The sequence below is a fragment of the Acidimicrobiales bacterium genome, assembly GCA_036378675.1.
Taxonomy (GTDB): domain Bacteria; phylum Actinomycetota; class Acidimicrobiia; order Acidimicrobiales; family Palsa-688; genus DASUWA01.
In genome coordinates this window covers 1-57,671 of record DASUWA010000010.1, presented here as the reverse complement: position 1 = coordinate 57,671, position 57,671 = coordinate 1, and the positions used below count along the sequence as shown (strand labels likewise).

At 65.8% G+C, this 57,671-nt stretch carries 55 protein-coding genes and 1 tRNA gene (1 of these 56 running past the window's edge); 33 read left to right on the top strand and 23 right to left on the bottom strand.

All coding sequences use genetic code 11. The features are described 5' to 3' along the window. The 4 genes from VFZ97_03775 to VFZ97_03760 all read right to left on the bottom strand — a co-directional run. Positions 1-512, bottom strand: partial view of an ABC transporter ATP-binding protein gene (locus VFZ97_03775; protein HEX6392534.1) — the 5' portion only. The gene continues 268 nt to the left of window position 1, outside the view; the window shows 512 of its 780 coding nt (coding positions 1-512); its start codon is at positions 510-512; its stop codon lies off the left edge, out of view. Continuing rightward, a complete protein-coding gene (locus tag VFZ97_03770; GenBank protein HEX6392533.1) occupies positions 505-2,457 on the bottom strand; it encodes an ABC transporter permease in 1,953 nt (650 codons plus the stop codon). Before VFZ97_03770 ends, VFZ97_03775 begins: the two co-directional genes overlap by 8 nt. Before the next feature lie 9 nt (positions 2,458-2,466). Further along, positions 2,467-3,951 (bottom strand): ABC transporter substrate-binding protein, encoded by a 1,485-nt coding sequence (locus tag VFZ97_03765; GenBank protein ID HEX6392532.1) that lies wholly within the window; start codon positions 3,949-3,951, stop codon positions 2,467-2,469. Between the two features lie 202 nt (positions 3,952-4,153). Next, on the bottom strand, positions 4,154-5,362 hold the full coding sequence (locus VFZ97_03760) for an amidohydrolase family protein (protein HEX6392531.1): 1,209 nt from the start codon (positions 5,360-5,362) through the stop codon (positions 4,154-4,156). A gap of 192 nt (positions 5,363-5,554) precedes the next feature. Here VFZ97_03760 and VFZ97_03755 point away from each other — a divergent pair, with 192 nt between their 5' ends. The 14 genes from VFZ97_03755 to VFZ97_03690 all read left to right on the top strand — a co-directional run bounded on the left by VFZ97_03755 (position 5,555) and on the right by VFZ97_03690 (position 19,901). Then, positions 5,555-6,727: a glycosyl hydrolase family 8 gene (locus VFZ97_03755; GenBank protein ID HEX6392530.1), complete on the top strand. Its 1,173-nt coding sequence runs from the start codon at positions 5,555-5,557 to the stop codon at positions 6,725-6,727. A gap of 325 nt (positions 6,728-7,052) precedes the next feature. Beyond that, positions 7,053-7,823: a glycosyltransferase gene (locus VFZ97_03750; GenBank protein HEX6392529.1), complete on the top strand. Its 771-nt coding sequence runs from the start codon at positions 7,053-7,055 to the stop codon at positions 7,821-7,823. Next, positions 7,810-9,060: a glycosyltransferase gene (locus VFZ97_03745; protein HEX6392528.1), complete on the top strand. Its 1,251-nt coding sequence runs from the start codon at positions 7,810-7,812 to the stop codon at positions 9,058-9,060. The genes VFZ97_03750 and VFZ97_03745 overlap by 14 nt, the downstream gene beginning before the upstream one ends. Next, positions 9,023-10,090 (top strand): polysaccharide pyruvyl transferase family protein, encoded by a 1,068-nt coding sequence (locus VFZ97_03740; protein HEX6392527.1) that lies wholly within the window; start codon positions 9,023-9,025, stop codon positions 10,088-10,090. The genes VFZ97_03745 and VFZ97_03740 overlap by 38 nt, the downstream gene beginning before the upstream one ends. Then, on the top strand, positions 10,081-12,852 hold the full coding sequence (locus VFZ97_03735; GenBank protein ID HEX6392526.1) for a glycosyltransferase family 39 protein: 2,772 nt from the start codon (positions 10,081-10,083) through the stop codon (positions 12,850-12,852). Before VFZ97_03740 ends, VFZ97_03735 begins: the two co-directional genes overlap by 10 nt. Next, positions 12,849-14,414, top strand: a complete 1,566-nt coding sequence (locus tag VFZ97_03730) for a glycosyltransferase (GenBank protein HEX6392525.1) — start codon at positions 12,849-12,851, stop codon at positions 14,412-14,414. The genes VFZ97_03735 and VFZ97_03730 overlap by 4 nt, the downstream gene beginning before the upstream one ends. Positions 14,415-14,468: 54 nt before the next feature. After that, positions 14,469-15,263 carry a hypothetical protein gene (locus VFZ97_03725; protein HEX6392524.1) on the top strand — a complete coding sequence of 265 codons (795 nt, stop codon included), beginning with the start codon at positions 14,469-14,471 and terminating at the stop codon, positions 15,261-15,263. Continuing rightward, a complete protein-coding gene (locus tag VFZ97_03720; GenBank protein ID HEX6392523.1) occupies positions 15,260-15,730 on the top strand; it encodes a hypothetical protein in 471 nt (156 codons plus the stop codon). Before VFZ97_03725 ends, VFZ97_03720 begins: the two co-directional genes overlap by 4 nt. Then, entirely contained in the window at positions 15,727-16,269 is a 543-nt protein-coding gene (locus VFZ97_03715; GenBank protein ID HEX6392522.1) for a MauE/DoxX family redox-associated membrane protein, read from the top strand. Before VFZ97_03720 ends, VFZ97_03715 begins: the two co-directional genes overlap by 4 nt. Positions 16,270-16,325: 56 nt before the next feature. After that, positions 16,326-17,492: a hypothetical protein gene (locus VFZ97_03710; GenBank protein HEX6392521.1), complete on the top strand. Its 1,167-nt coding sequence runs from the start codon at positions 16,326-16,328 to the stop codon at positions 17,490-17,492. 14 nt (positions 17,493-17,506) lie between these two features. Then, a complete protein-coding gene (locus VFZ97_03705) occupies positions 17,507-18,283 on the top strand; it encodes a hypothetical protein (GenBank protein ID HEX6392520.1) in 777 nt (258 codons plus the stop codon). Then, positions 18,280-18,744 carry a hypothetical protein gene (locus VFZ97_03700; GenBank protein ID HEX6392519.1) on the top strand — a complete coding sequence of 155 codons (465 nt, stop codon included), beginning with the start codon at positions 18,280-18,282 and terminating at the stop codon, positions 18,742-18,744. Before VFZ97_03705 ends, VFZ97_03700 begins: the two co-directional genes overlap by 4 nt. Before the next feature lie 24 nt (positions 18,745-18,768). Continuing rightward, positions 18,769-18,909, top strand: coding sequence for a hypothetical protein (locus VFZ97_03695; protein ID HEX6392518.1), 141 nt, complete (start codon positions 18,769-18,771; stop codon positions 18,907-18,909). After that, on the top strand, positions 18,906-19,901 hold the full coding sequence (locus tag VFZ97_03690) for a hypothetical protein (GenBank protein HEX6392517.1): 996 nt from the start codon (positions 18,906-18,908) through the stop codon (positions 19,899-19,901). The genes VFZ97_03695 and VFZ97_03690 overlap by 4 nt, the downstream gene beginning before the upstream one ends. A gap of 1 nt (position 19,902) precedes the next feature. On the opposite strand, the gene VFZ97_03685 is transcribed toward VFZ97_03690, so the two are convergent. The 3 genes from VFZ97_03685 to VFZ97_03675 form a co-directional block, all read right to left on the bottom strand. Then, complete coding sequence (locus VFZ97_03685) at positions 19,903-20,196, bottom strand: hypothetical protein (GenBank protein ID HEX6392516.1); 294 nt, start codon at positions 20,194-20,196, stop codon at positions 19,903-19,905. Positions 20,197-20,222: 26 nt separating this feature from the next. Further along, positions 20,223-20,528: a hypothetical protein gene (locus VFZ97_03680; protein HEX6392515.1), complete on the bottom strand. Its 306-nt coding sequence runs from the start codon at positions 20,526-20,528 to the stop codon at positions 20,223-20,225. A 74-nt stretch (positions 20,529-20,602) separates the two neighbouring features. After that, positions 20,603-21,424, bottom strand: coding sequence for a methyltransferase domain-containing protein (locus tag VFZ97_03675; protein HEX6392514.1), 822 nt, complete (start codon positions 21,422-21,424; stop codon positions 20,603-20,605). Positions 21,425-21,709: 285 nt separating this feature from the next. Between VFZ97_03675 and VFZ97_03670 the strand changes: the two genes are divergently transcribed. Continuing rightward, a tRNA-Ala gene (locus VFZ97_03670) sits at positions 21,710-21,783 on the top strand. 42 nt (positions 21,784-21,825) lie between these two features. After that, positions 21,826-22,581 (top strand): PspA/IM30 family protein, encoded by a 756-nt coding sequence (locus tag VFZ97_03665; protein ID HEX6392513.1) that lies wholly within the window; start codon positions 21,826-21,828, stop codon positions 22,579-22,581. Positions 22,582-22,600: 19 nt separating this feature from the next. Here VFZ97_03665 and VFZ97_03660 read toward each other — a convergent pair whose 3' ends face one another. Together VFZ97_03660 and VFZ97_03655 are read right to left on the bottom strand one after the other, a co-directional pair. After that, the gene (locus VFZ97_03660; GenBank protein HEX6392512.1) at positions 22,601-23,113 is read right to left on the bottom strand and encodes a hypothetical protein; all 513 of its coding nucleotides are present in this window, start codon (positions 23,111-23,113) and stop codon (positions 22,601-22,603) included. A gap of 168 nt (positions 23,114-23,281) precedes the next feature. Further along, positions 23,282-23,782: an FtsX-like permease family protein gene (locus VFZ97_03655; GenBank protein HEX6392511.1), complete on the bottom strand. Its 501-nt coding sequence runs from the start codon at positions 23,780-23,782 to the stop codon at positions 23,282-23,284. Between the two features lie 468 nt (positions 23,783-24,250). Here VFZ97_03655 and VFZ97_03650 point away from each other — a divergent pair, with 468 nt between their 5' ends. The 3 genes from VFZ97_03650 (at position 24,251) to VFZ97_03640 (ending at position 28,618) form a co-directional block, all read left to right on the top strand. Beyond that, a complete protein-coding gene (locus VFZ97_03650; GenBank protein ID HEX6392510.1) occupies positions 24,251-24,472 on the top strand; it encodes a hypothetical protein in 222 nt (73 codons plus the stop codon). 940 nt (positions 24,473-25,412) lie between these two features. Then, positions 25,413-27,563: an alkaline phosphatase family protein gene (locus tag VFZ97_03645; protein ID HEX6392509.1), complete on the top strand. Its 2,151-nt coding sequence runs from the start codon at positions 25,413-25,415 to the stop codon at positions 27,561-27,563. A gap of 92 nt (positions 27,564-27,655) precedes the next feature. Then, entirely contained in the window at positions 27,656-28,618 is a 963-nt protein-coding gene (locus VFZ97_03640) for an alkaline phosphatase family protein (GenBank protein ID HEX6392508.1), read from the top strand. 163 nt (positions 28,619-28,781) lie between these two features. Here the strand turns inward: VFZ97_03640 and VFZ97_03635 are convergent, their stop codons facing one another. Genes VFZ97_03635 through VFZ97_03620 form a run of 4 tightly spaced genes read right to left on the bottom strand, consistent with a single transcriptional unit; the run spans position 28,782 to position 32,174 of the window. After that, positions 28,782-29,645 (bottom strand): ABC transporter permease, encoded by an 864-nt coding sequence (locus VFZ97_03635; protein ID HEX6392507.1) that lies wholly within the window; start codon positions 29,643-29,645, stop codon positions 28,782-28,784. 4 nt (positions 29,646-29,649) lie between these two features. Next, complete coding sequence (locus tag VFZ97_03630) at positions 29,650-30,486, bottom strand: ABC transporter permease subunit (GenBank protein HEX6392506.1); 837 nt, start codon at positions 30,484-30,486, stop codon at positions 29,650-29,652. A 13-nt stretch (positions 30,487-30,499) separates the two neighbouring features. Next, a complete protein-coding gene (locus VFZ97_03625) occupies positions 30,500-31,294 on the bottom strand; it encodes an ABC transporter ATP-binding protein (protein HEX6392505.1) in 795 nt (264 codons plus the stop codon). Further along, the gene (locus tag VFZ97_03620; GenBank protein HEX6392504.1) at positions 31,284-32,174 is read right to left on the bottom strand and encodes a hypothetical protein; all 891 of its coding nucleotides are present in this window, start codon (positions 32,172-32,174) and stop codon (positions 31,284-31,286) included. Before VFZ97_03620 ends, VFZ97_03625 begins: the two co-directional genes overlap by 11 nt. Positions 32,175-32,261: 87 nt before the next feature. On the opposite strand from VFZ97_03620, the gene VFZ97_03615 reads away from it, so the two are divergent. Both VFZ97_03615 and VFZ97_03610 read left to right on the top strand, forming a co-directional pair. Next, positions 32,262-34,469, top strand: coding sequence for a PQQ-binding-like beta-propeller repeat protein (locus tag VFZ97_03615; GenBank protein HEX6392503.1), 2,208 nt, complete (start codon positions 32,262-32,264; stop codon positions 34,467-34,469). Between the two features lie 195 nt (positions 34,470-34,664). Next, the gene (locus tag VFZ97_03610) at positions 34,665-35,585 is read left to right on the top strand and encodes an alpha/beta hydrolase (GenBank protein HEX6392502.1); all 921 of its coding nucleotides are present in this window, start codon (positions 34,665-34,667) and stop codon (positions 35,583-35,585) included. Between the two features lie 22 nt (positions 35,586-35,607). Here the strand turns inward: VFZ97_03610 and VFZ97_03605 are convergent, their stop codons facing one another. The 4 genes from VFZ97_03605 to VFZ97_03590 all read right to left on the bottom strand — a co-directional run bounded on the left by VFZ97_03605 (position 35,608) and on the right by VFZ97_03590 (position 39,561). Then, the gene (locus tag VFZ97_03605; GenBank protein ID HEX6392501.1) at positions 35,608-37,251 is read right to left on the bottom strand and encodes an FAD-dependent oxidoreductase; all 1,644 of its coding nucleotides are present in this window, start codon (positions 37,249-37,251) and stop codon (positions 35,608-35,610) included. Positions 37,252-37,366: 115 nt separating this feature from the next. Next, complete coding sequence (locus tag VFZ97_03600; GenBank protein HEX6392500.1) at positions 37,367-37,819, bottom strand: hypothetical protein; 453 nt, start codon at positions 37,817-37,819, stop codon at positions 37,367-37,369. Positions 37,820-38,084: 265 nt separating this feature from the next. Then, a complete protein-coding gene (locus VFZ97_03595) occupies positions 38,085-38,384 on the bottom strand; it encodes a cyclic nucleotide-binding domain-containing protein (GenBank protein ID HEX6392499.1) in 300 nt (99 codons plus the stop codon). Between the two features lie 178 nt (positions 38,385-38,562). Beyond that, positions 38,563-39,561 carry an RNA polymerase subunit sigma-70 gene (locus VFZ97_03590; GenBank protein HEX6392498.1) on the bottom strand — a complete coding sequence of 333 codons (999 nt, stop codon included), beginning with the start codon at positions 39,559-39,561 and terminating at the stop codon, positions 38,563-38,565. 180 nt (positions 39,562-39,741) lie between these two features. Here VFZ97_03590 and VFZ97_03585 point away from each other — a divergent pair, with 180 nt between their 5' ends. Next, complete coding sequence (locus VFZ97_03585) at positions 39,742-40,059, top strand: hypothetical protein (GenBank protein HEX6392497.1); 318 nt, start codon at positions 39,742-39,744, stop codon at positions 40,057-40,059. Between the two features lie 60 nt (positions 40,060-40,119). Here VFZ97_03585 and VFZ97_03580 read toward each other — a convergent pair whose 3' ends face one another. The 4 genes from VFZ97_03580 to VFZ97_03565 form a co-directional block, all read right to left on the bottom strand. Continuing rightward, complete coding sequence (locus VFZ97_03580; GenBank protein HEX6392496.1) at positions 40,120-40,680, bottom strand: hypothetical protein; 561 nt, start codon at positions 40,678-40,680, stop codon at positions 40,120-40,122. Between the two features lie 203 nt (positions 40,681-40,883). After that, on the bottom strand, positions 40,884-41,150 hold the full coding sequence (locus VFZ97_03575) for a DUF6295 family protein (GenBank protein ID HEX6392495.1): 267 nt from the start codon (positions 41,148-41,150) through the stop codon (positions 40,884-40,886). A 3-nt stretch (positions 41,151-41,153) separates the two neighbouring features. Next, entirely contained in the window at positions 41,154-41,927 is a 774-nt protein-coding gene (locus VFZ97_03570; GenBank protein ID HEX6392494.1) for a dienelactone hydrolase family protein, read from the bottom strand. Between the two features lie 34 nt (positions 41,928-41,961). After that, entirely contained in the window at positions 41,962-42,990 is a 1,029-nt protein-coding gene (locus VFZ97_03565; GenBank protein HEX6392493.1) for a potassium channel protein, read from the bottom strand. Between the two features lie 54 nt (positions 42,991-43,044). Between VFZ97_03565 and VFZ97_03560 the strand changes: the two genes are divergently transcribed. From VFZ97_03560 to VFZ97_03550, 3 genes are all read left to right on the top strand, one after another. After that, complete coding sequence (locus VFZ97_03560; protein ID HEX6392492.1) at positions 43,045-44,247, top strand: CoA transferase; 1,203 nt, start codon at positions 43,045-43,047, stop codon at positions 44,245-44,247. A 92-nt stretch (positions 44,248-44,339) separates the two neighbouring features. Beyond that, on the top strand, positions 44,340-44,804 hold the full coding sequence (locus tag VFZ97_03555) for a 2,4'-dihydroxyacetophenone dioxygenase family protein (GenBank protein HEX6392491.1): 465 nt from the start codon (positions 44,340-44,342) through the stop codon (positions 44,802-44,804). Then, the gene (locus VFZ97_03550) at positions 44,801-46,015 is read left to right on the top strand and encodes a cytochrome P450 (protein ID HEX6392490.1); all 1,215 of its coding nucleotides are present in this window, start codon (positions 44,801-44,803) and stop codon (positions 46,013-46,015) included. The genes VFZ97_03555 and VFZ97_03550 overlap by 4 nt, the downstream gene beginning before the upstream one ends. Here VFZ97_03550 and VFZ97_03545 read toward each other — a convergent pair. Next, positions 45,996-46,892: a DMT family transporter gene (locus VFZ97_03545; protein ID HEX6392489.1), complete on the bottom strand. Its 897-nt coding sequence runs from the start codon at positions 46,890-46,892 to the stop codon at positions 45,996-45,998. The two genes, VFZ97_03550 and VFZ97_03545, sit on opposite strands and share 20 nt — an antisense overlap. A 97-nt stretch (positions 46,893-46,989) precedes the next feature. On the opposite strand from VFZ97_03545, the gene VFZ97_03540 reads away from it, so the two are divergent. From VFZ97_03540 to VFZ97_03520, 5 genes are read left to right on the top strand one after another with little or no spacing between them, the layout of a single operon-like run. Continuing rightward, entirely contained in the window at positions 46,990-48,135 is a 1,146-nt protein-coding gene (locus VFZ97_03540) for a glycosyltransferase family 4 protein (protein HEX6392488.1), read from the top strand. Continuing rightward, positions 48,132-48,935: a PIG-L family deacetylase gene (locus tag VFZ97_03535; GenBank protein ID HEX6392487.1), complete on the top strand. Its 804-nt coding sequence runs from the start codon at positions 48,132-48,134 to the stop codon at positions 48,933-48,935. The genes VFZ97_03540 and VFZ97_03535 overlap by 4 nt, the downstream gene beginning before the upstream one ends. A 28-nt stretch (positions 48,936-48,963) precedes the next feature. Beyond that, complete coding sequence (gene bioA, locus VFZ97_03530) at positions 48,964-50,280, top strand: adenosylmethionine--8-amino-7-oxononanoate transaminase (GenBank protein HEX6392486.1); 1,317 nt, start codon at positions 48,964-48,966, stop codon at positions 50,278-50,280. Further along, on the top strand, positions 50,273-51,400 hold the full coding sequence (locus tag VFZ97_03525; protein HEX6392485.1) for an 8-amino-7-oxononanoate synthase: 1,128 nt from the start codon (positions 50,273-50,275) through the stop codon (positions 51,398-51,400). The genes bioA and VFZ97_03525 overlap by 8 nt, the downstream gene beginning before the upstream one ends. Next, positions 51,397-52,047 (top strand): dethiobiotin synthase, encoded by a 651-nt coding sequence (locus tag VFZ97_03520; GenBank protein ID HEX6392484.1) that lies wholly within the window; start codon positions 51,397-51,399, stop codon positions 52,045-52,047. The genes VFZ97_03525 and VFZ97_03520 overlap by 4 nt, the downstream gene beginning before the upstream one ends. Here VFZ97_03520 and VFZ97_03515 read toward each other — a convergent pair. After that, the gene (locus VFZ97_03515) at positions 51,985-53,529 is read right to left on the bottom strand and encodes an MFS transporter (protein ID HEX6392483.1); all 1,545 of its coding nucleotides are present in this window, start codon (positions 53,527-53,529) and stop codon (positions 51,985-51,987) included. The two genes, VFZ97_03520 and VFZ97_03515, sit on opposite strands and share 63 nt — an antisense overlap. Before the next feature lie 63 nt (positions 53,530-53,592). Here VFZ97_03515 and VFZ97_03510 point away from each other — a divergent pair, with 63 nt between their 5' ends. From VFZ97_03510 to VFZ97_03500, 3 genes are all read left to right on the top strand, one after another. After that, complete coding sequence (locus VFZ97_03510) at positions 53,593-54,552, top strand: YafY family protein (protein HEX6392482.1); 960 nt, start codon at positions 53,593-53,595, stop codon at positions 54,550-54,552. Between the two features lie 85 nt (positions 54,553-54,637). Further along, positions 54,638-56,962, top strand: coding sequence for a hypothetical protein (locus VFZ97_03505; protein ID HEX6392481.1), 2,325 nt, complete (start codon positions 54,638-54,640; stop codon positions 56,960-56,962). Between the two features lie 402 nt (positions 56,963-57,364). Continuing rightward, on the top strand, positions 57,365-57,671 hold a 307-nt coding region (locus tag VFZ97_03500; protein HEX6392480.1), incomplete at its 3' end, for a hypothetical protein.

Sequence of the window (57,671 nt, the reverse complement as noted above, 5' to 3'; positions counted from 1 at the left end):
AGAAGCAACCGCGGGTTGGTGCACATGGCTCGACCGAGTTCGAGCAGACGGCCCTGACCGGTGGGAAGCTCTCCGGCGGGGCGCATGGCGATGTCCTGGATGCCCAGCCGTTCGATGACTTCGCCGACGAGTTGGTGACCTTCCCCCGATTGACGGCCGACGACGCCGCCGGGCACCGACGCCTCCCAGGCGCACAGCAAGTTGTCGTAAACGGTCAGCCCGATAAACAGCTCCAGCCGCTGGAACGTGCGGGCGATGCCCGCCCGGCCCCGGCGGTGCGGGGCCCATGACGTGATGTCGTGCCCGTCGTAGCGCACCCGCCCATGGGTGGGCGTGAGGACCCCGGTGAGGACGTTGAAGAGGGTCGTCTTCCCGGCCCCGTTCGGTCCGATCAGGCCGGTGATCTCGCCCGTCGCCGCACTGAGGTGGACGCTGTCGAGGGCGACCAGGCCGCCGAACCGGACGGTGACCTCGTCGCACCAGAGCAGCGCCGGGCTGTCTACGTCAGGCATGGGCTTCGAGCGGGGTTGTCTGTCGTGCTGCGTCGGCGGGCTCGAACGCCGGGGTCGGTTGTTCGCGAACGTCGACCAGCTCGATGTCGCCGCGGGGCAGGGGCTGGAACAGGGCGAGCAGCTTCTGGACGATCTTGACGGTGAGCGCGATCGGGCCCTCGGGATTGTTGGCGATACCGATGACACCGACCGCCACGCCTAGCGGGATGTACTGCTCCACCGAGGCTGGGATCGGGAACAGCTGTGCCCCGAATACCGCACCGGCCATCAGGGCTCCCGCGACGAGTGAGCGACCTCCCAGAACGACCAGCAGCAGCAGTTCGAGGGAAGCGTTGAAAGAGAAGTCCGTGGGGCTGACGGTGAGCCGGGCGGCGGCGAACAGCGAGCCGGCGAACGCGGCCCCGGCGGCGCACAGCGCGAAGGTCATCAGCTTGGTGAGCGTGAGGTTGACACCGAAGGTGGAGGCGGCAAGGGGGGAGTCGTTGATCATCTGCAGGCGCCGGCCTATCGGCCCGCGCCGCAGCAACGCAGCCACGATTGCGTAGACCCCGAGGACGAAGAGGCAGAGGTAGTAGAAGCTGGTCGTCGACGCGAAGCTCCACGGACCCAGGTGAGGCCGGTGGATGTTCATGCCGGTGGAGCCGCCGCTGATCGACGAGTTGCTGAATATAAGGCTGTCCATGAGCAACGCGAAGGCCATCGTCGCCAGTGCCAGGTATAAACCGGAGAGCCGAAGGGAGGGAAGGCCCACGATCACTCCCACCGGCACGGCGATGAGTGCCCCGAGAAGGGCCGCCGGGAGGAAGTTGCCGCCGTGCGCCCCGGCGAGATGGCCGACCGTGAACGCCCCGATTCCCACGAAGCTGAACTGGGCGAGTGATATCTGTCCCGCCCATCCGGTTAGCACGACGAGGGTTATGCCGATCGCCGCGTAGATGACGCCGATGGTGACGTCGCCGAGTTGGGCCGGCTTGATGAGAGCCGGGAGCACCAGGCCGATTCCGACGATGATGGCCCCGGCGGTGATCGTCGAAGGACCGATAGGCCTGGGAGGGGGGCTACGCAGCGGACGCGAGGAGGAACGCACCTCGGTTAGCCGCTTGCCGTAGACGATCAGGAGGATGTACAGCCACGCGGCAGGGATCGAACCCTCGATGTCGGCGACGTAGCCGACGCTCCCGTACTTGGTCAGGATGCTCTGGACGACCCCAAGTGCGATCGCGGCTACGAACGCGATAGGCAGGCTGACCAACTTTCCCTGGACGGCCGGCGAGAAGGCGTAGATGACGAGCAGCACGAGCGCGAACACGTCGAGGCCTTCGAACGAGCTCAGCAGTATGCCCACCAGCCCGGCGAACACGCACGAGAGCACCCATGCCACCCGGCTGATCGTCTCTGCGCGGACGCCCGCCAAGGCGGAGAGGTCGCGGTTGTCGATCACCGCGCGGCTCGCCATGCCGAACTTGGTCCTGCGCTTCAACAGCCAAAGCCCGGCACCCACGGCAATTGCAATGAGCAGAGTTGCCAGCTGGTCGTAACCGACGTGGAGGTGCGCTCCGACTTTGAACGTCGACGTCGGAAAGATGCTGCGCAGCCCGCGAGCCTGTCCGCCGTAAACGATCGGTACGAGCGCCTGGAAGAAGGCGAGCACGCCGAGAGACACCACGATCTGGATCTCCGCGGGCGCCGCGGTCAGCGGGCGGAAGAGCCGTTCGAGGAGCACACCGATCAACGGGGCGAGGCCGAGCAGGACGATCGGCAGGGAGTACCACTGGCTGATCCCCGAAACGTCGCGAAGCTGAGAGAAAGTGAACGCACAGAACATCGCGATAGCGCCGAACGAAAAGTTGAAGATGCCGGTGATCTGATAGTTGAAGACGAGGCCCATCGCTGCGAGCGCGTACACCGCTCCGGTGAAGAGCCCGATGACGATGTAAGGAAACACGAGTGCCTCTTACGAAGCCGGGACGGCCACAAGGTTGTTGGAGCAGAAGAACCCGCTCGAAGGCCACACCCGAACGAAGTCGTTGCCCTTGACCTGAAGGTCGACGAGGCAGTTGCCCGGCTGTTTGGTCGTCTCGTTGGACGGCGCCATCGCGCCCCTGGTGTCCCAGACCCCTAGACCGCCCAGGATGCTCCTGATCGAGGCGCGGGTCGGATTGGGACCCGATTTGATCAGCGCGTAGAGGAACATCTCCGCCGAAGCCCACGCTTCGATCCCGAAGGCGCTGGGCTGCTTGCCCGGCTCGAAGGTACGGAGCTGCGACTGGTAGAGGTTTACCGCCGGCTGGGATTCGTTGAACGGAATGAAGTTCAAGAACACCTGGAACCCCTGCGCCTGCTGCTGGCCCGCGGTCGAGATCTGCGCCGGCGTGTAGCCGTCGAGGGTCGTCCCCGCGTAGGTCGGGTGGTAGCCCTGGTTGTACATCGCATCCAGCAGCTTGTCGTTGCCGGTCACGTCCATGGTGGTGAACACCCCGTCGCAACCACGTTGCTGCATGGTGAGAACGTCAGACGTCAGGTTGGGGGAGGCGGGTGAGACATTCTCGTCCTCGTAGCAGTCCTGCGATCCGGTCTGCTGGAAGACCTTCACGAACTGGCGAGCAGCGAGGGAGCTGATCGGGATGTTGAAGGCGAGGAACGCCATCTTGGTCGGGAGCTTCCCGTTGGCCTTGAGGCCGGCGGCGAGGGTGTCGTAGATATAGTCCTGGCCGCCCTTCGTCTGGGCTCCGAAGGTCCCGGCCGTGAAGTAGTTGGGGCTCTGGCCTCTCGCGAAGTTGATCGCCTGACCCAGGTCGGGGATTCCGGCTTGCTGCATCGCGGGGACACCCCCGTTGTCCGCGTCTGACGTCGAGCCGACGAACGCCAACGACTTGGGGATCAGGTCCTGGATGTCCGCGGCGTTGTGCGAGGCGTCCTGGCCGTCGTCCTCGACCGACAGGTTGAGCTTGCGCCCGCAGATCCCTCCCGCGTTGTTCACTGCGGCGAACAGAGCAGTGACCGCCTCTGGGCCCTGGTTGAAGTTGTTGGACAGGAGCCCACTCAGCCCGCTCACGTTGCCGACGTTGATGGTGGTCGGCGTCACACCTACATCCGACGCCCTGTTGGCGGAACTGGCCGGGCAGTACGCCGCCTCGGCAGCAGGGTCGAGGTTGAACGTCTGGGGGCCGAGCGCCGCGACCGCCGCCGGGGTGGCGCCGCTGGCTGCGCCGCTGCCGCTCTGTGCCGCCTGGCCGCCGCCCCCTCCGGTTCCCCCGCCGTTGGAGCCGATTCCCAGACTGGACAGCGTGGTCGGCGTGCCGGCGGCCTGAGCGCCCGGACCGCTAGCGGATCCTGGTCCCGAGCCTCCCGATCCGTTCCCTGGCCCCACCTGGGCGGCGGGGAAATAAGGCGGGACTCGCGCACCGCATGCCCCCAGCAGACCGACGACCGCCGCCATCGTGACGACCGTTCTTGTTTTGGACCAACTCACCTATCCGACCCCCCAGTCAGGTCGCGGACTCAGACGGGAATCTGACCCTCCGGCCAGCGTAGATACCCGATCGTGGACAGCAGGTGGCATGCGCTACACAGATTTCGGCCCGCGACGCGCCGCCACCTGCCGTGCGCGCTCAGGGCATGTCCGTTTTTCCGGTGTTGTTTCAAGCAGCCTTAGCGGTGTCGACGTGCATGAGTCGGGCTAGGTTCCCGCCCATCACCAGGCGAACTTCCTCGTCACTGAGTCCCTTGAGATCGTCGACGAAGGTCAGCGGGTCGGCCAGCCCTTCCGGGTGCGGGAAGTCGGAACCGAACAGAACCCGTTCGGCGCCGATGAGCTTCACCAAGCCGATTGGGTCCTCCTCGTGGAAGGGGTGGACGTAGATGTTGCGCTTGAACACGTCGATCGGGTTCTCGTCGAACGCCTGCGGGGCGAACTCGTACGCGTGCTCGAAGGCTTCCATTATCGGACGCACCCAATTCGATCCGTTCTCGACGGGCGCGAAGCTCAACGTCGGGAATCGGGAGCAGAGCCCGTGGCCGACCAGGGAAGCGACCGTGTCCATGATCGGGCGGCTCTGATGCCCGACGATCACCGCGAAGCCCGATGTGTTGACGAACGGGAGCATCTCGCCATTGCGAAATCCTTCCCATTCGTTGACTTGCCGCTGATAGCCGCTGTCGGAAGCGTGCATCCCGACGAGGATCCCGGCCTCCGCGACCCGGGACCAGAAGGGGTCGAACTCCGGCAGAGCGGGCGAACGTGGGCCCATGAAACCTGGCACCGGCGCCGGCCGGACGAGGATCACCCGCGCGCCTCTTTCGAGCACCCATTCCAGCTCCTCGATGGCTCGCTCGACGATGCATAGCGAGATGACGGGCGTCGGGAAGATCCGTCCCTCGTAGTTGAACGTCCAATGCTCGAGCATCCACTGGTTGAGGGTGTGGATGACCGCGTGGGTCGCAAGAGGATCGTCGCGAAGCCGTTCTTCGAGGAGGCTCGCGAGCGTCGGCCACATCAGCGCGCGGTCGACTCCCAACTCGTCCATCAGCTTGAGCCGCGGTTCCGGCTCCATGAACGCCGGCAGGGACCGGATCGGCTTGCCCATGATCTCCCGCCGCGACTTGCCTTCGGGGTTGCCGGACTTGAAGTACTCCTCTTGCGCGCCGGGCGCTGCGACCACCTCGAAAGTGGGATTCGGTATGTAATCGCTGATGACGTTGCGGACAGCGATCTTCGTTCTTCCCGCGACCTGCACGTACTTGATGAGGCCCTCGTACTCGGGAGGAAGGAACTTGGTGAACGCGTCCGTCGTTTCGTACATGTGGTTGTCTGCGTCGAACACGGGAAAGTCGAGCACGCGTGACGGCATCGGATCTTGCTCCTTGTTTCTAAGAGCCTGAAGCGGAACGTCTCAGGTTTGTAGAGGTGGTCCCCCCGGTTTCCCGACGGGAAACCACCCTTTCAAGAAATGGTAACACGCAACGAGGGCGGGCGGAAAATGGCGTTTTCGCCTAACGCGTCAGTTTGGACTCGGTTCCGATACGGGTAAAACCCGATACTTGTGCTGGCGGGTGGTTCAGAAGCGAGATTCGTCGCGCGCGCCCTTGCGGTGCTGGTTGCGGCCGTGCTCGTAACGGGGGTCGCAGGGGCGGAGGGCCTCTCTGGATCACCGGGAATGCGACCGGCAGCAAGCCCCGGCCCAGAGCCCGACCGTTTCCTGTCCGGGCGCCCCGACAAGTTCTTGTCCGTATACCCCGACAAGTTCTTGTCCGTGTACATGGACCCCAACGGGCGAATCGTTCGCCGGGATCAGGGTGGCGACACTGTGAGCGAGGGGCAGGCGTACGGGATGCTGATCGCGGCCGCCACCGGCGACGGGGGCGACTTCAACACGATCTGGTCGTGGACCCAGCACCACCTTCAACGGCCCGATGCGCTACTGGCTTGGCACTGGGACAACGGGCGGGTCGTGGACCAGATGCCGGCATCCGACGCCGACATCGACGCGGCGTGGGCGCTCGCGGTCGCTTCCGGCCGGTTCGGCTCGGCGGTGCTGGCCCAGGATGCGGGTCGGATCGCCGCCTCGGTGCTGACCGAGGAGACCGAAGTCACCCCGATCGGACGGATCCTGGTAGCGGGCCCGTGGGCGATGCCCTCCCGGATCGCCGAGCCCGGCTATCTCGCGCCAGAGGCCTTTACCATTCTCTACCAGCTCACAGGAGATCCGGGATGGTCGCAGCTCGAGTCGACCTCCCTGCAGCTGCTGCTTCGTGCCATGTTCGGTCACCGGCTGCCGGCCGACTGGGTCTCGGTCAGCACAAGCGGAGCGGTCGAACCGATCCCCCCGCCCTCGCACGCCGGATCTCTTGTTTCCTACGGCCTTGGGGCGGCGCGCGTTGCAACCTGGTGGGCTTCGAGCTGCGTCAAGGCGGAACGAGACGTCGCGTCGAACGAGTGGCCGCTGCTCGCCCCAGCGGCACGTTCGGGTGCATTCGACGTATCTCTCACCCTCTCGGGCCAACCCCAGAGCCCGGCGGTCAACGCAGCGATGGCGGTGGGAGACGGCATGGCCGCCGTAGCCGCCGGCGATCGTGCAGAAGCGGATCCACTACTGGCGTCGGCCTCACGACTCGACCGGCGGTACCCGACCTACTACGGCGACGCCTGGGTCGCGCTGAGCCGCCTCCTGACCACGACCGACCGTCTCGGCGGCTGCCCGCCGATGAAAGAATGAATTGCCGTCGTAGATATAACGCGGTGACTTTGATACATTCTGCCGCGTGTTTGTGGTTGAAAGGCGATCTTCACAACGGCCATTCTTTGACGATCCTGAGAAAACCTTAAAACCGAATTAACCTTGGCGCACGCCACCGGCCGCGTGGCGGACAATCCTTGACATTGGCCGGTTACCCTGGGGTAAAGTACTTCCTGGCGACCTAAATACGAGGCTTTTGCTCGGCGGCAGCTGGGCATCTCGATCCTGTCCACAAAAGGGCAAAGCCTACCCCCCCACACCCTGGATTAATCCCGTGGTACTCACGCACAAGGTGGTCAGCTAATTGCGCCTAGACGTCATCGTTCCTGCCCACAATGAAGCCCACCGGATCGACCGAACCCTGAACGCCTTCCGGTCGAGGATCAGCGACCCTGCCGTGCGCTTCTTTGTGGCGCTGGACCACTGCACGGACGGCACCGAGGAGCTGGTCGAGCGGCACGCCCGGATCGACTCGCGGGTGGAGGTGGTGAGCTACCCGAAGCTGGGAAAAGGCGGGGTCATCATGGAGACCCTCCGGCGCTGCGACGCCGATCTGGTCGGCTTCGTCGATGCCGACTGTGCCACCCCGCCTGCCGAGTTCCTACGCCTGGTGGACATAGCGGCCACCGCCGACGTGGCGATCGCGTCGAGATGGCACCCGGCGGCCGTCTTGCCCAGCCCGCGGGCGTTCAGCCGCAAACTGGAAAGCCGGTTGTTTGCCCGCATGGTCCGGGCGATGTTCGGCCTGCCCTACCGGGACACGCAATGCGGGGCGAAGGTCCTTCGCAGCAACGTGGTAAGGGCCGTCGTGCCGTTGCTTTCGTCTCGCGACTTCCTATTCGACGTCGACCTGCTTCTGGCCTGTCAGCGTTTGGGTTTCCGCGTCGTCGAGGTGCCGACGGTATGGGTGGATCAGCCCGGCTCCCGTCTTCATCCGGCACGGGACGGCCAGCGGATGGCGCTATCAGCCCTTCGGTTGTGGCTGCACTCGAGGGTCCTTCCGATCGAGGCCCCCGAATCTGCCCACGGCGAAGAGCTTGCAGTCGACGAGGAGGAGCTCGTTGGCGCCGATTGAAGCGCAACGCCCCGACATCGCCATGATCGCTCCGTACCCAAGTCCGGGCTCTCCCACGACCAGCGGCGTCGCCTGGTACTCCCAGAACCTGGCGAGGGCCTTGGCCGACGAGGGCGCAACCGTCACCGTTGTGGCGCCCTCGAACGACCCGGGCTCGCCGTCGGAACTGGACGGCCGGGTCCGGGTGCGACGCTGCTTCGCCAAGGGCCCAGCCGGTCTCATGCGCGCGTCCGTCGCTGCACTGCGGAGCGGGGCTCGGGTCACCCATGTTCAGCACGAGGCGTTCCTGTTCGGCGGCCCCGAGGCCGTTCCAGGCTTGATCGGCGGGCTGGCCAGGTTGCGTAGAGCCGGAACCGGACCTGTCGTCACGATGCACCAGGTCGTCCGGCCCGGCCAGGTGGACAAATCCTTCACCGAACTGCACCGCGTGTCGATGCCTGCGCCCTTGGCGAGGGCGGGCCTGTCGACGCTGCAGCAGTCGATCGGTCGAATCGCCCGCCGAACGATCGTCCACGAACGCGCGTTCGCGAGGCATGTCCCTGGGTCGGTCGTGCTCCCCGTCGGGTCGATCAGGAGTGCGGCGGCGGACCCGGCCCTGCGACAGGGACACGAGGTTTCGGGACAGTCAGACGGGCGCCCGTCAGCGCTACGGGCGCAGTACGGCATCGAACCGGACGAGTTCGTCGTTCTGTGCTTCGGCTTCGTCGCACCGTACAAGGGGCTCGAAGCGGCGCTCTCGGCTGCCGAGATCGCCGGGCATCCGGTTCGTCTCGTGGTGGCCGGAGGCGAGCATCCCCGACTTTCCGGGCAGGGTTACCTGGACGGACTCGAAGAGCGTTTCGGTGCAACTGCGACCTTCACCGGGTACGTTCCCGAACCCGACGTGAGCCGCTGGTTCCGAGCCGCCGACGCAGTTTTGCTCGCGTATCCAACGGCTTTTTCGAGTAGCGGAGTTCTGGCGCTGGCATTGGAGTACGGCGTCCCCGCCTTGCTGTCACCCCCGCTCGCCGAGATGACCGGTCTGCCGCCTGGGATGTCGACGCCCCTCGAGCCGGGCCTGCTCGCTCAGCGACTCGAGTCCCTGGCGAAGCGAGGCACCGAGCTCGCTGAAGTGGAGAGATGGTCCGCAGGCCTTGCCGAAGGCCGATCGTGGCCAGAAGTGGCCCGGCGTCACCTCGAGATCTACGAGGAGGTGACCGATGCCAAGCGTTCTGCTTCCCGCGGTCACCGGGCGTGATCCGCTGGGGGCGCGAGCGCTGGTTCGCGCCTTCCGCTCTGCCCTGGACGGCCACGACCTTCGGGCTTCCTCGGCGGGACCGATTCGGGCCTCGCTCTCGGACGAGGGCCGGCAGGCGGATGCTGTGGTGCTGGCCGGCTGCGACCTCTTCTCCGGAAAAGGCTTCGCTGCCGCGACGGCGGCAGCGCTCACCTCCCCGCTCGATTCCTCCTTCCCGAGGAGCGTCAACCGGCCACGCCGGCCGCTGGCGCTGGTAGGAGTCAGCGCCGGCGGTCCTCTTACGGCGAGCGAGAGGTGGGCGGCACGCCGGCTGGTGCGGCGCGCCGATCTCGTCCTTCTGAGCGACGACGAATCGGCTTCATGCCTGGCGGGTGCGGGTGTGCCCGCGCCGATCCGGGTTGCTGCGGACCCGGCGTGGATGTCCCTGTCGCCGGCGGCTTCAGGCCCGTCATCCGGCCAGTCGGTCGTGGTGGCGCTCGACGCCTCGGCTGCGCGCGGGGTCCAAACCGAGTTGTTCCTCGGCTTGAGAGAGCTCGCGCTCCACGGCGTGCGAGTCGACCTTCTGCCGTGGACGGGGCTCGGGACCGCCGACTTCGCGCTCGCCGAGGAGCTATTCGCCGAGATTCGCTCCGCCGGCGGGCTCGCGGAGATCGTGCCTCCGGCGATGGACCTCACCGGAGCGGCCGAGGCGATGGCCGAGTCGGGCGCCGTCGTTGCCATGCGGTACCGGGCGATCCACGCGGCGGCCGCCGCCGGAGTGCCGGTGGTGGGAATCGCGGTCGAGACCCGCATCCGCGGCCTCGCGTGCCGCCTCCACCAGACCTGGCTCCCCCCGGCAGGTTTCCGAGAGTCACTCGCTCCGTCTGTTCTGCGCGCTGCCGACTCCGCAGGCCCAAGTCCTGCAGCCGTGAAGGAAGAAGTCGCCAGGGCGGAGGCGGGACTCGCGCTTCTGCGTCTGGTCCTCGAGCGCGGTGACGTCGAGACGACCGACCTCGAGGGCGTCCCGCTGGCCCCCGATCCGTGGCTTTAACCACTCAGGGGGGCGCCGAAGAACAGCTCGTCGTCCTCTCCTACCGTGAACCGGCTACAACGGGGCGCCGGCTCGGAGGTGAACAGGCCGGTGTCGCGCTGGGACAGATGGCCGCCGGTGCCGGCAACCTCGTGTTTGCCCTTGCCGCTGCGCGAATCCTGGATCCGGCAGGGTTCGCCCGCCTGAGCGTCTTCCTCGGGCTCTACCTCGTTCTCAGCCTGCCGGCGACGAGCCTTTCGGCTGCGACGGCCGTCGATCCACGCAAACGCGATGCTCTCCTGCGGAAGGTCTCGGCCGTGAGCCTGCTGCTCGCGGTCGTTATGGCCGCCGCCTCACCGGGGTTGGCAGCACTACTCAACGTTCCCATCCCGATGGTCGTCGGCCTTGCCGCAGTGCTCCCCGCGTCCGCGCCGCTCGCGCTGGACCGCGGTCGTCTATACGGGACCAGGCGGCATAGGCGTCTCGTAGAGAGCCTCGTGGCGGAACCGGCGGTCCGGCTTTCCGTGGGGCTCTCGCTCGCCGCCTGGACCGGTCCGGTCGGAGCGGCGGCGGGCGTGGTCATCGCTGCATACACGGCGAGAGAAGTCGCCCGTGGCCGACGGCATGCCCGGCGCCGGCTCTACCAATCGCGGGCGTCCGCAGGCAGGGAGGGAACGGCCGGCTGGACAGCAGCGGCTTTCGCCTTGCTCGCTTTGCTGCAGACCCAGGATCTCGTGTTCGCCAACGCGATCCTGCCCGGAGGAAAGGCAGCCGCTTACGCTGCCCTGTCCACACTCGGAGGTGCTGCCGCGTTCGCGACTGTCACCATCCCGCTCGTTCTGCTGCCCCGAGCCGTACGGCGGGACAAGCACAGCCTGGCGGTCGCGGCGGGTCTTGCCGGGGTGCTCGGGATGTCCGCCGTGTCCGTGACTGCGATCGCTCCGCACGCGTTGAGCGTCGCGTTGTTCGGATCCCGCTACGGGTCCATCACGCCGTACCTGGTGCCGTACATGATGGCGATGGGCCTGCTGGGAATCGGCCGGGTCCTTGTCGCGCACCGCTGCGCAACCGGGGCAGGTCCGCGTACAACTTTGGTGGCCGGTGTTGTCGTCGTCGGTCAGTGGGTTGCGATTGCCATATGGGGCCGAAGTGTCGGCACCGTCGCGGCCACGACGGTGGCCGCTACCGCGGCGCTACTGGTGGGTATCGGCGTCGAGTCGCTCGTCGTTCTTCGAGCGCCGGCCGTCGGCAGTCATTTCATCAGGAGTGGCCAGCGGATCGAAGCGGCCGTCTCGTCGACCGCGCACGGCTTGCCTCGGCGCGCTATTAGCAGCCTAGGACGCGCCGCCCACGATCCGGTTGTCCTGGCCATGTCGGCAGTCACCCTCGCCGGGTTGGCGGTGAGGTTCGTCGTGCCCAGAGGCATATGGCTCGACGAGGCGACGAGCATCCATCAGGCGTCGATGCCTTTCGGCGAGATGCTGAAGAACCTCGGTTCCACCGACGTCCATCCGCCGCTGTACTTCGCCGTTCTTTGGACGACCGACCATCTCATTGGAAGCGGGCCCCTCGCGATGCGGTTGCCGTCGGTCCTGGCCGGAACGCTTGCCGTGCCCGCCGCTTACCTGGCGGCGCGCGACCTGTGGGACCGCAGGTCGGGCGTCATCGCCGGCGTGCTCGCGTCGGTCGCCCCGATCCTTGTGTGGTACTCGCAGGAAGTCCGCATGTACTCGCTGTTCATGCTCTTCGCACTTCTCGCCCTTTGGGGTCAAGCGCGCGTCCTTCGGTACGGGACCGCCGGCGGGTGGGTCATCTACGTCCTGTCGAGCGCGGCTCTCGTCTGGACCGAGTACTTCGCGGTCTTCCAACTCGTCACGCAACAGGCTGTATTCGTAGCGGCAATCATCCGCCGGCCCCAGCAGCGCCGGCAACTACTGGTCGCCCTGCTTATCGCCACGTTCCTCATGGCCGTGCTGATCGCGCCCCTCGAGCCGTTTGCCTGGCACCAGTTCGTCGTCAACCAGACCGCCGGCAAGGGATTCGGAGCACCGTCGCAGGTCGGGCTTGCAGGCGCGCAATCGATCTCGGTGTACACAGTCCTGGCCAACCTGGCCTGGGCAGTGGTGGGGTACCACTCGGCCGCTGTCATGGCCGCAATCGTGGCTCTTTGGCCCATCGGGATCTTTCTGGCCCTGTTCCTGCTCGGCCGGAACATGACCGATCGCACGGCGGCGGTGCTGGCGACTGCCGTGGTTCCGGTCGTTCTGCTCCTCGCGATCGGACTGGTCAAACGCAACCTGTTCGAGGTCCGCTACTTGTCGGGAGTCGTCGTGGCTCTTCTGTTGCTCTGCTCCCGTCTGGTAACCGGAGCGTCCCGGAGCATCCGCATGCAGGCCACAGCATGCGTCGCGATCGTCGCGTTACTCGCCGGGTCGCTCGGCGACGAACAGGTGAACGGGTCCAACCCGCGCCTCTACGACTTCGCCGGTGCGTTGCACGCCGTGCAGGTCAGATACCGCCCCGGCGACCTCCTCGTCTACTCACCCGGAGACCTCGATCTTGTCGTCTCCTACTACGCGCCGCACATCGACGCGGTACAGCTGGGTCAGGCCGAGGTGGGACGACCCGCGGGCACCGAGCTGTTCGTGCTCGGGAGCTCCAATCTCATGGCTCCCAACGAGCCTTCGCAGCTCGGCAGATACTTGTCCGACCTGCGCCACCAGGACCGTCTGGTGGCTGTCGTGAAGAAGGCGAACGCGACCGTATGGGTGTTCAAGGTATGAGCCGTGTTCAAACTGTGAACGCCACGACCTGGTCTCCTACAGAAGGATCGGAGCGTGCCCGCCGCCGGCTGCGGGTTCTCCTTCCACTGGACCTGGTCTTCAGCGTCTGGTACTTCGTCTGGCTTCTCTCCCCGGGACGAGTTGGCAACCCGGTGCTGTACGGAATGCTTCTCGCCGCGGAGATCTTCAACCTCGTGCAGGCGACGGGGTTCTGGTGGACGATCTCGCGGGCTCGAGAACCCGCCCCTCGCCCGGATCTGTCGTGGGCGCCTCCGCTCAACGTGCTCATTCCCGTGTACAACGAGGAGCCCCGCGTCGTGGAGTCCACCCTCGCGGCGGCTTGCCAGCTGGACTACCCGAACTTCTCGGTGATCGTTTGCGACGACGGCGACAGCGACGAGATCGCCCAGCTCGCGGCCGGATACGGCGCGGGATACCTTCGCCGCGGGGATCGCCGCGGCGCCAAAGCCGGCAACCTCAACCACGCCCTCCGGTCCACGACGGCGCCCCTGGTCGCGGTCTTCGACTGCGACCACGCGCCTGATCCGGATTTTCTGATGTCAACGGTTCCGCACTTCTCCAGCACCGATGTCGCTGTCGTGCAGACTCCGCAGTACTACTCCAACCACGCGACCAACCCGGTGGCAGCGGCCGCGTGGAGCCAGCAAGCCCTGTTCTTCGGCGTGATAGCCCGGGGCAAGGACGCGCTCGGATCGATGTTCTGCTGCGGGACCAACGTCGTATTCCGCAGGTCTGCGCTGGAACAAGTCGGCGGGATTCCCGAAGGTTCGGTAACCGAGGACTTCGAACTGTCGATCTACCTCCAGGAGCGAGGCTGGCGCACCGTATACGTGCCGGAGGTCCTCGCCCGCGGGCTCGGCCCGGAGGACATGGCTTCATACGTCAGCCAGCAACAGAGATGGTCCCGAGGTTGCCTCGCCGGAGCAGCTACCGCGATCCGCGCAAGGCTGCCGCTTCGCCAGAAGGTCCAGTTCCTCCTGTCCGCCCTCTACTTTCTCACCGGCTGGACCTACCTGGTCTACATGACCCTGCCGGTTGTGCGAATCCTCGGCGGCCAGCAGGCCCTTGCCGGGGCGACCGCCAATCAGTTCCTCGCGCATTTCGTTCCGTACTTCTGCGCCAGCATGGTCACCGTCGCAGTCGCCGGCCAAGGGAGCTACAGCTTCGCTGCGTTCGCCTTGATGGAGTCGAGCTTCTGGATTCACATCAGCGCCGCTCTGCGCGCTCTGGTCGGCGCCCGGGCGTCGTTCGTGGTCACGCCGAAGGTCGGCAGGTCGGGCCGGCAGCCGCGGGCGGTGTGGCCGGCGCTGCTGGCTCTCGCGGTCCTCGTCGGGACCATCGTCGACGGTCTGGTTCGCGGGAGGTCTCCCGGCACTTTGAACAATGTCGCCTTTGCGGGCCTGCACATAAGCGTTCTTCTTGCCGGCGTCTGGCCGGCGCTCGCCGGGGTCCGAGCGGTGAACTCTGCCCAAGCCAGTGACCGGACCAACGAATTGAGCCTCAAAGACGTGCGCGAGCCTGCGGTTCTCAACTATCAATAAGACAATGGCGTGCGATGACCCCGCTACGGGTCCGGCCGGCGCACCCTCGGCGGTATGACGGCGCTCGTCGTCGGTCTTACCGTTGCGGTCGCGTTGCTGGCTCTTCTCGTGGCTGGACTCCTGCGCGCTCACGCCGAGGTACTGAGAACGCTCCACCAGATGGGTGTGAGCCTCGACCCCGCAGACTCTTCATCCGGAGATCTTGACGCCGCGACATCCCATGCAGTCGCGCCGCCCACCGTTCGGGGATCCGGCGACCCGGCCGGCAACGGGGTTCGTCCCACCCCGGAACGCCCTCTCGCCTCGGACATAACCGATATCACCGGCCAAAACCCGCAAGGCGATGCGCTCAGCGTCGCGGTCGCCGACGTGAATCACGACACCCTCCTCGCGTTCCTGACTTCGGGGTGCGCGACGTGCCGCGGGTTCTGGGACTCGTTCCGAGGCGACGCCCCCGCCGTTCCCGGCGGAGCCCGGCTGGTTGTCGTGACGCGAGGGACAGAGGCGGAGTCCCCGGGCGCGATCGTGGGACACACCGGCGGCGGCGGGCCGGGTACCTCGCGGGTTCCTGTCGTGATGTCCACCGAAGCCTGGGAGCACTACGACATTCCCTACGCGCCCTACTTCGTCTACGTCTCTGGAGAAGCCGGGCGTGTCGTCGGGGAGGGCGTTGCGTCCACGTGGGATCAGGTGCGGACCCTTGTTTCGAATGCGGTTGCGGACGGGACCACAAGTTTCGGCCGGCGCCGGTCGCGCGCCGATCGGGAACGTGATGCCGATGCCGATCGGGCGCTCGCCGAGGCGGGGATCCGCCCGGGCGATCCCAGCCTGTACCCGGACCGAGGATGACGACCTCCGGGATCCGTCGGATCGAAGCCATGGGTCTGGCGGTCGTTCCGCCCAGCGGCTGGGAAGCCACGATCTACCGCCGGCCTGCGAGGCCAGAAGAGCGAACCTTTCCGGTCGTGCACGCCGCGACCGTGCCGATCCCATCGGAGCGCGGCGACTACGGCGGAGGTCTCGTCGAGATGCTCGGTGCTTCGGACGTCTTCGTGAGCCTTCTCGAGTTCGGGCCCGACGCCGCCGGGAGCGCGTTGTTCCGCAGCGCCGCAGCCATCCCCGGTTTGACGCCCGACGCCTTCAGGCCCCGGCAACTCCAGCGCGTCATCCGCGGCCAGGCCGGCGTGCAACGGTTCGTCACCGTCCGCGGACGGGCCTTCTGCTTGTACGCGGTTATCGGATCGATTGCCAACCGGGTTCCGTTGACGGCTCGGGCAAACCAGCTCATCGGATCGTTTTCGGTGCAACCCGCATGACGGCACCCGCGATCACCGCCCCTTACCTCGCAGAGGTCGTGCTCCTCGGAACCGCAGGGCTGGCGAAGATCGCCCGGCCGGACACCACGGTGCGCGCCCTTCACGTAGCCCGCATACCGGCCAGCAGAAACGCCGTTCGCGCGGGCGCAGCCTGCGAGCTAGCCGTTGCGCTCGCAGCGCTCGCGCTGCCGGGCGCGATGACCGGCGCGATCGTGGCGCTCTCCTACGCAGCGTTTACCGTGTTCGTCGCGGGCGCTCTGCGGCGAAGGTGGCCGCTGTCATCGTGCGGCTGCTTCGGCAAGCCCGACTCCCCTCCGACCATAACGCACGCGGCGCTGAACGCTGGCGCGGTGCTGTGCGGGGTGTGGTGGTCAGCATCCGGTCCGCGAAGTCTCGCGTCGGTCTTCTCCGGCCAGCCGTGGCAGGGCGTTCCGCTCGCGCTGGTCACGGTGGTAGTGATCCTTCTTGCGTACGTTGTTTGGACCAATCCTCTGCCGACCGCTAGGCGCCTGGTCCGGGATGGATGGAGCGGTCAGTGACGATCACATCAACGATCGGTGAGTTCCTTGTCTCACGGACAACGAGGCGGAGCTTCGTGAGCAGGGCGACCCTCACCGCCGCGGCGCTTTCGGTCTCGCCGGTCGAATTCCTCATAAGGCCCGGCTCGGCGTATGCGTTCATCTGCGAGTGCGTGCCGGGCACCAGCTGCAATTGCTCCCAGCTCTGTTGCGACGGGTATACGCAGTTCTGCTGCACGATCAACGACGGGATCAACGCGTGTCCTCCCGGAACGTTCGCCGGCGGTTGGTGGAAGGCGGACGGGTCGGTCTACTGCGCCGGCCCCCGTTACTACATCGATTGCATGGGTGAGTGCCAGGGGTGCGGCTGCAGCGGCGGCACCTTCTGCCCCGGGTGCGACGGCCTCACATGCGAGTGCGCGCTTGGGAGCTGCGACTACCGCCACGTGGGCTGTACCGAGTTCCGGTACGGGCAATGCCATCAGGAAATCGGGTGCAGCGGGAGGATCGCGTGCCGGATGGTGTCCTGTACTCCGCCATGGGTCTTCGACCCGACCTGCTCTACCGTCGCGGCAACGGACAACAACACTGCGAATCACTTTGCGCCGTGCCAGAACGGTCCGACCGGAACGTACGCGGTGGGTATGGCAGCGACCGTCGCAGGAAACGGATATTGGATCGTCTTCAACGACGGCTCCGTCCGAGCGTTCGGCGCCGCGCAGTTGTACGGGTCGCTCTCCGGCCAGCCGCTCAACCGCCCTCTAGTAGGAATGTGCCGATCGGTCTCCGGCAACGGCTACTACCTGGTCGCGTCGGACGGCGGCGTGTTCACCTTCGGAGACGCCCAGTACGAGGGTTCGATGGCATCGCAGCATCTCAACCGCCCGGTTACCGGAATCTCGGTTGATCAAGTCACGTCCGGCTATCGCCTCGATGCGTCGGACGGCGGGGTCTTCGACTTCAACGCGCCGTTCGAGGGTTCCATGGGGGGGCAGCATCTCAACCAACCGGTCGTCGGGATGGCCACCACACCCACCGGGTCTGGTTACTGGTTGGTGGCCGCGGACGGGGGCATTTTCAATTTCGGTGACGCCGGCTTCTTCGGTTCGACCGGAAGCGAGCGCCTGAACCGGCCGGTGGTCGGCATGGCGGCGACACCCACCGGCAGGGGTTACTGGTTGGTCGCCGCGGACGGCGGAATCTTCACCTTCGGCGACGCCGGGTTCTTCGGATCGGCTGCGTAAAGGCTGGAGGAGCGATGCACCTCGACGTGATTCTCTTGGTTCTGGCAACAGCAACAGCGGTGGCCGCGGCGGCGAGATCCACCTGGTCTCCATGCGGGCTGTCGATGCTCTCGAGCCTCACGCCTTTCGGAGAGCGCAGCCGGGGCCATCGCTACGGTGTCACCGCGGCCTGGTTCGTCCTCGGTTCAACTGCAGGCGGAGCGACGCTAGGACTTGCAGCCTTCGCGGTAACGACGGGAGCGTCGAGCGCCGGCGCGCGGAGCCATCCCGCAGTGGTCGCGCTGGTCGCCGGCGGAAGCGCGTTGCTCGGCGCTGCTGTCGATGCTCGGGTATTCGGGAACGTTCTTCCTGTTGTAAGACGGCAGGTCGACGATCGTTGGTTGTCTCGCTACCGCGGGTGGGTTTACGCGAGTGGCTTCGGATGGCAGATCGGGACAGGCGTTGCCACCTACGTGATGACGTCGGCCGTGTTCGTGTTCCTGGCTCTTGCTGTTCTCAGCACGCAACCATGGGTCGCGTTATCGATCTGTGCGGGTTTCGGCGCGGCCAGGGGAAGCGCGATTCTCCTGACAACTAGCGCGCAGGACCCTCAGGAGCTACGCGTGCTGCACAGAAAGCTGGATCGAGCCGGCGAACCGGTTCGTAGGTTGGCGATAGCTGTTCAAGCCACGACAGCGGTGATCGCGATCTCGTACGCGCAGCCCGTGCTGGGTCTCGTGTGTGCGGCACTAATCGTCGTTTCGTTCCGGATCCTGCGGATTCCGGCTCCCGCAGGAGTCGCCGGCAAGTGAGCCGTACAGGCCGGTTCGGCCTGTACGCGGTGGCGCTGTCCCTCGCAGGCGCAGCCTGCGGGTCGTCACGTGCTGTCGGGACCAGTTCCACGACCTCTTCGCCCACAAACACGGTCACGTCCGCCTCCACCACGACCCGGGTGTCGTTGGAAGTGACCGTCCCCGATTGCGGCGCGGGTGCGTACCGTCCGACGACTCTGCTGATCGTCTGTGGGACAAGCGGGACGATGGCTACCGGCATCCAGTGGAGTTCGTGGGATTCGTCCGGCGCAAGCGGCACCGGTACGGTTGACCTTCAACCGGGGAAGTCGCAGCTGTCCGGTCAAGCCAACCTGCAGCTGACCAACGCGGTGGACAAAGGCGCCGGCGGTCCGCAGTTCACGCACCTCACAATCACTTGGATCGGGCGTTCCCCCGACGGGCGGCCCTCCGACTCGTACGAGCTAGGAAACGGCAGCTAAAGGCCGGCGTTAGGATCGCAACCCGTGAAAGTCCTCCGCCGCGCTCTGCTGGCGCTTGGGACCGCGGTGGTTGTTGCCGTGATCGTTCGCCTGCGCGGGACCGGGGGCACCCCACCGCAGAGGGGCGGCTGGAGGGAGCTCCCGCCGGACGAGCTAACTCCTTGAGAGTCGTCCTTGCCGGCTTTGGGGCGGTCGGCCGGAGAGTTGCCCAACACCTCGTCTTGGACGACGCGGTCGAGTCGCTTGTGGTGATCGCGCGCGACATCCCGCGAGCTGAATTCCATGCGCGCGCCCTGGGAGGGAAGGTCGAGGTTCGCAATGAAAATGACGGCGACCCGCCTGTTGGTGACGTCATGGTGCTCGCCACTCCCAGGAGCAATCGCCGTGTCGCCGAGAGCGCGGTGGTCAGCGGTTCGCACGTGGTGTCATGCGCAGACGATCCGTCCGATGTGAAGGCGCTTCTTTCCTCGGATCGGCTCGCTCGAGCCGAGGGCAAATCGATCGTTGCGGGCGCGGCGATGGCCCCCGGGCTGACGTGTGTGCTCGCCGCGCACCTGCGCAGCAGGTTCGACTCGGTCGAGGAGATCCACGTAGCCAGCGTGGGGACGGGCGGCCCGGAATGCGCGAGGCGGCATCACGCGGCGCTGTCGTCTTTGTCGTTGGATTGGGAGGACGGCGAGTGGCGGCGCAGGCCGGGCGGTTCGGGGAGGGAGCTGGTCTGGTTCCCGGAGCCGGTGGGCGGGGCCGACTGCTACCGGGCTGCGCTCGCCGATGCCCTTCTGCTTCTGCCGGCATTTCCCGGCTGCAGGAAGATCACGTCCAGGTTCGAGGCGACCCGCCGGGATCGCATGACCGCGTGGCTCCCGATGCTTCGCCCTCCCCACCCGGAGGGCCTGGTCGGTGCGGCACGGGTGGAGATGCGGGGCTGGGTCGACGGCCAGGCGGTAACCGCGATCTACGGGTCGGCGATCGCCCCCGCGGTCGCGGCCGCCGTGGTTGCCAGCCGAGCAGCCATCTGGGCAGGCAACGGTCAACTCACCAGGGCCGGCGCCGGCGGTATGGCCGAGATGATCCCCGACCCGGCCATTTTTCTAAAGGAGATCGCCCAGTTCGGCGTCTACGTCTCCGTATTCGAGGGGCAACCCGCGCCGAGTTAGATCAGGGCTTCCGGTGATGCTTCCACCGCACCTGCCAGTCGAGCGGGTCATGGCGCGGGAGGTCGGCTAGTACCCGGTTCAGAAGTTGCAGGGCGGCGGTGGCCTCCCAGTCGTCCACCCCCTCGCGGACCTTGACCGCTGCTTGGTCTCTTGCCGCTTCGACCAACCGGCGATCACGGCCGGCGATGTCAGCCAGCGCGGCCGACGTCTCGGGGCCGACGCCGTCGGAGGCGAGCCCGGCAGCCTCGTCGATGAGGGCGTCCGGATCGGTGATTCTTACGTTGTCGGCGGTCATGTGATCAGGGCAGCGTAGCCAGCGGTTCAGCCGGTGACCCGCGCCGGGCCGACCCGGACTCCCGGCACGGACCGGCAGAGGTTGTTGTGACCCCAGGCCGCCAGGTGCCGCCACGCGGTCTGCTCGCCGCCGAGCGCCCGGTCGATGAGATGCATCAGGAAGCTCTCCCCGGCGCCGACGGTGGCGCTGGCAGCGGTGCCCTGCTCGGCCGGGACGGTAACCTTCACCCGCCAGAACTCCTCGCGAGGGTGCTCGGAGATGCGCACGTTGAGCAGATAGTCGTTCCGAAGGACCACGTCCTGCTCGGCGACGAGCTCTTCTCCGTCTACCAACTGGCGACCTTTCTCGGGCGGTTGGGGGGCAAGCGAGGGGAAGCGACGATGCTGGCAGATCAGCGGAGCGGGGCTCAAGGCAAAAGCGGGTCGTTTTCCCGGGAGCGGGACGCCACGGCGAAAATGCGACGGAATGGGAAGATCGTGCGGCCCTGGCTGTCCATCGGGTACGCGGCTCGGAGCGCCGCCCCGTAGGAGTTCTCGAACTCGTCGACCGAATCCGGAGTTCCCTCGGCTTCGAGGGCGCTGAGGAACGGGCGGAGCGCCGTGCCCCGCACCCACTCGAGAACGGCGTCGGGGCCGTGGAGAACGTGTAGATAGGTCGTCGACCAGACGTCGGCGCCGGCGCCGGTGTCCAGGAGAGCCTTTAAATAGCCAGCAGGGGTGAGCACGGGGTCTCGTCGGACGAGGTGTCCCAGCAGCGACGACCAGCGGTCGGACTGGGCGAACTCGGAGAGGAGGGTGTGGCTGGGCTCGTCGAAGTTGGCCGGAACCTGGAACGCGAACACGCCGGAGTCGGTGAGCGAACCGACGATCGCCGCGAACAGATCCACGTGGCCGGGCACCCAATGGAGTGTCGCCGTGGACAGCACCACGTCGAACGGCCCTGCGCTGGTCCATTCAAGGGCCCTGAGATCGCCGACGCTGAACTCCAGCTTGCCCGGAACGGCCAGGTGTCCGGCCTTGCGGATCATCTCCTTGGAGCTGTCGATCCCGACGATGTGAGCGTTCGGCCAACGCTCGAGGAGGACCGAAGTGGTCGCGCCGGGACCGCAGCCGAGGTCGATCACCTTTTTCGGGGACGGGTGGAAGATCCTGGAGACCAACTCCACGAACGGGCGGCCGCGTTCGTCGCCGTACTTCAGGTACTGCTCGGGATCCCACGTGGTCGCCATGCCGGAATCGTATGGCCGGCGTCGGGGCGGCGGCCCGGTGTATCGGGGTTCCGGTTGGTGGCGGTGTGGGGTCTGATGGCGAGCGTTGTGCGGGCGTGTGCGTGGGGTGTTTGGGAGTGGATTTTGCGTTTGGGCGTGGACTCGAGCCGGATCGGTGCGAATTCCACTCCCGAACGTGGATCACCCCGCCCGGATGTGCGTGTAGGTCGTGGGAGCTGACGCCTTTAAGCGAGCCGGCCCTTTGCCTCGCGTCGCCTAGTCTGGAAGTCCCGGTAAAGCCGTTTCGGGGACGTAGCTCAGCTGGCTAGAGCACCTGCTTTGCAAGCAGGGGGTCGTCGGTTCGAATCCGATCGTCTCCACTTGGTGAATGAGACGAATCCCTGAAACGCGAAGGAGACACCATGTCGTGGGGCAATCTGTTCAAGAGGGCCAACAGCTACGCCCAGGCCAAGGCCCAGAGCGAGCTCGACACCCACGCCGACCCCAAGGTCCAGCTGGAACAGGCCATAGGGGCCCTCCAGGAGCACCATCGCGACCTGGAGGCCGCCGCCAGCCACGTGATCGCCCAGGACAAGCTGGCCAAGATGCGCCTGTCCGAGCTGTCCACCCAGGAAGCCCGGTACACCAAGTCGGCGCTGGCCGCCCAGCAGCAAGGCAACCTCGATGCCGCCCGGGCCTTCGCCACCAACATCGCCTCGATCCGTGAGCAGATTCAGTCGCTCTCGGCCCAGATCCCACAGCTCGAGCAGGCCGCCAACGACGCCCGCGAGGCGGTGCAGGAGTCGGCAGACCAGCTCCAGCAAAAGCTCAGCGAGCGCTCGACGATCTTGGCCCAGGTCGATCAGGCGAGAATGCAGCAGGAGATGGCCGCGAGCATGAAGGCGGTGACCGACCTCACCCAGGGCAACAACGTGCCGTCCTTCGATGAGATCCGCCAGAAGGTCTCCACGCAGTTCGCGGAGGCTCAGGCCCAGACCGAGCTGTCGAGCGGAAGCCCGGAGGTGCAGGAGATGCACGTCCACCACGCCGAGTTGACCAGCGAAGCCGACGCCATCCTGGCCGAGCTCTCGGCTGGGACGTTGAAGCCCGCCGCGCTGGAGCCCGCCCCACCGGCGGCCACCGCAGAGGCGTCGGGAGGGGCCGCCAAACCCACCTGAGGGCTGCTAGCTGTCGCCGCTAGCTGTCGCCCCAGTCGCCTCCGTCGTCGCCCCAGCCGCCTCCGTCGCCGTCCCAGCCGCCCCCGCCTCCGAGCACCTCGCCGAGCAGCCCGCCGCCCAGAACACCGAGCAAACCGCCGGCGGCGCCGGCCCCCAATAGCCCGCCAAGCCCACCGGGGTGCCGCCCGGCCAGCGTTCCCAGGGTTGTGGCGTGAGTCTGCTGGTCCGCGGGGGACGGCACTTCGGCCGGCTCGGGTCCAGGGTCGAGTCCGAGCTTGGTTCGAACCAGGCGGGTGGAGTGCAGTCCGTCGATGGCTACAGATCGGGCGACCGAGATCTCCTCGAGGCTCTGGGCCTGAGCCAACTGAGCGCCCGCTGTGTTCAGCCGCTCGGACGCGTCGGCGAGGGCCTGCCGGTTGGCGGCATCGCCGCCGTCGTCCAGGGTGGTGATGTCATGACCGAGACGCCCCAGGAGCGCCTGGACTTCGGCTCGGGCTGCATTGACTCCTGCGTCTGTGTGGTGACGGAACATTTGAAGCGACCTTTCCTGCCCAGAAGGGCGAGGGAGAAACCTTTCGAAACAGCCACTTCATGGTACGTCCTCCTGTGGACGAGCGGGCCGTGCCAGGCCCCGGTCAGGATCTGCGCGCTGGTTTCTTGCTGATCATCGACGGAGGACTGGTTCTTGAGTGTTCGGTGGTCAAAGATGACGGATCGTCTCAACGATGGGCCTTCGGGTAGCTCTGGATGTCAGCACGCTCGCGCCCGCTGCGGCGGCAAGTGTCAGGCAACCCACCAGAATTAGATATGACCATGGCGCGAACAGGTGGGTTGGTGGCGGGTCGAACACCCCCTTGAGGATCTTGACTAGTAGCTCCGCCAGCCCCCAGCCGATTAGGGCGCCGAGGGCGACGCCGAGTGAGGTCACGAAGGTCGACTCGACCCGAATGAAGGCGGTGACCTGCCGGCGGCGGGCGCCGAGCGCCCTGACGATGGCGTGGCTTCGACGGCGTTCTGGCAGTGTTTCGGCCAGGACCAGCCCGGCGGCTCCCGTGGTGAGGGCCAGGGCGAATCCCAGCTCCACTCGGGTCAGTCCTGACAGATTGACGGTGGTGAGCGGCGAGCCGACCTGCCGGCGGCTGGTGGAGAGATCGCTCACGGTCGCGGTCGGGCCTAACACGGTGCGTATCTGCTGAGCCACTGCAGACGTCGTAGGCTCGATCAAGTCTCAGGGTTTCTCCGCCGGGCCCCTCAACAACGCGGGCCGACTGTTGGAGTACACGTTGAGCGGCCCCATCGCCCAGCCGCCCACCGTGATCTACTCCGGGGAAAGCTACCCCGTGTCGGTCACCACCTGCGACACAGGCACCTACACCCACTGCCCAACGCCCAGCTCGCGATAACGAGTACGGGATCGTGCCCCTCGGAACGCTTGTTCAGCGCGCTTATGGAGATCCGTACGGGCAAGAGGAGGTCGCCTAGTTCCCCCGAGTAAATCACACTGATGTCGTTTGTTGTTATCACGGGCTTTTACGCGATTTTTTATGCATCCACGCGATATAACTACATCTCTGTAATAATGGGATGCATGCGCCGCCCGATCCGCCTGCGTAGAGGCAATCGCCGAAGGCCTCTGGGAAGATTGCTTCAACGCGCTTATGGTGGCCTCGTGGGAACGCAAGGCCGTGAGTCTCACGTGCCCCCCGTCGAACTGGCAGCACTCCTCCGGCAGGTGCCCGGCAAATGGGTCGCCCTGCGTAACGGTGAGATCATTGAGGCGCGTGCCACGCTGGACGAGCTGATGTTCAGACTGCATGACCGAAGCATCAGCGACGCCACCGTTATGAGAGCTCCCGCTGAACATGAGGTGGAGATGGTCGGGCTGGGGTAGCGGTCCTGCGTCGGCGGAATGTCCAACCTCGATGGCCCGGTTCTCTTTCGCTATACCGAAGACGCTGCAGACGACGTCGCGCTCAAGCTTGGGAAAAGGACTCCGGTCCGACCAAGTGTTGCTGTTCGACTCTCTACTGACCTTGGTCAAACGAACAGAGTGCTGGCTCTAGTTGATTCGGGCTCCGAGCGGGTCTTTGCCGCAGGGGCGTTGGCCCGAGCCATGAATCTCGACCTTGACGACGTGCCAGAGGTGACCATCGGCCTCGGCGGCGGCAATCGAGCAGTTCGATTCAGCAATGTCACAATCCAACTATTTCGGGATGTCTTGACGGATGAGGAAACTCCCCTCGTGGAGTGGCAAGCTGATGTGGGATTCCTTCGCACCTGGGAGCCGAGTTGGGCTGTGCTGCTCGGCAGGGACGGTTTTTTCGCTTCACCATCACCATGCACGGCGGCGTCCCAGCCATGGTCCTAGAACCGTGGGAGGCCTTCGATGAGCGGTTCGGTATCCAGATCGAGGAAGCCGAGCGCAGGCAACCGAGATTCAAGGCTTAGCTAGACCCGATAACTGCTCGCACAGCGTTCCGCCATCCGATGCCTGAGCGGCCCGTTTGCACACCTTTGACTGCGGGATGCTTTGCAAGCAGGGGGTCGTCGGTTCGAATCCGATCGTCTTCACTTAGAGCAGCCGCGGGGCCTCCTACGCGCAGAGCATCAGTGGTGTGATCGCCAACCTCGGCTAAGAGGAAGTGCGCGGCACCTCTCAGCGCTGTGCGCCGCCCCGTCGGTTTGCACGAAGTTCAGGGAGGCTTACCGTCCTGGTTGATCCATGTTCACGGGCGGTGGGAAGAGCGGTCTTTGAGTCGCCGGCGACCGGCTGAACGCGTCGGTGTCTCTGCCAGATAGGAGACGAATCCTGCCGATCATTTGGAGGTTTGATGAAACGCGTCCTGCCAATTGTTCTGGGGGTGTGCGCAGCGGTCTCGTCGGTCGTCGTCAGCGCGGCGAGGCCCGCTGCTGCCTCTTCGTTCCCGAGATATGACCACGTCTTTACGATCATCCTCGAGAACCAAACGCTCACCAGTTTGATCAACAACCCGGCTGCTCCCGAGCTGAACGCTTTGGCCAACGACTACGGGTTGGCGACCAACTACACCGGCGTCGGCGATCCGAGCGAACCCAACTACGTGGGGATGCTCGCTGGTAGCACGTTCGGCCTCTCCGATGACAACCCGTACTTCTGGCCCGGCCACACCCAGAACGCGCAGAACCTGATGTCACAGCTGGAGGCAGCGGGCAAGACCTGGAAGGGGTATCTGGGCGGCCTGCCCTACGCCGGATACAAGGGCTACTGCTATCCCGAGAAATGTATCGGGATCCCTGATAGCGACCCGCTGTACGCCTCCAAGCACAACGGGATCGTCAACTTCGCCAACCTGCAGGCCCCTGCCGAGCTGGCCAAGATGACCCCGATGCAACAGTTGAGCGCTGACCTGGCGTCGGGACAGGTTCCCAACCTCAGCTACATCGTGCCCGACATGTGTCACGACATGCACGGCGCGCCCCCCTATTGCGTGGACTCGGGCAACGGCAAGAGCGTCGAGGACACATGGTTGACCGCGACCGGCGACGCGTTCGTCGGCCAAGTCGTCAACGAGATCACGTCCTCGTCGGTGTGGACCACGGGCAACACCGCGATCGACATCACCTTCGACGAGGGCAGTTCTGCGACCAGCAAGACCGCCAACATCGTGGTCACCAACCACGGCCCACGAGGCGTAAAGGACAACACCTCCTACAACCACTACAACCTGCTCGCCAGCTTGCAACAAGCCTTCGGGTTGGGCTGTCTGCTCAACAGCTGCGGCGCGAAGCCGATGACCCCGCTCTTCCAGATCACCGGGTCGACCACCACCCCGACGCTGCCGCCGCCGTACAACACTCCCCCCAACGGCGACAACTCGATCTCGCCAACCACCACACTGGGCAAAGGCACCTCTGGGTCGCTGAGCTGCACCGGCGGCTGGAACCAGGTACCCAGTCCCAGCGTGGGGAATCTCGACAACAACCTCGACTCCGTCTCGGCCGCCTCCCCCAGCGACGCCTGGGCGGTCGGCAACTACTACGCGTCGACCAACCCCAACGTGTTCGCCACCATGGCCGAACACTGGGACGGGAAAGCTTGGACCGAGTACGGGCTACCCAATGTCGGCTCCAATCAGAACACCCTGTTCGGAGTCTCTGAGCTGTCCACCGGGCACACCTGGGCGGTCGGCTACTACACCAACGCCAACTACGTCGACCAGACCCTCATCGAGCACTACGACGGCACCACCTGGTCCGTCATCCCCAGCCCCTCCCCCGGCACCCAACGCAACATCCTCTACTCAGTCGGAGCGATCTCCGACACCGACGTGTGGGCTGTGGGTGCGCAGATGGACGCCAATGGCACCTGGCACACCCTCGCCGAGCACTGGGACGGCAACACCTGGTCGGCAGTGCCCTCCGTGGATCCCGACAGCGGCGGCAACCTGTTCTTCGGGATCAAGGCGGCGTCGCCCAACAGCGTGTACGCCGTCGGCGAGCGCTCCGGGTCGGGCTTCCCGGACAAGGCGCTCATCGAGCACTGGGACGGATCCAAGTGGTCGGTGCTCACCGCGCCGGCCGATCCCACCGAGAGCCTGATGGCCTACGCGGTCACTGGCAACGACAGCACCCTGGCTGTCGTCGGTAACCGGGGGAGTGATACCGCACCGTTCACCACATTCGTGGCCACCGGCGCACCGGCCAGCTTGAGCTTGCAGACCACCCCCAACGCTACCGGTGAGAACAACCTGTATGCCGCAACCACCGCCGCCGACGGCTCCACCTACGCGGCGGGCTGGTCGGTAGATCCCAACACGGGCGTCTACCTCAGCGAGATCCTCCACGGCATAGGTGGCCAATGGACCATCGACGCCACGCCCAACCCTGGCAGCGGGTCCAACGGCTTCGCCGGCATCACCGCAGTACCCGGCGGTGGCATCTGGGCGGTCGGGGTGACCAGCAACAAAGCCAACAACTCCACCCTCATCGCCCACCACTGCTGACGCACCCCCGCGACCCCCAAGGCGGCCCCCGGAAGACGGCACAGGGGGCCGCCAATCCCCAACTCAAAGGAGGACCCCAATTGAAGATGAACATGAAAAAACTGCTCACCTCGGCCGGCGCATTGACCATGACATCGACCCTCGGTGTTTCAGGCGTCGTGTCGTCGGCTGGGGCCGCCCCGACCACACCGTCACCCGCGGTCACGGCGGCTACCGGCGGCCCATGCGGAACCTCGAGCGCGGCCCCTGCCTACAGCCATGTGATCTGGGTATGGATGGAGAACCACAGCTACGACACCATCATCGGCTCCTCCCAAGCCCCGTATATCAACACCTTGGCAAGCCAGTGCGGGCTGGCGACCAACTATCACAACATCAGCCACCCCAGCCTGCCCAACTACGTCGCCGGCACCTCCGGCCTGGCACTCAGCTCGTTGACCAAATTCGACAAGGACTGCAGCCCCTCCAAACGCTGCAGTACCTCAGCCCCGAGCATCTTCGGTCAAGGCGAAACCTGGAAAGCCTACGAAGAGTCGATGCCCACCAGCTGTGATCCATCCAACTCGGGAGAATACGCAGTACGCCACAACCCGCCCCCGTACTACACCACCCTCGCTGGTTGTGCTACCAACGACGTGCCCTACACCCAGCTCGCGACCGACCTGGCCAACAACACCCTCCCGGCCTTCTCCTTCGTCACCCCCAACCTGATCGATGACATGCACGACGGGACCATCGCCCAAGGCGACACCTGGCTGGCCAACAACCTGCCCACCATCTTCAACAGCCCCGAATACTTGGCCGGGACCACTGCTGTATTCGTCACCTGGGACGAAGGCGAAGGCGGCTCCAGCAACGACTGCGCCGCCAACACCACCGATGTCGGCTGCCACGTCGCAACCATCGTCGCCAGCCCCACCACCGCCGCCGGAACCACCTCGGCCACGTTGTTCAACCATTACTCCCTGCTCGGCACCGAGGAACAACTCCTTGGTCTGCCCGCCCTCGGACAAGCGGCCGCCTACCCGACCATGACCGCAGCGTTCAACCTGTAAGCCCCTCGACCCGAGCGGCGCCCGGACACCCCTATGCCGGGCGCCGCCAGGTAGCACGGCTTCCGCGGACCTAGGCCATAGGAGTGTCGTTGGCAACTCGAGGAGGGCGAAGCGCCTGTCACCGAGTCCCTCGCTGTGCCTCTGTTAGCTGGCTGTGCCTCTGTTAGCTGAGTATGTCAGCTCGCGAGAACCGGCTAGCGGCTACTGCCAACAGGGTGGCCGTGTATGCGCCCTGAACGATCAGGAGGCGGGTGATCGGGCCGGTCTGGATGGGCTGATCCAGCAGGCCGGCCCACGCGGTGGTCCCTGCGTCTGTCACGGGGAGCCACGGGGATAGCGAATGAAGTCCGGGGATATTGTCGAGCGCTCGCGACGTGAACACGAAACCGATGCCGCCGGCGATCGCGGCGAACGAGTACTCGGTGATAGTCGACAGAAAGAACGAGAACGCGAACACCGCTGCAGTCGAGGCGAGCACGACGCTGACCACGAGCAAGAGGCGCCACAATGTTTGCGCGGCGCCGAAGACTGCCCCGGCGAGCTGGAAGGCGGTGGAGTGTCGGAGATCCGTCACCGGCAGAGAATGCCAACCGTATGCGGCGAGACCGATGACGAACGCGACCAGAACCGACACCGCGATCGTCACCACGGTTAGGCCAGTTGCTACGCCGATCTTGGAGGCGAGGATTCGCCAGCGGGGAACCGGTCGCGCGAGGAGATATCGGAGTGACCCCGACGCAGCTTCGCCGGCCACTGAGTCTCCGGCGAACACGCAGGCGATAACGGGGTAAGCGAGCAGAGTCAACGCGTTGACAGCAACTAGCGCCAGAGCTATGCCGCTCGAGTCAGGAACTACGGAGCCCCAGTCACCGATCCGTTCAGGGGACGCTCCCCGATAGGCGGCTATCAAGCCGCAGATCGTCGCCGCCACCGCGGACACCGCCACCAGAACTCCCGCGGTGCGGGGTCGCGTCACCTGCTTGGCGAGCTCAACTCGCAACGCGCGCGGACTGGCGAACGGGGTCAATTCATCACACCAGCACGTCTCGACGATTGAACAATCTCCAGCCCACCGTTGCGAACACCGCGACGTATCCAACCTGCAGGATGAGGAAGCGCCCCATACCGGCGCTGCCCGGCGGGCTGGAGAAGAGGTGCTGCCACAGATCGATGTCGTTGTTGGGCATGTAGCGGCCGATCAGGTTCACGCCGGGCAGGTAGTCCGCGTTGAAAACCCGGGACACGACGCTAAGGGCGGCACCCCCGGCCACCGCGACGAAGGGCCTTGTGGTCAGGGTCGAGAGAAGGAGAGCGAAGGCGAAGATGCTGGCCATCCCTGCTGCGATGTAGGCGGTTCCTATCGCCAGCTTCCCCAGGCTGTCCCACTCCGAAAAGGTGGCGACGGACGGGGCCGAGGTTTGGTCGCCGTCGACCGCGGTAAGAGGGTGCCATCCGAACGCAAGCAGCCCCGAGGCTGTCGCGGCGATGAGTAGGACCGCCACCAACGCGGCCGAGATCGACGCCGCGACCAAGGTCTTGACGGCCAGGTAACGGGTCCTCGATACGGGCCCCGCGAGCGCGTAGCGGAGGCGGCCCGTGCTGGCTTCCCCGGCGATGCATTCCCCTGCTACGACAGCCACAGCAAGCGGGAGGAAGAATCTCATCGTGCTCGACAGGGCGATCAGCGGAACCGCGAGACCCGACCGGTGCGGAACGATCACGAGAGGGATGTCGCCGACTCGGTCGACCTGGCTGGACCCACTGGCGACGATCGCGATTGTCATCACGACCGGGAACAAGGCCGTCGCAACGACCAGAATCAGTGTGCGCCGTCGGGTCCACTGAGTCGTCCACTCTTCTGCGATCACGATGGTCTTTCGATCACGAACCAGACGCGTCGGAAGCTGCCTCTGCGGACACCACGCCTTCGACCCGAGCGCCAAGGGCGCGTAGATACGCGCTGTGCAGAGACCCATCGGATTCGATCAGCCCCCGGACAGTCCCCGCGAGCACGACCCGCCCCTCGTTCAGAAACGTGACATCGGTGCACACTCGCTCGAGAAGCGGCAGTTCGTGACTTGAAAGCAGCATGGTCGTTCCCTTCTGGGCCGCAGTGACGAGTGCAGCAACGACCTCCTCGGCGTGGCCCGGATCGAGTCCCGTGGTGGGTTCGTCGAGAACAAGCAGGTCAGGGTCGCCGATCGTCGCCTGGGCGAGACCGAGGCGGTAACGCATCCCGTGCGAGTAGGTGCGGTAGGGGCGATCCAGAGCCGGGCCAAGTCCGCTGCCGGTTAAGGCTGACTCGAACTCATCGCCGGTGATCGCCTTTCCCGACGAACGGACCGCCAGCTCGAGGTTCTTCCGTCCGCTCAGGTAGGGAAGGAACCCGGGACCGTCCACGAGAGTTCCCACTCGCCGGAGCGCTTCGGCTCCTGCGGATACCGGACTACCGAACAGCTCGGCTGACCCGGAAGTCGGCTTGACCAGACCCAGGAGAACCCTCAAAAGCGTGGATTTCCCGGCGCCGTTCGGCCCGGCCAAACCCATCGTCTGGCGGGAAAACACGGTGAGGTCTACTCCGTCGAGAGCGACAACTCCGCGGCCCAACGCTTTGCTCACCGAGCGCATCGAGACCACCGGGTCGGCCATCCCGCGTGTCTGCAGATCAGGCCCCATCGGAATCCCCTCCGCCGGCGTTCTCCCGCTCGCCTCCGGGTGCCAGCGAGGAGATGTCGGCCACGGTGGCGCGGGGCGGCTGGCCCACGTTCACCTTCGCCCCAAACTGGGAAAGGACCACGGTCACCGTTCCGAGGCCCGCCCCCGCGGGCGAACTACGGAGCAGCACCACCTTTCCACCCGAGTCGATTTCTACGTCGACAGTGATCTGCGTTGGCACCGATGTGCCACTCATCTCGATCAGCTGGTAGCCGATCGCGCGCCGGAACGCGTCACCGGAAGGCCCAGCGGCCTCCGACTGCGCCTTCGTCAGGTCAACGCTGACGGAGAACTGGCGCGACCCTGCGTTCGCGCCGTACCCGATCGGCGCCGCGGACGTCGCGCCCCACTCGACCTCGGACAAGAGCAGCCCGGGGTTGAGGCTCTCCACCTGGGTCACGAACTGCGGGAAGTTCGTCGCCAATGACTGCTCCGTCAATCCCGCCGAGATCCAAACCTTTCCGGCGGGCAGGAGCGCACCGGGCTGCGGTTGAGCGACAAATACCGATTCCGGGAAGAAGATGACCCGTTCTGTTCCGATCGGGCGGCTCAGCTCGACCTGTCCCCGGCTGGCCCCGAAATCGAAGAGGCCCCCACCACCGATCGGTTTCGGGGCTCCCCCGAACACGGCGGCCGAATCCAACCGTACCGAGATTGCGCTGCGGCTCCCGAGGGTCGACCGCGCTGCGGAAACCACTTCGGAGAGGTCCTGCTCTGATGGCGGTGCGATCGTCGCGCTCGAGCGGAATCCAGAGATCCCGCCGGTCCGGGAGCTGCACCCAACCAGGCAAACCAGGCTGACAGCGCAGACAACTGCCGCCAGCCGGCCCGGGATCGGCACACCGAAAAGCTAATAGCCCCGCCGTCAACAGCAAGTCGCGCCCGCACCTAGCCCAACCCCTCCTCTCAAATAGGCTCGCCATCGGAGATGACCAATCCCCCCCGACCGGGCCGGCGGAGCCCGACACCAGCAACGTTTCGCAGGCGACGTTTCACCGTTCTCGGGGCGGCACTCGGCTTCGCGCTGGTCGTTTATCTTCTTGTCTCGCCCGACGGATCCAATCGCCGGGGCACCCCGGCGACCAAGAACGGTGGCTCGGACACGACCGCCGCGCAAACCATCCCCTCCGCCGAAGTCGGACTGCTGCCCTGGAGCCTCGGATCGGCACTTTCGAGAGAGGTTGTTCTTCCTGGCGGAGGAAACACTCTCCTGGTAGCAGGCGGGCTCAACACCGCCCAGTCCTCCACGGCGACGATCTTCTCGATCGACGTCACCACCGGTAACAAAACGGTCGTCGGCCACCTCGCAAGCGGGATCCACGACTCGGCAGGTGCGGTCATTGGGGGAAGCGTCGAGCTGTTCGGCGGAGGATCCCCGACCACAGGCTCGGGAGTTCAGCAGTTCCAAGCCCAACCCGGGGCTGGCAGCCCGACGCCGCCGCCCGCGACCTGGCTCGCTCCTGGAACGGGCAACGGTCCGTCTGTCGGTGCAGCCGTTCCGGGCAACCCACCGGTGGTCATCACCGGCGCGTCCACGACCGCAACCGCTGCATCGCCGATAGGGGCTTCGGCGGTCGCCAACCTCCCCCGGCCCCGGTCCGACCATTCCGCAGTAACGATCGGAAACACCACATACATCGTGGGGGGCTACGACGGTGCCAACCCCGACCCGGATATCTGGAGTACGACGGACGGGAAGCAGTTCTCCGTCGCGGGACGACTGCAGACGCCGGTTCGGTACGCGGCGGTCGCCGTCGCCGGTGGACGCATCTATGTCTTCGGCGGCGAGGCGGTCGGCGGTCCGAGCGACGGTGCAGCCGTCTCACTCGTGCAGGCATTCGATCCGTCCAGCAAAAAGACCACGGTCGTCGGTGCTCTCGCTCAGCCTCTGGCAGGCGCGACAGCTGCAGCGATCGACGGACGTATCTATCTCGCAGGAGGTGTCAGCAATACACCCGGCGCGACGGTGGGAGCGCCGGCGAAGCTCTCATCTAGTGCAACAGACGCGGTCTGGGCGTGGGACACAAAAGCCAACCGTGCGCTGGCTGCAGGCAAGCTGCCGGTGCCTGTCGCATACGCCGGGACTGCCGTCACCTACGGGCGCGCATGGATAGTGGGCGGGGAGAACAATGGGCGTCCAGTCGGCAACGTGGAAATGCTCGTGCCCAATCCGCGTTTCGGTCCCGCCGGCGAACCAGGTGCCGGCTCACCGTACTTCGGCTACAAGCTCCTCATCGCCGACCGTGGCAACGACCGCCTGCTCCTCCTATCCCCGGGTGACCAGGTCGGCTGGACCTACCCGTCTGTGTTCGCCGCGGCACCACCGGGCGGCTTCTACTTCCCCGACGACGCGTTCTTCGCCAAGAACGGAACCGAGATCGTCTCCAATCAGGAACGCAACCACACCCTCGTAATCATCTCGTTCCCGAGCGGTCAGCTGCTGTGGCAGTACGGTCATCCCCTGCAGCCAGGATCAGCGCCCGGCTTTCTCAGCTGGCCCGACGACGCATACGTCCTAAAGGACGGAGAAGTCACCGTCGCCGACGACCGTAACTGCCGCATCTTGTTCATCAGCCCCGACAAGGCAATCTCGAGCCAGATAGGAAAGACCGGCGGATGCACGCACCAGCCCCCCACGGGACTGGCAGAACCCAACGGCGACACGCCGCTCGCCGACGGGAACTACCTGGTATCGGAGATCCAAGGGCAGTGGATCTCCGAGTACACCAAGACCGGCCAGCTGGTGTGGACCACCCACCTCGACCTGCACTATCCCTCGGACCCCCAGCAACTCGGAGCCGATCTTTACCTGGTGTCCGACTACGCCCAGGTCCCAGGCGGCGCCATCGACGAGTTCAACCGCGAAGGCCAGATCCTTTACCGCCTTCAGCCCACGAGCGGGCTCGGCCGAATGAACCAGCCCTCGCTGACCGAGCTGCTACCGAGCGGCGTGTTCATGACCAACGACGACTACCGGGACCGCATGGTTGCCTTCGACCCCCCGACTGGGGCGCTGGTCTGGCAGTACGGATCAACCGACACTCCCGGTACCGGGCCGGGTTACCTCAACACTCCCGACGGATTCGACCTGCTCGCCCCCGACGGGTCGACACCCACCCATCCCGCTACCGGCTGAACAGCGCTCATGACGGGTTGGAACCAACTCCGGGGCTCTGACCCACACGCCCATACCAGGGCTGAATACGGGTTCGACGCCGGCGCTGGGATGCCACAGTGGCCCTGAGTGTGGAACTCGGCCGAATCGTCCAGGTCCTCCAAAGTTGTTCGGGTTCCGCATGTCGACTACCCGATGTAAAGGAGGCACATCACGATGTCACTCACCCCAGAGACCATGGGTCCCGAGGGGACCGCGCTGCGGGAGGGTTTCGCTGACGTCGGCGACGGCGTGAGATTGCATTACGTCGAGGCCGGTGACGGCCCGCTGATCGTTCTGCTCCACGGCTTCCCGGAGTTCTGGTTCGGCTGGCGGCTGCAAATCCCGCAGCTCGCTGCGGCCGGGTTCCGAGTCGTCGCACCGGACATGCGCGGCTACAACCTGTCGTCGCGTCCGAAGAGCGTCAAGGCCTACGACACCCACCAGTTGGCCTCTGACATTCGCGACCTCGTCCACGAACGCGGAGCAGAGTCAGCGCTTCTCGTCGGGCACGACTGGGGCGGGACCGTTGCGTGGGCTACAGCGATGGACCACCCCGAAGTTGTTGATCGGCTTGCCATCCTCAACGCCGCCCACCCGCGAAAGCTCTCGCAAGGACTGCACCACCCGGGCCAGCTCCGCAAGTCCTGGTACTTCTTTTTCTTCGACCTTCCAGGACTGCCCGAAAGCGTCGTCCACGCCAACAACTGGCATTTCTTCCGGCACTTCCTGGACGACGCTCGGCCGGCTTACACGCCGGAGGAGATTGATCGTTACGTCGAAGCTTGGTCGCAACCGGGTGCAGCAACTGGGATGATCAACTACTACCGATCTTCGGTGCGCCAATCCCCCAAGCGCGCCGAAGCGGAGCTTCACCCGATCAAAGCGCCGACGCTCGTCATCTGGGGACAACGAGATCGGTATCTCGGCCAAGACCTAGCCGAGCCCGATCACGACGATGTACCCAACCTGGACCGCGTGGAGCGCCTGCCTGATGCCTCGCACTGGGTGCATCACGACGAGTCTGGACGAGTCAACGAACTGCTCATCGACTTCTTCGGCCCGGCTCGCACAAGCCGGGACGGGTTGACGACGTAGGCAGTTCAGCGCGTTCGAAGGCTTACCGGGCGGCGAAGGCGAGGTGCTCGTGAACGGACCTGACGGCCGCGGAGCCTTCTCCGACAGCGGCGGCCACGCGCTTGGTGGAACCTGACCGCAGGTCTCCGACCGCGAACAGTCCAGGGTGGCTCGTCTCGTAGGGGAGGGGTCGTCGCCCAAGCGTGGTCCACTGTTCGCCCAGCTGATCGTCATTGAGGGCACGGTCGGTAAGCACAAAGCCTCGGTCGTCGAGGGCTGCGCAACCCGAAAGCCAGCCTGCGCTCGGGTCCGCGCCGATGAAGGAGAACAGCGCGGCGCAGGGGAGCGTGGATTCCCCGCCCGGTCCGGAGACCCGGATCGACTGGAGGGAGGCGCCCCCTTGCAAACCGACGACTTGGGTTTGGCCGAGAACACTGATGCCGGGGTGGCTGTCAATGCGATCGACGAGGTAGCGAGACATGCTTGCACCGAGATCCGGCTTGCGGATCACGACGGTCACGGGGCTCCCCTGATCAGCGAGGAACACGGCGGCCTGCCCGGCAGAGTTGCCGCCTCCGACCACTACGACGGGCCCGCCGGCGCACTCGCGCGCTTCGAGGTCGGTGGCGGCGTAATAGATGCTGCTGGCTTCGAAGTCGGTTAGCCGGTCGACTCCGAGGCGACGGTACCGGGCTCCCGAAGCGGCGATCACGGCCCGCGCCGCGACCGTGGAGTCGTCCGAGAGCTCCACGACGAGGTGGCCGGCTTGTTCTCTTAGAGAGACAGCCGCGCAGGGAGCGCTCAGGGAGGCTCCGAATTTCTCAGCCTGGACGAGACCTCGCTGCGTGAGGTCACCGCCAGAGATGCCGGTGGGGAAGCCGAAGTAATTCTCGATTCGAGAGCTGGTTCCCGCCTGCCCGCCTGGAGCGATCATGTCGACTCCAAGGGTGCGGAGTCCCTCCGAGGCGCCGTACACGGCTGCGGCCAGGCCGGCCGGCCCTCCGCCGACGATCACTAGGTCGAAGCAGCGATCGGGCAGACTGCTGACCGTGAGCCCCAGATACTCCGAGAGCGACCCGGGCGTCGGGCGGCGCATCACCGCGCCAGATGAGATGACCACCGGTAGATCGGCGGGTTGGATGTCGAGCTCTCGAAGGATGCCGTCGACCTGGGGGTCCGCGTCGGGGTCGAGCCACTGGTAAGGAAGGCGGGTTCGGGCCAAGAACTCACGGATCTGTGAGGTCTCGAGCGAGAAACGCGAGCCGATGACCCGGATCGCGGACGCCGCATCCGTGAGAAGGTCGGCTCGGCGGGCCATGAACGCAGCAAGGATTTTGTCGCTCAGTTTGGGTTGAGTGGCGATGATGCGCCGCAGCGTCGCGACGGGAATCGCCAGGACTTCGCTCGTGTCGGCAACCCTCGCGTCGACGAAGACCCGCAGACCCGTTAGAAGGTTGAGTTCGCCGAGGAACCGGCCCGGTCCGTGGGTGGTGATCAGCCGTTCCTCGCCGTCGGTGGTTAAGACGATCTCGATCCGTCCGGAAAGAACGACGTAGAAGTCGTAGCCGGTGTCGCCGGTGCGGTACAGGTACTCCCCCGGCTGAACCGTCCGGCGTGTGCCAAGCGGTTCGAGAAACGCGATCTCGGACTCGTCGAAGGTTGGGATGGTGGTATCGACCTGGCTCATCGGAGACGACCCGCGCTTACGCTCAAAGGGAATGGAGTCCCTTCCCTCGCGGAGACGATAAGTGCGGTTGGGAGGGGCCGGTCAGACTAATAGTCGGTCGGCCGCTACCGGTCGCCTAGAAGGCGGGGCTCGGCTCGGGTGAGGCCCAGGTGGTGGTGCCCACAGCCCATCCCGCGACCGCCCAGGCCGCCACGGAGTCGAGGCGGATCCTCATAGGGAGACCCTCGCCGGTCCGCTCGCCTTGGGGATCGACCGTCGACGCGTACAGGAGGTGCAGGAACTGCTGCGGCTGTTCGAGGAACGCGGGGTCGTCGTAGTGCTGGCGCACCTCGTCGAAGCTCTGGGCGAGAACCCGGGCTATGCGGGGGTCCATGCTCTTCGACTGCAGGACCCCTGCCATCTCACTGACCCACTTGCGGCCACTGACCAGGACGCCCGAATACGTGGAGCCGCCGACGTTGAGCGTGACACCCAGACCGAAGTCGGTGTAGTCCAGGCTGAGGATCTCGACGATCCTGGCCCAGGACGCGAGCAGCCAATCTGCCGACCATTCTTCTGAGGACGCCACCCGGATTCCTTTCGCTTTGTTCCGGTTGTATCTCGGTAGCCGAGATGCCGGGATTGAGCGCGGCGGACACGGTGACCCGTTTGGGCGTTTGGAACGGTCTGCCGACGACGCCGCCGGCCACCCCGCTCTCTTCTGGGCGTAACTTTCGCGTTCGGGTGTCAAAACAGGCCGCCCGAAGCTCTTTTTCACGCCCAAACGCCCGGGGCGCCGCCCAGAATGGCGATGCCCCCGTCGGGCCTCGGGCCCACCGACGTCGGCTCGAGCCCTAGTGGTGGCGGAGGCGCTCGGCCATCGCGTGCATCACCTGAAGGGCAAAGGTGGGGGTTTCGTGGATCAGCCAGAGGAACCGCTGGCGGTCTATGACGGCCAGGGTCGTGTCGGTCGTAGCGGTGGCGGTGGCCATCCGGGTGTTGTGGTCGATGATGGCCATCTCGCCGAAGACTTCGTCACGCCCGAGCTTGGCGACGATGCCCTCGGGCGAGGCGAGTTCCACCTCGCCCTCCACGATGCCGTACATCTCGTTGCCGGTTTCGCCTTCCTTGAAGATGACGGTCCCTGCGGGCACCGTCTTCGTCTCCTTAGCGTCGCGGAATACGCCTTCGACCCTCATCCCGCCCCCTCTCTCTCATCCAGCGCACCCTAAGCGCTGCCTAAAGAATGGCTCCTGAAGCGGCTCCATACGGTGAACGGAAGGTAACGCTCAGATGAAATGCAGCCCTCCCTCGAGGCTACCTTGGCCGCTCTCAGTCGCTGAGGGTCCTCGGGAGGCCGAAGCGTGACATGACCGCGTTGTCGAACCGCGTAATGGCGCTGACCCGATCGCCGGCGAGGGTGACGACGAGCAGCCCGAAGGCGTGGCAGAGGTCGGTCACCGGGTCACGCAGATAGACGGCGAATGCCGGCTGCCCGTTGGCGCGGGTTGGGATCATGCGGTAACGGCGGCCATCCCTGAAGGCGACCTTGGCGAAGAACCGGCCGGCGAGTTCCCGCCCCTGGTACTCGAACGGAACCGGCGGCATCCGCACCCAGGCGTCATCGGTGAGCAAGGCCACGATGCCGTCGACGTCGCTGTTCTCGAAGCATCGCACCAACCGTCCGAGCAGTTCCTCTTCCTCCGGTGAGTGTGGCGGAGGAGGACTCTGGGATTCGGGAAGGTCCTTGCCCAAGCTGCTCCTGGCGCGTTTCAGCGCGCTGGTCACCGATTCCTCGGTGGTTTCGAGCATGGTCGCGACTTCCTTCGCGGAGAAGTCCAGAACGTCGCGCAGGATGACGACCGCGCGTTGTCGCGGCGGCAACAGCTGGAGCGCGGTGACGAAGGCGAGCGATATCGCTTCTCTTCTTTCGATTCGGGCTTCGGGACCAGGTCCGCGGTCGGCGACGGCCTCCAGCAGGACATCCGGGAACGGCTCGAGCCACACGACCTCCCCGAGCCGGGTCGGCTCGGGGGGCTCCACGTCAAGCGCCAGGGTCATCGGTGGGCGCCGGCTCGCCGATCGGAGCATGTTCAGCGAGCGCGTCGTAGCTATGCGGTACAGCCAGGTCCGGATCGACGATCGGCCCTCGAACCCGGTCAAGCCGCGCCATGCGGCGAGCATCGTCTCCTGTAGCGCGTCCTCCGCGTCGGCCAGCGACCCGAATATCCGGTAGCAGTGCAGGAGCAGCTCCCTGCGATAGGGGTCGACCAGTTGCTCGAACGCTGTCTGGTCCCCGGTGCGTGCCAGCTCGATCAGCTCTGCTTCCACCTTTCCACCTTCCTATCACCTGAGGGGCGTGGCCGAACATGCGCATTCCTCCGCGCGTACTGACACCACCGCGACCGCGAACTGGGCGGTGTGTCGGCGCCCACTTTCGGAAAATCCGGGTGTCTACCTCGGTGACAACAACGTCGGCGTTCCGAGCCGACACGAAACCGGAGGAAAGAGATGCCGCAGTTTGTTTTCGCGTACCGCAGCCCTAAGGGCTACAAGCCGTCGGAGGAGACGGCCGCCGGCTGGATCAACTGGTTCGACAGCATGGGAGACCACCTGGTCGAGCTTGGCAAGCCAGTCTTCGAGGGACGCTCGGTTGGCGAATGCTCGACCGAGACGACCGAACTCGGCGGCTATTCCATCATCAGCGCCGAGGACATCGAGACCGCCCTGACGATCGCCAAGGGCTGCCCTCAGGTGGGCCGCGGCGGTGGCGTCGAAGTCGGTCTCCTGAGCGAAGTCCCGGCCGCCACCAACCGGCTGGCCGGCTGACCGGCCGAGAGACGAACTGAAGTGACCGGTCACCGACCGGCCGCGACGACTACGTAATGCTCAGTGGCAGTAACCGTACGGGTCGATGCCGCTGGCCTCGCCGAGGACGACCCAGGAGTTGTGGGCTTCGTTCATGTAGGCGGCGGCGCACGGGATGTTGATGGCGATGAGCCCGTAGCCGGGGCACACCCCCGGCTCGTTCAGGCAGGTCATCGCCTGATGTCCCAGTGCGTATCCGGGGCACTCGAACCGGAAGCCCGGGGCGGAGTGAGCAGTCAGGTACGCAAGAGCAGCGGCGCAGCCGTAGCCGGACGGCTGCGCTGGTGCCGGCGGTGCGCTAGCTGCGGGGTGGGTCGTCGCGACGACCTGTGCGGGAGCCGGCGCGGCCGGTGCCGGTGCCGGGGGCGGCGGCGGAGGAGGGGGAGGAGGCGTGAGCTGGGCGACGGTGGGGAGCAGTGACGTTCCCGTCGCGGCGAGCGACGGTGCCTGACCGAGCGTGCCTTCGACCAGTGCCGCGTAGGCCGAGGCGCCCGCGATGGTCGAGTTGCCGGCTGCGGGGCTGCCCAGTGCCGGATTGGACATGCCAACCAGGCCGAAAGCCAACAGTGAAGTTGTGGCCAAGCGGAGAAGTAGACCACGGTTGCGCATGACAACCCATCGGCACGTTCAAGCGCGATCTTCCGGGCGTGCCGCAACCACGGCAAAAGCCGAAGAGAAGTGCGCGAATTCGTGCGCGAATCAGGAAATCCGCGTAGGAGTTCAGGGCTTGTGCTAAAGCCCCACGCGGGCCATGACTATGGCCCGGTCAGGTCAATGCTCTCCGATCAGTCGGGAAGACCGGTCGCCTCCGCCGCCGCGATTGCCGCTTGGAGCTTCTCGACGAGCGCCCTGCCGGAAGCGAGGTCGATCTCCACCGCTACGCGCGCACCCGTCCCGATGTCATAGTTGGTGAAGTCGAGCAGCAGCGCGTGTTCGGCAGGACTGTGGGTGGCGTGATCGAATCCCACCGTCGCCTCGGTCAGCGGGAACCATCCCGATCCACCACGGCCTGAGCCGCGCACCGCAACCGAATGAGAAATCGTGGTGCACACGGTTCAGGCCTTGTTGTCGAGCTCGCGAGCGAAGAACTCGAACACCTTGGACCAGCCGTCCATCGCCTGCTGAGGGCGGTAAGCGGGGGTGTGGTAGTAGAAGAAACCGTGGCCGGCGCCGTCGTAGCGGTGGAACTCGTACTGCTTGCCGTGCTTTTTCAATTCGGCCTCGTGGATGTCGACCTGTTCCGGGGTCGGGAACTGGTCGTCGTTGCCGAACAGGCCGAGCAGCGGGGTTGAAAGCCTCTCGGTGTAATCGATCGGAGCGACCGGTCGGGCTGGTGACAGTTGGTCGGGCGTCATGATGACTTGGCCACCCCAGAGGTCTACGACTGCCGAGAACCCATCGACGAGCGATGCGGCCAGAACGCTGTGGCGCCCGCCGGAGCAGGACCCGATGATTCCGACGCGCCCGGTGCACGCCGGGTCGGCGCGCAGCCATTCGAGTGCCGCGCCGCAATCAGCTACGACGCTCTCGTCGTGCACACCGCCTTCTGCCCGGACCTTCGCCGCCACGTCGTCGGGCAGGCCTTGGCCGGCCCGGTCGTAGAGGTTCGGGCAGATCACCAGGTAACCGTGACGGCCCAGTCGTTCGCTGAACTCCTGGTAGAACTCGTCCCATCCCGGCATGTGATGCACGACGACAACCCCTGGGAACGGGCCCTTGCCCTTCGGCCGGACGACGTAGGCATGGATCTGGTCTCCGCCGCCTCCCTTGTACTTGGTGATCTCGGCGGTGATGCCCAGGTCAGCGTCAGTGTTGAAGGAGTTCCACATCCGAACCTCCCGGTGTCTCAGTAATCGGACCCGATCATTCTGCTCGCGGGGCCCTGGCCGCGCCGTCGGTGTGCGCGGCCAACGCGACCAGGTCGTCGATCTGGTTGCTCGTGCCGATCACGATCAAGACGTCTCCACCGGATACGACGGTCTCGGGACCGGGGTTCGTGGTGAACTGGCCGTCCGCATCTCGTAGCGCCAGCACGAGCGCCCCGGTGCGTTCCCGAAGGCGGGTCTCGCGAAGCGACTGATCAGCGAGTGGGCACATCGCGGGGACCGGAACTTCAGCGAGGCGGAACTCCATCTGGGCCTCGTGGGTGACGACGTCCAGGAACTCGGCGACAACCGGTTGCGTGAGGAGGGCGGCGATCCGTGAACCGCCGATGGCTTGCGGGTTGATCACCCGGTTGGCACCCGCGCGCAGAAGCTTGGACTCCGAGTCGCCTATCCGCGCCCGGCCGACGATGAAAAGGTCCGGCTTCAGAGCTCGGCCGCTGAGAGTCAGGTAGACGTTGGTGGTGTCGGTGCTTGTGGCGGCGACCAAAGCGCGCGCTCTTTCGATGCCGGCGCGGCGAAGAACCTCGTCGTCTGTTGCGTCTCCGACAACGGTGAGGTAATCGACGTCGGCGAAACGCTCTCCGTCCTGGTCGACAATGACGAAGTCCTCGCGCGATGCAGCCAGGTTTGTGGCGACCGCGCGGCCGACCCGCCCGAACCCGCAAACGATGATGTGGTTCTTCAGCTGGTTGATCGTGCGTTCCATCCGACGCTTCCCCCACACATTGAACAGGTCTCCTTCGATGACGGCCTCCAACACGACACCAAACGCGTAAAGCACGGTGCCGACCCCGGTAAGGATCAGCACGATGGTGAACACCTTCGCCGACGCGCTCGTCGGGAACAGCTCCCGGAAGCCAACGGTGCTTACCGTTGTCACGGTCTGGTAGAGCGCGTCGAGTGGGCTCAAGCCGATGACCGTGTATCCGAGGGTTCCTCCGCCGAGAACCAGCACCAGCGCCAGCAGAGCGAAAACTATCCGCCGGCGCAGTATCGGTGTCCTCACGCCCACATGCTGGCATCCGGACCAGTGTCCGGGCTTGAAAAGTATGCTCCGGCGGTGCAACCGCCCGATGCGCCCGCAGGCCCGCTCCAAGGAATCAGAGTCATCGACGCCGGATTACTCGTCCAGGGGCCGCAGGCGGCGGCGACCCTGTACGACTGGGGTGCCGACGTCATCAAAGTGGAGCTTCCCGGCTTCGGCGATCAGGCCCGTTGGCTGCCGGTCGCCCCCGGCGACGGTCGCAGCGCCTATTTCACCGCATGCAACCGGGGAAAACGCAGCGTCACCATCGACATGCGGATCCCGGCGGGGCGCGAGGTCTTCCTGCGGCTGGCCGCCGAAGCTGACGTGGTGATAACCAACTTCAAGTCGGGGACGATGGAGAGCTGGGGCCTTGGCTACGAAGATCTGGCCGAGAGGAATTCGAGGTTGATATTCGCCACTGGCTCGTCGTTCGGGCCGGTCGGGCCGGACGCCAATCGCGAGGGCGCCGACCTGAGTGGGCAGGCGTCGGGGGGTCTGATCAGCACCACCGGATGGCGCGGCGGCCCTCCGACGCCGGTCGGGGCGGCGATCGCCGATCACATCGCCTGCCAGAACATGGTTGCCGGAATCCTCGCCGCCTTGATGGCACGGCATCGGACCGGAGTCGGACAAAGGGTGGATGTTTCGCTGCTCGGGGGGCAGATATGGGCCCAGGCGAGCGAGCTGACCGCTTGCATCCTCACGGGCGCGCCGGCCGGGCCGGCGAACGGTGGGAACCCGTTGATCCCTGGTATCTACGGGATCTTCCGGACCCTTGATGGCTGGCTTGCGGTTGTAGGTGTGGTCGGACCGGCGCGCAACCGTTTCTACGAGGTGATCGGCAAACCGGAGTTGGTCGACCTTTTTCCTCAGCTCCTATACGACGAGGACGTCAAGGCCCGACTTTTCCCCATTCTCGCCGAGGCATTCGCCACCCGCTCGACGCAAGAGTGGTGCAAGGTGCTCGGAGAGGCCGGGCTCCGGTTTGCGCCGGTTCGCGATCACGCCGAGGTGCTCGCCGAACCGGGCGCTTGGGAGAACGGCTACCTACGAAGCGTGGCGTCGTCGAGCGGCGAGGAGATAACCGTCCCCGGCTCGCCGGTGAGGTTCTCCGCAACTCCGGCCAGGGCGTCCGCTACAACGCCAGAGCTGGGCCAGCACACCGAGGAGGTGCTTCTCGAGCTGGGTTACTCCTGGGAGGAGATCGCCCATCTCGCTGAGCAGAACGCCACATAGGCCTGAGTCGGAGACGCGTGGTTACGATTCCATTGCCCCTAGGGTTGGTTGTCCCTCGGGACGAACATCGCGCTGGCAGGGGAGGACCGACAATGACCCAGCCGTTGACCGCACCAGCACCGACGGCGGTACACCTCGGTGAATCCGAGATTCCTTTCGTCGACATGGGCGGCGGAAACATGCTCCGCGTGCTTCAAGTGCACGAAAAGGAGAGCCTCTGGATCGTCGAGAACATCTTTCAAGCCGGGTTCGAGGTGATGACCCACCGGCACACGGGACCGGTGTGGGGGTACACCAAGTCCGGAGCTTGGAAGTACAAGGAGTACGAGTACGTGAACCGAGCGGACTCGTTCCTGTACGAGCCCGCCAACTCGGTTCACACCTTGCAGTGCATCGAGGACGGCACACGCGTGTGGTTCCAAATGTACGGGATGAACCTGAACCTCGACGCCGACGGAAACGTCGAGTCGGTCACCGACGGAGCGGGAACCCTGGCGTTCTATCTGGCGCTCTGCGAGGAGCAGGGCCTCGGGCGTCCCCCGGTGATCGTGGGTTGAAGACCCGTCCCATCTACGGCGGCGACATCTACGACCCCGACCTCTACGTCGACGGTCCCATCCACCAGATCTTCGAGGAGTTGCGCCGGAGCGATCCGGTGCACTGGCAGGACATGCCCGGCGAGCCCGGGTACTGGGCGGTGCTCAAGCATGCGGATGTGGCGCACGTCGCGCGGCATCCCGAGTTGTTTTCGGCCGAGCGCGAGGGGGTCATTCTCGAGAACCCGCCGCCGGCGCAACTCGAACGCAGCCGCAACATGCTCCTGATGATGGACCCTCCGCGCCACACCGCCTACCGCAAGCCTCTCGCCGACAGCTTCAAGGCGAAGGTCATCGCCGGCCTGGAAGACCGGGTGCGCGCGATCTGCAAGGAGGTAATGGCCGAGGCGGCAGACAAGAAGGACGTCGAGTTCTGCCACGAGGTCGCCGGCATGCTCCCGAGCCAGGTCGTCGGAGAGCTGGTAGGCATCCCGAAGGAGGACTGGGCCCAAATACGGACATGGGCCGAGCAGGCCACGAGCAGCCAGGACCCCGATCTGGCGGGTGCGGAGTCCTACACCGAGGAAGGCATGGTCGAAATGGCCATGTACGCGATCGCCTTCGCCCAGAAGCGTCGCAGCGAGCCACCCCGAGAGGACCTTGCCTCGCTGATCCTCGCCGGCAACTTCGGCGATGGCCCGATGTCGGAGATCGAGTTCGGGAGCTTCTTCGTGCAGCTGGTCGTCGCCGGCAACGACACAACCAAGACGATGCTGTCGTCGGGCCTGCTGGCGTTCTTGCAACACCCCGACCAGATGGCGGAATTGCGCGCCGATCGGACGCTGTTGCCGGGGGCGGTCGAGGAGGTGCTTCGCTGGGCGAACCCGCTCCATTACTTCCGGCGGACTGCGACCGCCGATACGCAGATCCGCGGCGTCCCGATTCGCGAGGGTGACAAAGTGGCGATGTGGTACACGTCGGCGAACCGTGACGAGGACGTGTTCGCCGATCCGCACCGGTTCGACATCCGGCGCCGCCCGAACCCTCACCTGTCGTTCGGGATCGCGCAGCACTTCTGCCTGGGGGTGCATCTCGCCCGCCTCGAGGGCAGGATCTTCTTCGAGGAGCTGCTAGAGGCGTTTGCCGTCATCGAACTTGCCGGCGAACCTCGAAGGATCCGCTCGAACCTCAACAATGGACTGAAACGTCTGCCTATTCGTCTCTTTGCATAGCGGCCGCGTACTCGGGGTTCCGGGCCAGCTGAATTACCGCGATACCCAGGAGGACCACCAGGAGGGCCAGCGCGACACCCCCGCCTGCGCCACGCCTGACGTGTTCGTCGTAGACGACCACCCCGACCACGATGCTCAACAGAGGGTCGACGGTCGCGGTGGCCGGCAGGCTGGCGGTCAGCGGGCCAGCCTGGAAAGCCAGCTGGTTGAGCAGCAGGCCTGTAGCGCCTATCACCAGCACGGTGTACAGCTGCCAGCTCGAGAACAGGGCGACCGGACCCTTTAGCGCCACATCGCTGACCCCCTTCAGCAACGCTGCTGTGGCCGCATAGATGATCCCGACAGAGATTCCCAGCAGTGCGGCCGAGCGTCCCTCGTTCTTCTCCCGGCGGCCAAGCTCGACGCACGCGCCGGCGAGAAGCGCGCCGCAGATCCCGACGACCACCGCAGGAAGATGGTCCGCCCTCTCGTGGGGGGCCGCGTTGTGACCGGTCGTCGCCAGGATTACAAAACCTGCGAGAGCGGCGGTCAGAACCAGCGCCCAGCCCACTTCCCGCCGGCCGATGTGGTGACGGTCGTAGAACCTCCTGAGCAGGAGGGCGAACACCAGCCCGCTGACGAGCAGCGGCTGGACCACGACGAGAGCGCCGAGGTGAAGAGCGGTGATCTGAAGGCCGAGCCCGACCACGTCAGCCCCGACTCCCCCGAGCCAGAGTGGATGAGAGAGCATGGCCTGCACGAAGCGGGCGAGCTTGCCCGGGGCCATGCTCTGCGCGTCAGGGTGGTGCCCCGCGCTCACGTGCTTCAAGGAGCTCGACAGCGCGAACGACAGCGCAGCTCCCAACCCGAGCACGACGACCAACCATTGATGCAACACCCACCCCCCATGATTACCGGGTCGCGCGCCCTGAGGCCATCGTCCGAGGTCGCTAAGGTACTTCCTTCGACATGAACGACACCGGCCGGCGTCGGCAATGAGAATCGCCCACGTCAGCGACTGCTACCTCCCCCGGCTCGGAGGGATCGAACGCCAAGTGCACGAACTGGCTGTGCGCCAGCAGCGCGCGGGCCATGACGTGGCGGTGGTCACCTCGGCGGTAGGGGCGGATTGGGCACCGGACGGTGTCCGGGTCATTGCGCCGCGCAAGCTCCCGGGCCTTCGGCCGACCCGCGTCCGCTACGACAAGACCTTCCAAGGCCGGCGGGCCGTCCTTAGAGGTGGGTTCGATCTCGTGCACGTCCACGCGTCGTCGTTGTCGCCGCTCGCGTTCCTGACCGCGGAGGCGTCTTCACGGGCGGGCATCCCGACCGCATTGACCGTTCATTCCCTAATGGCCAGCTACGCACCCCTGTTCCGCTGGGCGAACGTGGTTGCCCGTTGGGGCCGCTGGCCGCTCGCCTGGTCGGCCGTCAGTACAGTGGCGGCCCGCCCGCTGCAGGAGATCCTGGGGCCGTCAATGCCGGTGACGGTGCTCCCTAACGGCGTCGATCCGGAGGCCTGGCGGGTCCCGCGCGCCCGATCGGACGGAAGGAGGGTGCTCGTCGCGACCGTCGGGCGATTGGCCGTCCGAAAGCGGCCGCTCGCGCTGCTGCGGATGCTGCGGGCTGTTCGCTCCCGGCTACCCGAGGACATCCGACTGGATGCGGTCCTCATCGGCGACGGTCCGCTTAGACCGAAGCTGGAGCGGTACGTCGCGCGCCACGCGATGGACGACTGGGTGGCCCTCCCGGGCACTGCCTCGCACACTCAGATCCGCGATATCTACGCCGAGGCCGACATTTACGTGGCGCCCGCAACTCTGGAGTCGTTCGGGATCGCCGCGCTCGAGGCGCGTTGTGCGGGCCTCCCTGTCGTGGCGTACTCGGGTTCTGGGGTGGCCGACTTCATCACCGACGGGGTCGACGGATTCCTGGCCGGCGACGATGCGTCCATGGTGGAGAGCATGACCAACCTGTGCCTGTCCCCCCAGCTTCGCCACCAGATGGCACACAACTCAGGCGCGACCACCCTGTCCATCGACTGGTCCCGGGTTCTCGACGCAACTGAAGGCCTCTACGACCGGGCCAGGGAGTTGGCCTGTTCGGTTGGCCGCCTGGCGACGCCGATCGAGCTGGTGTGAGCTTCACCGTCGTCTTCTTTCACGCCCACCCCGACGACGAAGTGTTCTACACCGGGGGAACGATGGCGCGGCTGGCTGCGGAAGGGAATCGGGTGGTTCTCGTGACCGCGACACCCGGGGAGGCCGGCCTTGCCGGCGTAGAGCTGACCGCAAGCAAGCCGTTGGGCGAGGTCCGTGAGCGCGAGCTGATGAAGGCGGCCTCGGTGTTGGGCTGCAGCCGGCTGGTCCAGCTCGGTTACCAGGACTCCGGCATGGCCGCGAAGTCCCAATCCGCGTTCGCCAACCTGGACCCGGAAGAGCCGGCGTCGCGTCTCGCCGAGGTTCTGCGCGAAGAGCAGGCCGACGCTCTCGTTACCTACGACGAGAACGGAGGCTATGGGCATCCCGATCACGTTCAGGTTCACACGGTCGGGAGGATCGCGGCTCGAGAGGCAGAGATACCGATTGAGCTTCAAGCGACGATCGACCGCGACGCGCTCCGGAAGGCTCTGGCTCTCGCAAGGTTGGCGCGCGTCTCAGCCGAGGGCTTCGGCGCGGACCGGATCGAACATGCCTATGCGCCCCGCGAGCGGATCACGCATCGCGTCGGCGTCGGGAGGTACCTGAGCCAAAAGCGGGCGGCTTTGCAAGCCCACCGCAGCCAGGCGAGTGGCGGCGACGGGAAGCGAACCGCTTCGCTACTTCTGTCCCTGCCGGCGCCTGTGTTCCGTGTGGTGATGGCCAGGGAGTGGTTCGTAGAGGTCGGGCGCCACCGGGGGCGGCGGCCCCTCGACGACGTCCTAGCTTCACTTCGCTCGTAGCCGGTCTCCCGCGTTACGGTTCACTCGGATGCCCCCGGAGAAGAAACAACGGGCAGATGCGACCGAACAGTGGGTCGAGCGCGACGTCAGGCGGGTGTGGCACGGGTTTACCCAGATGGCGTCGTACGCCGACAACCGCCCCGTTATCGCCGAGCGGGGCGAAGGCCGCGAGCTGATAGACGTGGACGGCCGGCGCTACCTCGACGCCATATCGAGCCTGTGGGTGATCACCTTGGGCCACCGCGTGCCGGAGCTCGACGCCGCCGTGCGCGAACAGCTGGACCGGGTTGCGCACTCGACTCTGCTCGGCAACGGCAGCACCGTCGTCATCGAGCTTGCCGAGGCATTGGCGAGCGCCGTTCCCGTCGAAGATCCGAAGTTCCTCTTCGCATCCGACGGTGCAGCATCCGTGGAACAGGCGCTGAAGATCGCTTTTCAGCACTGGTGGAACCGCGGCGACAGCAGTCGCAGCACCTACCTCGCATTGGGAGAGGCCTATCACGGCGACACGGTCGGATCCCTCTCGGTCGGCGACTCCGGGTTCGGGACCGACTTGTTCGACCCTCTGCGATTCGATCGGGTCATCCGAACGCCTGGATACAACCATGCCGGGTGGGTTGACTCGGCCATCGATGCGCTGCACGAGAACGCGGGCAGTTTGGCGGCGGCGATCCTCGAGCCGGTCGTCCAAGGCGCGTCGGGCATGTACATCGCCGAGCCCGACGAGGTAGGCCGCTTCGGCCGGGCGTGCCAGGAAGCCGGGGTGCTGCTCATCTGCGACGAGGTGGCGACCGGATTCGGTCGGACCGGACGCATGTTCGCGTCCGAACTGTGCGGGCTTCGCCCCGACATCCTGTGCTTGGGCAAGGGATTGGCAGCCGGCTACCTCCCGATGAGCGCAACGGTCGCGTCGGCGAACGTCGCAGCCGCATTCCTCGGTGAGGACCTGGGTCCCGCGACCTTCTACCACGGGCACAGCTTCAGCGGGAACGCGCTCGCCGCGGCTGTGGCGCTCCGTCATCTACGTCTCTTCGACGAGATGCATGTTCTCGACAACGTCTCCGCGCGCGCCGAGCAACTCGCCAAGCGTCTCCACCCACTTCGCGATTCGAAGTACGTCGCCGCCGTTCGCATGAGGGGGCTCATGGCAGGAGTCGAGCTGGCACCGCCACAGGAAGGCCTTCGGTGGGGCCGGCGCGTTTGCGCGGCTGCGGTCGAAAGGGGCGTCCTGCTTCGACCTCTTGGAGATGTCGTCGTGCTGATGCCGATACTCACGTCGACTGCAGACGAGATCAACCGCATCGTCGACTCCCTCGAAGCCGCGATCGAAGAAGTCTGTGCCTGACTGGGAAGTCGAGGCCGACGCGGGCTGGGATGATTGGGTGGCATCGCAGACAGAAGCGATCCGGCGAGCGGGCCGGTGGCGCAAGCTGCGGCCTCTCGAGGGCGGAGGGCCACGGTTCGATCTTCAATATGGCTCTGGGTCCGTGGTTTCGTTCGCCTCCAACGACTACCTCGGGCTTTCGCAACACCCCGACGTCAACGCTGCTGCTGCGAGGGCGCTCGAGCGTTACGGAAGCGGGAGCGGATCGTCGCGCCTAATCGTCGGGGACAGGCCGCTTCACCACGAGCTCGAGCGGGCGCTGGCGGAATGGAGAGGGGCGGAAGCGGCATTGGTCTTCCCGACCGGTTACCAAGCCAACCTCGCTGCGATGACAACCTTTGGCGCGGGCGCGCGGATCGTGTCGGACGAGCTGAATCATGCTTCTCTCATCGACGGGGCTCGGCTCGCCAAAGCGGACGTCGCGGTCTACCGGCACGGCGACGTCGAGCAAGCCGGCTGGCTGGTCTCCTCTGCAGAGGGCAGGGCCTTGGTTGTGAGCGACACGGTCTTCTCGATGGATGGCGACGCCGCGCCGGTCGGCCCTCTGTCGGAGATGTGTGCGCGGCACGGCGCGCTCCTTGTGCTCGACGACGCTCACCTGGTGTTCCCGACCGAGGAGCCCGACCCGGACGCGGAGGTCGTGCGAATCGGGACACTTTCCAAGGCGCTCGGTTCGATGGGTGGCTACATCGCGGCGCGGGGTGAGTGGATCGAGCTGCTGATCAACCGGGCGAGGTCGTTCATCTTCACCACCGGCCTTGCGCCGTCGTGCGCGGCGGCGGCCTCGGAAGCGCTGAGGATCTGTCGCTCCGACGAAGGGTCGCTGTTGCGAAAGCGGTTGCGGGAGCACGTCGACACAATGCGCCCTGACAACCCGTCGCCGATCGTTCCGTTGGTGGTCGGATCGGAGGAGGCCGCCCTGGAAGCGTCGGAGCGGTTGCTCTCGCAGGGTTTGCTCGTGCCGGCGATCCGTCCTCCGACGGTGCCGGTGGGAACTTCGCGCCTCCGGGTGTCGCTCAGCGCGGCGCACGATCCCGCCGACGTTGCCCGCCTTTGCCACGCGCTCACCGAGTTCCGATGAGGCCGCACGCCGTCGTCGTAGTCACAGGGACCGGCACCGAGGTCGGCAAGACCTGGCTGACTGCAGAGCTGATCAAAATGCTTCGCGAACGAAACGTCACCGTCGCAGCACGCAAACCAGCGCAGTCATTCGATCCATCCGAAGGCGGGACCGACGCCGAGCTCCTGGGCGCAGCTTCCGGAGAGCCGCCGACGCGAGTGTGTCCCGAGCACCGCTGGTATCCGGCTCCGATGGCGCCGCCGATGGCGGCGGCAAGCCTTGGAATGAGGCCACCAGCCCTGAGCGAGCTGCTCGACGAGGTCTCGGCCAGCTGGCCCGAGACATCTGCCGACGTCGGTCTCGTCGAGGGCGCCGGCGGCGTGGGCTCGCCCATCGCGATCGACGGTGACACCGCGGACTTGGCGAAAGGGATCGGTGCCGATCTGGTCGTGCTGGTGAGCGACGCCGGCCTGGGCACTATCAACCTTGTCCGGATGAGCTCGCTCTCGCTGGAACCCCTGCCCCTGGTCGTGTACCTGAACAGGTTCGACGCGGGGCACGAGTTGCACGCGAGAAATCGCGATTGGCTTTCCGAGGTCGACGGCCTACGAGTGTGCTGCGACCGGGACGATCTCGTCGCCCGGATCTGCGCCCACCTCGGCGAATAGTTCGTCTGCATCATTCGCAGCGACCGAGCGGGTTTCGCCGGAAGCGCCTCCGAATCGGATCAGCGCGACCAAAAGGGCGCCTCCTAGCGCGACCGCAGCGCCGACCTTGAAGGCCAGAACGGCTCCGTTGGTCGCTGCGACCATGAACGGCACCCCGCGCGCCGCGGCGTGGTTGGCGTGTCGCAGCGCCAGCGTCGCCAGAAGGGCGAGCCCGATCGACCCTCCGATCGACTGAGCGGTCGAGTTCACCCCAGCAGCGAGGCTGGCGTCCTGGCCCGACACCTCGTGCATCGACGCGTTGCCGAAGGCCGCGAAGCTGAGGCCCGCTCCGAGCGCCATCACCGCGAGACCGGGCAGCGCGTCGCTCCAGTAAGAGCCGTGCACGGTGATCCTGGACAGGAGCAATGTGCCGGTGGCGAAGAACCCGGCTCCCGAAACCAACAGCGCCTTGACTCCTACCTTCGGGACCAGCGAACTCGAGATGGCTATCCCGAGTCCTATGAACAGACCGACAGGTAGGTACGCGATCCCGGTGCGAAGCGCCGAGTAGTGCAGCGTCTCCTCGAAGTAGAGCGTCATCAGAAAGAAGATGGTGAAGAACACGCTTGCAAAGATCAGGTTGGCGATGTTCGCGGTGACCCTGGTCGTGTTGCGGAGGAATCGAGCGGGGATAAGCGGATCCGCAGCCAACCGCTCGAGGCCCACGAAAAGCGCGAGCGCTGCAGCGCCGGCGATCAGCGGAACCACTACTTGGGCGGAACCCCACGGATGGTTGCCTGCGGCGATGAAGCCGTAAACGATCCCGCACAATCCCGCAGTTCCCACCACCGCGCCGGCGATGTCGGGCCTCGAACGATTTCCTTCGAACTGTGCGCGAACCGCACGGCTCTCGTCCACCATGCGCGCCACTGCGAGGACGGCGAAGAGAGCCACCGGCACGTTCACGAAGAAGATCCACCTCCAGGAACTCGCTGCAATAAGAAGTCCCGAGATCACCGGCCCGAGCGTGCCGCCGAGACCCGCCACGCCGCCGAATATGCCGATCGCCTGTGCCCGCTCCTTCGGCTGAGTGAACAACAGCGCTACCAATCCGAACGCCGCCGGGGATGCGATCGCCTCGCCGACGCCCTGAAGGAAGCGGCTGGCCACGAGCATGCCGGGGTCCGTCGACGAGCCACTCAGTGCCGACGCGGCGGCGAACACGATCACGCCGACCATGAACATGCGTCGCCGCCCGAGAAGATCGGCCAAGCGGCCGCCCAGCAACAACAGACCGCCCGCAGTCAAAACGTACCCGTCGACCACCCAGGCGAGTCCCGCCCGGGTGAATCCGAGGTCACTCTGTATATGAGGTAGTGCGACGTTCACGACCGTCACATCCAGGACGAGCATGAACTGAACGAGGGCTATGACTCCGAGCGCCTTCCAGCGCCTCGGGTCGGTGGGGGGAGCCGGCGGCTCGCTGGTCCGGATGTCTGTCATGCTGGCGACCGTAAGAGTGATTGAGGACAATAACCGTCCTCATTGTGGGAAATCATTAGATCAATGGGTGACACCCCAGGACGAATGCTCGAGCTCCTGTCGCTGCTGCAGTCGCGCCCGTCCTGGAGCGGCACCGAGCTGGCCGAGCGCCTCGAAGTTACCGAGCGCACTGTGCGCCGGGACGTCGACAGGTTGAGGGTGCTCGGATACCCGGTCGAAGCGGTGCCCGGCCGGTACGGCGGGTATCAGCTCGGGCGCGGGGGTCGCCTACCCCCGCTGCTGCTGAACGACGACGAGGCTGTCGCGGTCGCGATCGGGCTGCGGAGCGCGGTCGACGGCAGCGTGACCGGAATGGAGGACTCGGCGGTATCCACGCTGGCGAAACTCGACCAGATACTCCCTGCCCACCTGGCACGCCGGGTGCGGGCGATCCACGAAAGCACTACTTCGATGCTGTGGACGGGACAAAGACCCACGGTCGACGCTGCTCACCTCGTGATCCTGGCCAACGCGTGCAGCGCGCAGGAGAGGGTCAGGTTCTCTTACACCGACAAGAAGGGAAGCCCGTCCGACCGGCTGGTCGAGCCGCTCCGGTTGGTGCGCAGCGGCTGGCGCTGGTACCTCGTTGCGAGGGACATCGACCGGCGGGACTGGCGGACCTTCAGGCTCGACCGCTTGCGGGAGCCGGAATGTGTCGGCACTCGATTCGAAGTTGTCGACCCGCCGGACCCGGTCGCGATGGTGACCGAGGGGATCAGCATGGCGAGTTACCCCTTCCAGGCGAGGATCCGGATCCCGTTGCCGGTCGAGGAAGCGACCCGGATGGTGCCCCGGACGTTCGCGGTGCTCGAGGGCGATGAGGGCGGGACGCTCGTCGAGCTGGGCGCCGCAAGCTTGGAACGGATGGTTGCGTATCTTGCCGGGCTCAGCCCGGCGTGCGCGGTTCTGGACCCCCCGGAGCTTCGGGACGCACTGCTCAGCCACGCAAAATCGGTCATGCACGCCAACCAGGGCCCCCGCTAACCTGACCGGGAGGTGAACCTGTCGGCAGCGGCGAACTAGTCGCCGGCAGCGAAGTTGAAGGGGTCGGTCCCGGGAGGCAGGACAGATGAACAGCTGGCTCGGAGTGCGGGCCGAGCGCGCACGTACGCGGTGGGTGCCGGCCCTGATAGCTGCGACGACGGTCGCGGCATCTGTCTCGCTCGTTGGAGCGGGCAGGGCGGAGGCCGCCGGCACGTCGGTAGCCCCGGGGTCTGTAGTCATCAACGGAAGCAACGCCGCGGGAGCGACATCCGGGTCTTACGCCGTGTCGTTCGGGATCGGCTCAAGCGACGCGCTTGGGAGCTCCAGCATCACCTTTGTAGCGCCAGCGGGAACGACGTTCCCGACGCCCGCCTCTTGCTCGGGTAGCTGTTCCGGCTACTCGGTCAAGGCGACGAGCGGTAACGGTACCGAGAATGTCACGTCTGTTTCGACAAGCTCGGTCAACGGAAGCGCCACGCCAAACCAGGTAACGCTCCAGTTGAACAACAGTCTGGTGGTATTCACGGTCAGCGGCACCATCACCGTGACGATCAACTCGGTGGGGAACCCGACTCACGCTTCGGATGCCTACACGATCCAAGAGTCCACGTCGGCCGACACGACCCCGGTTTCTACGGGTCAGTACTCGATCGTGCCGGCGGCGCCATCGGTGATGACGATCGCACAGGGCTCCGGCCAGAGCCAGCAGGTGGCCCAGCAGTACAGGACGCCCCTGGAAGTCCACCTAGCCGACGCGTTCGGTAACTCGACCCCGGCCAAGTCGGTCACCTTCACGGCACCGACATCCGGTGCGACAGTCTCCTTGGGGGCTTGCAACGCGAACCCGTGCGCGGTTCCCACCGATTCGACCGGCGATGCCGCTACGACTGCCATAGCGAGTCAGAAGGCAGGAACCTTCTTTGTTACCGCTTCGTTTGGAAATAGCGGAAACATCCGTGTGCAATTCAGCCTGGACAACATTCACGGGCCGACATACAACCTCAGCATCGTGTCCGGCAACAACCAGAGCGCGCTCGCCGGCTCGAAGTTCGCTCAGCCCCTGAAGGTTCAAGCCCTCGATGTCTACTTGAACCCCGTCGTGGGTAGCCCGATCACCTTCCTGGCGCCCTCCTCCGGTCCCGGCGCGACATTCGGTCCGTGCGGGGATCCGAATTCGCCGCCGAACGCATGCGTGGTCGACACCGATGCTTCGGGCAACGCGGTCAGCTCCGACGTCACCGCCAACTCGACTTCCGGTAGGCCGTACACGGTTATCGCATCGGACCCGAACGCTTCGACCGACTTCCAACTGACCAACCTCACTGGTCCGCCGGGAAGGATCGTGCCGGTCAACGGCGCCAACCAGGAAGCCCCCCTTTCGGTCCCGTTCAACTCGCCGCTCCAGGTCCAGGTGACCGACAGTGTCGGCAATCCGGTTCCGGGCGTGACGGTTACGTTCAGCGCACCCTCCTCGGGCGCCACCGCGACCTTCGCGCCGTGCGGCTCGGGGAATCCATCGGCATACGGGTGCGTCGCCACGACCGACTCCAACGGGATCGCGACTTCGTCGACCTTGACGGCGAGCGGATCGCTCGGGGTCTTCAACGTTGCCGTCCTGGTTCCAGGAGTCAGCAGCGGGACAATCACCCTCAGCAACGTTCAGAGCGGCTACCGGACCGTCGCGTCTGACGGAGGCATCTTCACGTTCGGCGGCGCGCCTTTCTACGGCTCGACGGGCGCCATCCACCTGAACCGTCCGATCGTCGGCATGGCAGACGCAAACGGCGGTGGTTACTACCTTGTCGCGTCTGACGGAGGCATCTTCAACTTCGGTCCCGGCGCCGCGTTCTACGGGTCGACGGGCGCGCAGGCTCTCAACGCCCCCATCGTCGGAATGGCCGTCGATCCCCAAACCGGCGGCTACTGGCTGGTTGCGTCTGACGGCGGTGTGTTCGCCTTCAACGCTCCGTTCTGGGGCTCGATGGGGGCCGTCCGCCTGAACGCTCCTATAGTCGGCATGGCTGCGACCCCGCAGGGGGGCTATTACCTGGTGGCGTCGGACGGCGGCATATTCACGTTCGGTCCCGGTACGACGTTCTACGGCTCGACGGGCGGGTTGCCGCTGAATGCTCCTATCGTCGCGATGGCGACCGCCCCCGACGGCGGCTACTACCTGGTGGCTTCGGATGGTGGAATATTCACCTTTGGCCCGGGGGCGGTGTTCTTCGGGTCCACCGGGGGGCAGCCGCTCAACAAGCCGATCGTCGGCATGTCAGTCGACCCATCGTCGGGCGGCTACTGGCTGGTGGCCTCGGACGGCGGGATATTCAGCTTCGGCGCACCCTTCTTCGGGTCCATGGGAGGCACGCCTCTGAACGCCCCGATGGTCGGGATGGCCCCGTCGATTTGAGGTCGTAAGCGCCGGCCTACTGCGTGGGATCCCCTCATGGTGGGCGTGGTGCTGGGCGTCCTCCTCGGCCGTTCAATCGATTTGCGCCGTACCGAGCTGAACCCTCGTTTCTGCGGTACAACTCGCATCTGCGGTACAAGCCCTGCTGGGTTCATGTCGCGCCTGTCCCGCAGAAGCGAGATGTACCACGAAAGCGATCGGAAACGGGTCGGGATCACTCCGTCGACCCGACGCCTGGGCTGGCTTGATTTTTCCGGAAGTTCCGAGACAGCCGATTCATCCGGTAACTCGGTTGTGGACACCATCGGCTTAGGCCACTAACTTTTCCGAAGGAATATGCGCCAGTAAACCGAACTTACCTGGCAGCAATCGCAGGGGCAGTCCCGGGAGGCAGGATCTTAAATGAATATGTGGCTCGGTCGGCGGCGAGCAGCGCACGCCCGTATGCGGTGGGCCGCGGCGGCGTTTGCCGCTACAAGTCTCGTCGCGCCAGCTCTGATATCGATCATCGCGGCTAGCCCAGCAGAGGCCGCGGGCGGCGGAAGTGTCTCCCCAGTGCAACCGACGCTCAGTAATCCGGTCGCGGGAGGGGCGTCCAACTACACGATCCCCTTCACGACGAGCGCTTCTGGAGCGCTCCCGATTGGCGGCACTATCACAATCGTCGCCCCCGCCGGGACCGTCTTCCCCGCGTGTTCGGTGCCATGCG

Excerpts from the sequence above, each read along its gene's own strand:
- VFZ97_03765 (HEX6392532.1), bottom strand. The coding sequence starts at position 3,951 with ATGGCGGCGGTCGTCGGTCTGCTGGGGGCATGCGGTGCGCGAGTCCCG.
- VFZ97_03760 (HEX6392531.1), bottom strand. The coding sequence starts at position 5,362 with ATGCCGTCACGCGTGCTCGACTTTCCCGTGTTCGACGCAGACAACCAC.
- VFZ97_03740 (HEX6392527.1), top strand. The coding sequence starts at position 9,023 with ATGCCAAGCGTTCTGCTTCCCGCGGTCACCGGGCGTGATCCGCTGGGG.
- VFZ97_03730 (HEX6392525.1), top strand. The coding sequence starts at position 12,849 with ATGAGCCGTGTTCAAACTGTGAACGCCACGACCTGGTCTCCTACAGAA.
- VFZ97_03725 (HEX6392524.1), top strand. The coding sequence starts at position 14,469 with ATGACGGCGCTCGTCGTCGGTCTTACCGTTGCGGTCGCGTTGCTGGCT.
- VFZ97_03720 (HEX6392523.1), top strand. The coding sequence starts at position 15,260 with ATGACGACCTCCGGGATCCGTCGGATCGAAGCCATGGGTCTGGCGGTC.
- VFZ97_03715 (HEX6392522.1), top strand. The coding sequence starts at position 15,727 with ATGACGGCACCCGCGATCACCGCCCCTTACCTCGCAGAGGTCGTGCTC.
- VFZ97_03705 (HEX6392520.1), top strand. The coding sequence starts at position 17,507 with ATGCACCTCGACGTGATTCTCTTGGTTCTGGCAACAGCAACAGCGGTG.
- VFZ97_03685 (HEX6392516.1), bottom strand. The coding sequence starts at position 20,196 with ATGACCGCCGACAACGTAAGAATCACCGATCCGGACGCCCTCATCGAC.
- VFZ97_03675 (HEX6392514.1), bottom strand. The coding sequence starts at position 21,424 with ATGGCGACCACGTGGGATCCCGAGCAGTACCTGAAGTACGGCGACGAA.
- VFZ97_03665 (HEX6392513.1), top strand. The coding sequence starts at position 21,826 with ATGTCGTGGGGCAATCTGTTCAAGAGGGCCAACAGCTACGCCCAGGCC.
- VFZ97_03660 (HEX6392512.1), bottom strand. The coding sequence starts at position 23,113 with ATGTTCCGTCACCACACAGACGCAGGAGTCAATGCAGCCCGAGCCGAA.
- VFZ97_03645 (HEX6392509.1), top strand. The coding sequence starts at position 25,413 with ATGAAACGCGTCCTGCCAATTGTTCTGGGGGTGTGCGCAGCGGTCTCG.
- VFZ97_03640 (HEX6392508.1), top strand. The coding sequence starts at position 27,656 with ATGAAAAAACTGCTCACCTCGGCCGGCGCATTGACCATGACATCGACC.
- VFZ97_03625 (HEX6392505.1), bottom strand. The coding sequence starts at position 31,294 with ATGGGGCCTGATCTGCAGACACGCGGGATGGCCGACCCGGTGGTCTCG.
- VFZ97_03615 (HEX6392503.1), top strand. The coding sequence starts at position 32,262 with ATGACCAATCCCCCCCGACCGGGCCGGCGGAGCCCGACACCAGCAACG.
- VFZ97_03610 (HEX6392502.1), top strand. The coding sequence starts at position 34,665 with ATGTCACTCACCCCAGAGACCATGGGTCCCGAGGGGACCGCGCTGCGG.
- VFZ97_03605 (HEX6392501.1), bottom strand. The coding sequence starts at position 37,251 with ATGAGCCAGGTCGATACCACCATCCCAACCTTCGACGAGTCCGAGATC.
- VFZ97_03585 (HEX6392497.1), top strand. The coding sequence starts at position 39,742 with ATGCCGCAGTTTGTTTTCGCGTACCGCAGCCCTAAGGGCTACAAGCCG.
- VFZ97_03570 (HEX6392494.1), bottom strand. The coding sequence starts at position 41,927 with ATGTGGAACTCCTTCAACACTGACGCTGACCTGGGCATCACCGCCGAG.
- VFZ97_03555 (HEX6392491.1), top strand. The coding sequence starts at position 44,340 with ATGACCCAGCCGTTGACCGCACCAGCACCGACGGCGGTACACCTCGGT.
- VFZ97_03540 (HEX6392488.1), top strand. The coding sequence starts at position 46,990 with ATGAGAATCGCCCACGTCAGCGACTGCTACCTCCCCCGGCTCGGAGGG.
- bioA (HEX6392486.1), top strand. The coding sequence starts at position 48,964 with ATGCCCCCGGAGAAGAAACAACGGGCAGATGCGACCGAACAGTGGGTC.
- VFZ97_03520 (HEX6392484.1), top strand. The coding sequence starts at position 51,397 with ATGAGGCCGCACGCCGTCGTCGTAGTCACAGGGACCGGCACCGAGGTC.
- VFZ97_03515 (HEX6392483.1), bottom strand. The coding sequence starts at position 53,529 with ATGACAGACATCCGGACCAGCGAGCCGCCGGCTCCCCCCACCGACCCG.
- VFZ97_03510 (HEX6392482.1), top strand. The coding sequence starts at position 53,593 with ATGGGTGACACCCCAGGACGAATGCTCGAGCTCCTGTCGCTGCTGCAG.
- VFZ97_03505 (HEX6392481.1), top strand. The coding sequence starts at position 54,638 with ATGAACAGCTGGCTCGGAGTGCGGGCCGAGCGCGCACGTACGCGGTGG.